We start from the raw sequence: 57,671 nt of genomic DNA on the forward strand, positions 1-57,671 counted from the left end.
CGGAGGGCCCGGGCGTGGTCCTGGTCTGCACCGACGGGCTGTGGAACTACGCGGAATCGGCCGCCGAGTTGGCCGAGGCGACCCCCGCCGACGCCCGCACCCGGCCGCTGCACACCGCCCGCACCCTGCTGGGAGTGGCCCTGGACGGCGGCGGGCACGACAACGTAACGGTCGCGGTGCTGCCGTTCCCGGCGGCCGTGTCACGGGCAGGATTCCCCCCGGCCTGACTTCCTGAAAAGCTGGGCGGGGCTGAGAACGGGTCTTAAGGAGCGCTGGAAGCGATGGCCAACCTTTCCAAGTCGAACGTGCCGCAGTTCTCGGTGGACGTGTACCAGAACGAGTACCTGCCCGAGGGCGGCCGTGAGGTCAACGCCATCGTGACGGTCACGTCGACCGGCGGCGGCACGTCGGGCGGCCGGCCGCTGCCCGGCCGCTCCTACGCCGACGCCGAGGGCGGCGGCCCCAGCGCCGGAGTGGTCGTCATGGTCGACTGCTCGGGCTCGATGGAGTACCCGCCGACCAAGATGCGCAACGCGCGGGACGCCACGGCGGTCGCCATCGACGCGATCAGGGACGGCGTGTCCTTCGCGGTGGTCAGCGGCACCCACCAGGCCCGTGAGGTGTTCCCCGGCGGCGGCGGGCTCGCGGTGGCCGACCCCGACACCAGGGCGCAGGCCAAGCAGGCGCTGCGCAAGCTCACCGCGGGCGGCGGCACCGCGATCGGCACCTGGCTGCGGCTGGCCGACCGGCTGCTGTCGTCGGCGGACGTGTCCATACGGCACGGCATCCTGCTCACCGACGGCCGCAACGAGCACGAGAAGCCCGAGGACCTCCAGGCCACCCTGGACGCGGTCGCCGGCCGGTTCACCTGCGACGCGCGCGGGGTCGGCACCGACTGGGAGGTCAAGGAGCTGACCGGGATCGCCTCGGCGATGCTCGGCTCGGTGGACATCGTCGCCGATCCGGCCGGCCTGGCCGCGGACTTCCAGGCGATGATGGAGAAGGCGATGGGCAAGGAGGTCGCCGACGTCAGCTTGCGGGTGTGGACCCCGCAGGGCGCCGAGATCGCCTTCGTCAAGCAGGTCGCGCCCACCGTGGAGGACCTGACGGCGCGGCGCACCGAGGCGGGGCCGCGGGCCGGCGAGTACCCGACCGGTTCGTGGGGCGACGAGTCCCGGGACTACCACGTGTGCGTGAGGGTGCCGAACGCGACGGTCGGCCAGGAGATGCTGGCGGCCCGGATCGTACTGGTGCTGCCGCAGCCCGACGGCAGCTCGCAGCCGATGGCGCAGGGCCTGGTGCGGGCGGTGTGGACCGACGACATGGCCGCCTCCACCCGGCTCAACCCGCAGGTCGCGCACTACACCGGGCAGGCCGAGCTGGCGCAGGTCATCCAGCAGGGCCTGGAGGCCCGCAAGTCCGGTGACATGGACGGCGCGACGGCCAAGCTGGGCCGCGCGGTGCAGCTGGCCAGCGCGTCGGGGAACGCGGACACCGCGAAGCTGCTGTCCAAGGTGGTGGACGTGGTCGACGCCGCGAGCGGTACTGTGCGGCTGAAGGCCAGGGTCGCCGACGCCGACGAGATGACCCTGGAGACGCGTTCGACGAAGACGGTGCGCGTGAAGAAATAACGCCGGCAGCAGCGGAGATACGGAAGCAGGGGCGCCACGGACCGGGCGCCCGTGAACAGCTCGCGCACGACCTGTGGATCCGCCCCGGCGGGCGGAGGGGGAGCCAGCACCATGCCGACTTGTCCGAACGGCCATCAGTCCGGGACCGACGACTGGTGCGAGGTGTGCGGGATGCGGATGGCCGCGCCACCGTCGTCCTCGTACGGGTCGCGGCCGCCGTCGTCGTCGGCCGCGTCCTCCGCCTCGTCGTCGTCCTCGACCCCGCCGTCGTCGATGTCCGCCTACCAGGGCGGCGAACCGGCCGCGGGCCCGCAGGCGTGCCCGCAGTGCGGGACGGCACGGGAGGGGGCCGCGCAGTTCTGCGAGGAGTGCGCGTTCAACTTCCAGACCAACACCGCCACGACGTTCGCGGCGCCGGCGGTGGCGCCCGGGTATCCGCCCTACCAGCGGTACGAGTCGCAGCTCTCGCGGCCCTCGCAGGTCAACCGGCCGGCGGAGCCGCTGCCTTCCGAGTCGGTGACGGTCACGTCGGGCTCAGGCGACTTCCTGCTCGACCCGCCGAGCTCGCGGGTGCCGCCGACGGAACTGCCGCCGGAGCCGCTCGCCGAGCCCGCGCCGGAGCCGGCGAACTCCGGGCCGGACTCCGGGGCGGGCGCGCAGCGCACGCCGACCGCGCCGGCGGCCGGCACCGCTTGGATGGCGGTGATCGCCGCGGACCGGGAGTACTTCACCACGACGATGGCCCGCAGCGGCCCGGACGCGGAGGGCCTGTACTTCCCGGCCTTCTCCCCCGAGGTGCAGCTGCCGCTGACCGGCAACCAGATCACCATCGGCCGCCGCCGCCACAGCACGGGCGAGGCCCCCGACATCGACCTGTCCCGCTCCCCCGAGGACCCCGGCGTGTCCCACAAGCACGCGGTGCTCGTGCAGCAGCCCGACGGCACGTGGTCGGTGGTGGACCAGGACTCCACGAACGGCACGACGGTGAACCTGGCCGAGGACCCGATCCGCCCGTACACCCCCATCCCCCTGACCGAGGGCGACCGCGTCCACGTCGGAGCATGGACGACGATCACCCTGCACCGCGTGTAGCTGCCCCTCCCGGAGCGGTTACCCGTGGCCGGGGACGGGCCATCTGGCCGGGCCTTCCGGGGTGTCGAGCCAGGTCCACTGGTGGGGGCCCGTCACCGAGAGGCCGAAGCGGGGGCGGGGCGGGTGGTGGTGGGTGCGGAAGAGGGTGTGGGCGGTTTCCGCCGGCGCCCACAGGTCGCGCGGGCCCGACAGCCGCACCGTGTGGTCCGGCCGCGCCACCGCCCCGCTGCCGTCGGCGGCCCGCAGCCTCGCCTCCCCGGTGACCGGGGACCAGTCGACCTCCAGCGGGCCCGCCACCAGCGTCAGCAGGAAGCGGAACAGGTCGTTGGCCACCACCCGCGGCGGCGCGTCCGTGGCCCGCTCCCGCTCCGCGCCGTCACCCCGCCCGGCGGGCCGGGGCCGCTCGGCCCTCGGCCCGCGCATCGGCACGAAGAACGCCGGCGTGTGCAGGAACCGCCCCTCCGCGCTGTCCGGCCCGTGCACGGTGAGCGCGACGAGCCCCGTCGCGAACGGCATCAGCACCCGCGCCCCCGGCGCGCACTGGGCGAGCCAGGCCGGCGGCACCGCCGCCAGCTCGCAGGTCGCGATCACCCGGTCGTAGGGCGCCCCCGGCGGATACCCGAGCGCGCCGTCGCCGGTCACCACCGTGACGCCCCGGGCGGCGGCCGTGCCGTACGCCGCCAGGTGCGCCCGCGCGCCCGCGGTGATCTCCTCGTCCAGGTCCACCGTGGTGACCGCGCCGGGACCCAGCCGGTGGGCGAAGAGCGCCGCGTTGTACCCCGTACCCGCCCCGATCTCCAGCACCCGCTGCCCGTCCCGCACGTCGAGCGCCTCACACATCAGCGCCATCAGCGACGGCTGGCTGCTCGACGAGACCAGCTCACCGTCGAGCACCCGCGTCCCGATCGGCCGGTCCGAGTACGCCGCCGCGAGCCCGCGCAGCGCCCCGCCGGGCCCCAGGTCCTCGCCGGGGACGAAGACATGCCGCGGCACCTCCTCGAAGGCGGCCCGCCAGGCCGGGTCGGTGAGCCCGCCGCCGGCCGCGATCCGGCGGACCATCCGCCGCCGCAGCACCGCGGCCGCCGCCCGGAACCGTTCCTCGCGCGCTGAGTCGGCCATGCTCCCATCGTGCGCCCGGCCACCGGGTCCTACGACCCGGGTACTCGGCCGGGCCGTCTGCGACCATGGTGGGGTGACAGAGATCCGGCGCGGCACGTTGCAGCAGCAGACGTTCTACGAGCAGGTCGGCGGCGAGCCGACCTTCCGCCGTCTGGTGCACCGCTTCTACCAGGGAGTGGCGGACGACCCCGAACTGCGGGCGATGTACCCGGAGGAGGACCTCGGCCCCGCCGAGGAGCGGCTGACGCTCTTCCTCATGCAGTACTGGGGCGGCCCGCGGACGTACAGCGACGAGCGCGGCCACCCGCGGCTGCGGATGCGGCACGTCCCGTTCACGGTCAACAAAGCCGCACATGACGCCTGGCTGCGCCACATGCGCGTGGCGGTCGAGGAGTTGGAGCTCGCGCCCGACCACGAGCAGCAACTGTGGGACTACCTGGTGTACGCCGCCGCGTCGATGGTGAACACCCCGGGCTGAGCCCTCCCGCCGCGGCCGGACGGGTATCCGGCATGCGGACGGTCACGATCGTATTCCGACATAGTTCCCCACGTTCTGCGATGCCCGTTCGATTGAGAGCATCCGGGAAAGCAACTGAACGGGGAGCGTGCCGGTGACGGGGTTCGTACTGCTGCGCGTCCGCGCGCACCGGCTGCTGCTGACGGCCGCCCTGCTCACCGTCCTGCTGACGACCTGCGTACTGGCCACGTTCACCGCCTACACCGGCGCGATCGGTGACGCGGCACTGCGCCGTACGCTCCAGCACCAGTCGGCGGACCGGGCCACGTACCAGGTGAGCGCCTCGCTCGGCCAGCAGGGCAGGACCTCGCTGGACTCCGCGGTGCGGCACGTGCTGCGCGGCGCCTTCGGCAGCCGGCCCGCCACGGTGGACTCCAGCACCCGGTCGGGCCCGTACGGCCTGCCGTTCGCGCTGCGCCCGTCCTACGCGGCCAAGAGCACCGACCCCGACCTGACGCTGATGGCGACCTTCGACCGTTCCCGGGTGGATCTGACCGCGGGGCACTGGCCGGCGGCGGCCAGCGGCGGGACGGGAGCCGGGGGTACGGGAGCCGGGGGTAAAGGGGCCGGCGGCGATCCGGTGCAGGTCGCGGTGCCCGCAAGCGCCGCGCAGGCGCTGAAGGTCGCGCCCGGCCGGCAGATCACCCTCGCCAACCGGCTGGGCGGCCCGCCGCTGAAGGTCCTGGTCACCGGCGTCTACCGGCCGCGCGACCGCACCGCGCCGTACTGGCAGCTCGACTCGCTCGGCGGGCGCGGCGTGCACACCCTGGCGTTCACCACCTACGGGCCGATGCTCGTGGACGACGGCACCTTCGCCTCCGGCCGGATCGCCCCCTACGAGGAGTCCTGGCTGGCCACCGGCGACTTCGGGAAGGCCACCACCGGCGGCATCGGCGCCCTCCAGGACAGCCTGGCGCGCACCACGGCCACCCTGAAGTCGACCGCCGCGACGTCCGCCGCCCAGCCCTCGACCCAGCTGCCGCAACTGCTCGACGGGCTCAAGCGCAGCCTGCTCGTGGCCCGTTCGACGCTGCTGATCGGCGCGCTGCAACTGATCATCCTGGCCGGCTTCTCGCTGCTGCTGATCACCCAGCTGCTGGCCGAGGAGCGGTCCGGCGAGACCGCGCTGCTGCGCGCCCGCGGCAGCTCCCGGGCCCGGGTGGCCCGGCTGGCGGCCGGTGAGGCGCTGCTGCTCGCGCTGCCCGCCGTGCTGGTCGCGCCGCTGCTGTCGGGGCCGGTGACCCGGCTGCTGGCCGGCACCGGCGCGATGGCCCGCACCGGGGTCTCGCTGGGCGGCGGGGACCTCGCCGCGGCCTGGCTGGTCGCCGGTGCCACCGCGCTGGCCTGCGCCTTCGCGGTGATCGTGCCCGCGCTGCGGAGCAGCACCGGCTACACCGCGCTGCGCAGCCGCCCGCTGCCCGGCGCGCTCCAGGCGGGCGCCGACGTCGGGCTGCTGGTGATCGCCGGGGTCGCGTACTGGCAGCTGGAGCGGCGTTCGCAGGGCAGCGGCGCGCTGAGCGCGGGCAAGAGCGGCGGCCTCGGCGTCGACCCGATCCTGGTGGCGGCCCCCGCGCTGTGCCTGCTGGCCGGCACGGTGCTGGTGCTGCGGCTGCTGCCGCTGGTGGCCAGGCTCGGCGAGCGGCGGGCGGCGCGCGGCCGGGGCCTGGCGCTCGCGCTGGCGGGCTGGCAGCTGTCCCGGCGGCCCCGGCGCGGGGCGAGCGCGGTGCTGCTGCTGGTGCTCGCGGTGGCGATGGGCATGTTCGCGATCGGCCAGGGCGCCAGCTGGGACCGTTCGCAGCGCGACCAGGCGGATTTCGCGGTCGGCGCGGACATCAGGGTGACCGGGATGACCACCCCGCCGTTCGGCCAGGCCGGCATCTTCACCGGCATACCCGGCCTCGCGGCGGCGGCCCCCGCCGCCCGCGAGGACCTGCCGCTGACCGGGCAGCAGCACGCGACGCTGCTGGCCATCGACACCGCGCGGGCCGCCGACACCATGCACTTCAGGTCCGACCTGCGCTCGGACCGCCCGGTGGACAGCCTGCTCAAGCCGCTGCGGGCGGGCGCGCCGGCCGGCCCGCCGCCGGGCATCACCATGCCGGGCGACACCCGGCAGGTCGCGTTCACGGCGACGCTGACGGCGAGGCCGGACAAGGCCGGTGACGGCGCGAGCCCGCCGGACCCCGACACGGCCGACCATCTCGCGGCGACCGTGACGGACGCCAACGGCGTGGTCTACGACTTCGCGCTCGGCGACCTGCCGCCGGACGGCGCCCCGCACACCCTCGTCCTGGACCTGGCCTCGTCGCTCGGCCCCTCCGGCGGATCCGCCGCGGGACCGCTGCGGCTGATCCGGCTGGACTCCACGTACACCCTTCCGACCCGCCAGGAGGTCAGGCAGCTGACGCTGGCCTCCGCGCGGGTCACCAGCGGCAGCGGCGCCGTCGCCCCGCTGGGCGCGCCGGCGGCGACGGCGGGCTGGCAGGCCACCGCGAGCTACGACGACTCCGACCTGAGCGCGCTGCCGGGCGCGGTGGGGCCGACCACGTCCGCCCCGCGGGCCGGCGGGTCCGCGCTGCTGGCCGCCACGTACAAGACCGGCTCGACCCCCGACACGGGCTTCAACGTCCAGCGGCCGACGGCGACCTTCCAGATGCAGGTCGACACCCCGAAGCCGCCGGTGCTCAGCGCGGTGGCCACCCACTCGTATCTGCACGCGACCGGCGCGAAGGTCGGCGCCACCGTACGGGTGCAGGTCGGCGGCATCGAGGTGCCGGTGCGGATCACCGCGGCGGTCAGCGCGATCCCCGGCACCGGCGAGGCGGCCGACGTCGCGGGCGGCGGCCCGCCGCCCGCGGCCGGCGACATCGACGCCGGGGCGCTGCTGCTCGACCTGCCCGCGGTCAACCGGATGCTGGACTACGAGCAGGGGCAGCCCATGCAGCCCGGCGAGTGGTGGCTCGCGGCCAAGCCCGGCGCCTCCGCGCGGGTGGCGGCGGCGCTGCGGGACCGTACCGACGTCGAGACGATGGCCGTACGGGACGAGGACGCGGCCGAACTGCGCGGCGACCCGGTGGGCGCGGGGCCGCAGTCGGCGCTGCCGGCCGCGGTGATCGCGGCGGCGGTGCTGGCCGCGGTGGGCTTCGCGGTCAGCTCGGTGGGCGCGATCCGGGAGCGGGCGGTGGAGCTCGCGGTGCTGCGGGCGCTGGGCGCGCCGCGCCGCAAGATCGCCCGGATGATCGCGGCGGAGCAGGTGCTGCTCGTCGTGGTCTCGCTCGCGGTCGGGGTGGTGCTGGGCGCGCTGCTGACCCGGCTGGTGACCCCGCTGATCGTGCTCACCGCCCGGGCGGCCCGGCCGGTGCCGTCGCTCACCGTCCAACTGCCCGCGGGGCGGCTGGCCGAGCTGGTGGCCATGATCCTCGCGGCGCCGCTGCTGGTGGTGGCCGCGACCGCACTGCGCCGCGGCGATCCGGCGTCGGCGCTGCGGCGCCAGGGGGAGGACTGAGATGGCGGCTTCGGTGGAGGGTGGCGCGGGGAGCTTTGCCGCGGGTGCCGGGGGTGCCGCGGGTGCCGGGGGTGCCGGGGGTAGCGGTGTGCCCGGGGACGGCGCTCAGGGGTCCGGCGGCGGTCCGGGTCAGGGTGGCCCGGGGCGGGGTGGCCGGGGGCGGGGTGGCCCGGGGCAGGGTGGCCCGGGGCGGGGTGGCCGGGAGCAGGGCTCCGGCGGCGGTCCGGCTCAGGGCTCCGGCGCGCCCCGTGGTGACGTGTCGTGGGTCCGGGTTCGGCTGCGGGCCGCTCCCGGCGGGGCGCTCGCGCTGGCCGCGCTCGTCCTGCTGACCTCGTTCCTCGCGGTGGCGCTGCCGCTGGCCGTGGACCGCTACCAGAACAACGCGCTGCGGCACGCCGTGAACCACGCCTCCGTGCACGACAACAGCGTCACGCTCAGCTCCGCGTACACCCCGCTCGGCTCGCTCGACGACGACGGCAGCGGCCTGTCGCCGTCCACCCTGGACGACGTGGAGACCTCGTTCCAGCAGATGACCCACCCGCCGATGCGGCTCACGAAGGGCCAGTCGGTCTACGGGGTGCGGACGGCCTCGGAGGCCGTCGCGGCCGACGCGCAGCTGCCCCGGCTGTCCCCGCACCCGCCGGGCGCCGACCTGGTCGCGCAGGCCGGCCTGGCCTCCCACGTACGGGTGCTGTCCGGCCGGCTGCCCAGCCCCGAGACGGGCAACGGCGGCACCGACGGCTCGCGTTACACCATGGACGCCGTCGTCACCCGGCAGACCGCCGCCACCATGCACCTGAAGGTCGGCCAGACCGTCCACCTGTCGCTGCTCAGCCCGACCCCGCTGCGGATCAGGATCACCGGCATCGTCGCGGCCCGCGACGCGGGCGAGGTCTACTGGCGGGAGAACACCGACCTGCTCAAGCCGGAGGTCCGGGTACCGCCGCCGCCACCGGGCTCCGACCCCAAGCCGTACTGGCACTTCGCGCTGCTGGTCGACCGGCAGGCCGCCGCGGCGATGCCGCTGCTCGGCGCGGGCGCGTCGCTGTACTGGTACCACCCGCTGGACGCGAGTTCGCTGACCGCGCACGACGTCGACGCGCTGCGCGCCGAGCTGGCGTCCTTCGCCTCCGGCCCCGCCGCGACCTCGCTGGCCGACGCCACCGGCGTGCAGGGCATCGAGGTCAACGACGGCATCAGCACGATCCTCGACCAGTTCACCAGCGACCGCGACGCCACCCAGCCGCTGGTGCTGATCGCCTCCGTCGGCGTGGGCACGACCGCGCTCGCGGTGCTGCTGATGGCCGGCGGCCTGGCGGCGGAACGGCGCCGGGGCGAGGTCGGGCTGCTCCGCTCCCGGGGCGGTTCGCTGCGCGGCATCTTCGGCCGGCTGGCCGGGGAGACGGCCGCCTGCGCGGTGCCCGCCGGGGCGCTCGGCACGCTGCTCGCGCTCCTCACGGTGCCCGTCGGCGGAACGGGCGGCGCGCGGATCGGACTGCCGCTGCTGCTCGGCGCGCTGGTCACCGCCGTCGGGGTGCTCGCGCTGCCGCTGCGCTCGGTGGTGGCGGTCCGCAAGCCGCGGCCGCCGGTGCGGGAGGATCTGGCCTCGGCACGTCCGTCCCGCCGCCGGCTGGTCGCCGAACTGACCGTCACCGTGCTGGTGGTGGGCGCGGTCGCGGCGCTGCGGCGGCGCGGCACGGGGGACGGCGCGGATCCGTTCCTGGCCGCCGCCCCGGTGCTGGTGGCGGTGGCCGCCGCGCTGGTGCTGCTGCGGGTGTACCCGCTGCCGCTGCGCTGGCTGGCCCGGCCGGCCTCCCGGCTGACCGGCGCCGTCACCCACATCGGGCTGGCCCGCGCGGGCCGTGCCCCGTCCACCAACCAGCTCCCGCTGCTCGCCGTGCTGGTGGCACTGACCATCACGTCCTTCGGCGGCTCGGTGCTGGCCGGCATCGACCACAGCAGGGACCGCGCCGCCACCGAGGGGGTCGGCGCCGACGCCAGGATCGACGCGCGCGCCTCGTTCGGCGCGGACCTGGCGGGCAAGGTCGCCAAGCTGCCCGGCGCCGGGCAGGTCACCACCGCCCGGGTGGACGCGGCCGGCCCCAACCCGGCCTTCGGCAAGCCCTACTCGCTGGTGACCGTGGACCCGGCGGCGTACGCGGCGCTGACCAGGGCGATCGGGCTGCCCGCCTTCCCGGCGTCGGTCTTCGACGGGGACAAGGGCAGCGGCGTACTGCCCGCCGTGGTCTCGGCCGGGCTCGCCGACCAGATGGGGACGGCGCCGAACCAGATCCAGACGGCCGTCGGCATCGTCTCGGTGCGGGCGGCGGCCACGCTGCCGCGCACCCCGGCCGCGCCCGGCGACGAGTTCATCATCGTCTCGGCGCGGCAACTGGCGCAGCGGCACCCGGACGTGTCCAGGTTCCGGCAGTACAGCGGTCCCACGGTGCTGCTGGCGATGAACGCGCCCGGCAGGCAGATCGACGCGCGGGGGCTGCGCGCCCTGGTGGCGCACGGCAGCGGCGAGGATCCGTATGTGACCGTGCAGGTGCGCAGCGAGCAGCGGGCCGCGCTCACCGACAGCCCGTTGCAGCACAGCGCGCGCCGCGTCTACCTGGCGGCGATCGCGGTGGGCGCGGGCTACAGCGCGCTGGCGCTGCTGCTCTCGCTGCTCCAGGCGGCGCCGGGGCGGTCCACGATGCTGGCCCGGCTGCGCACGATGGGCATGACGCGGCGGCAGTCGCGGCGGCTGGTGCTGCTCGAGACGCTGCCGCAGGCGCTGTTGGCCGCGGTCGGCGGGGTGCTGGTCGGCATCGCGGTGATCCCGCTGCTGCGGCCCGGGGTCGATCTGCACGCCCTCACCTTCGGCAACGCGCCGCAGTCGCTGCCGCCGGTGGACGTGCCGACGGCGCTGCGGGCCGACCCCTGGTCGCTGGTGCTGCCGTCGGCCGGGCTGCTGATACTTGCCTGTGCGGTGCTGCTCGCGCAGGTGTGGGTGAGTTCGCGTCGCCGGGAGAGTACGGAACTGAGAGCGGGGGAACGGGCATGAGCACGACGAGTGGGGCGGGGTCGGAGCCGGGGGCGGAGGCGGCGGCTTCGGGGGCCGGGGCTTCTGCTGGGGCCGGGGCTTCGGGGGCCGGGGGCGCCTCTGAGGCCGGGGCTGCCGGGACCGGGACCGGGGCCGGGGCTGCCGGGGCGCGGGCCGCGCGGGGCGGTCCGGTCAGCAGCCTCGCCGAGCTGGAACGCCAGGTCGCGCACCAGCGGGAACAGCCCGCCTACGGCACGGACGCGCTGATCAGCTGCGACCGAGTGGTGCGGATCTTCACCACCGACGGCGTCGAGGTACAAGCCCTGCAAGGGCTCGACCTGCTGGTCGACAAGGGCGAGCTGATGGCCGTCGTCGGCGCGTCGGGCAGCGGCAAGTCCACCCTGCTCAACATCCTGGCCGGCCTCGACGTGCCCACGGCCGGCGCGGCGGCGGTCGGCGGGTACGACCTGCTCACGATGGACGCGAAATCCCGGCTGCGCTACCGGCGCGAGGTCGTCGGCTTCGTCTGGCAGCAGACGGCCCGCAACCTGCTGTCCTACCTGACCGCGGCGCAGAACGTGGCCCTGCCCATGCAGCTCTCCGGCGGCATCCGGGCCAAGCGCCAGCGCACGGCGCGGGCCGACGAACTCCTCGGCATGCTCGGCGTCGGCTACTGCCGGGACCGCCGCCCGGGCCAGATGTCGGGCGGCGAGCAGCAGCGCGCCGCCATCGCGGTGGCCCTGGCCAACAACCCGGACGTCATCCTCGCCGACGAACCCACCGGCGAACTCGACTCCGCCACCGCCGAGCAGGTCTTCGCCTCCTTCCGCACGGCCAACGAGCAGTTGGGCACCACCGTTGTGGTCGTCACCCACGACCACGCCGTCGCCGACGCCGTCCACCGCACCGTCGCCATCCGCGACGGCCGCACCGCCTCCGAGGTGGTCCGCCGCACCGAGATCGACGAGTTCGGCCAGGAGTCCGTGGTCGCCCGCGAATACGCCACGGTCGACCGCGCCGGCCGCCTCCAACTCCCCCGCGACTACAAAAAAGCCCTCAACATCCGCGAACGCGTCCTCCTCGAACTGGAACCCGACCACATAGGCGTCTGGCCCGACACCCCCCAACCCCACCGCGACGACGCCCCGGAGAAGCCGTAGCCCGTGGGCCGGGTACGAACGGGGCCCGGGGCTGGGGCCGGGTGAGGGCCCAGACGCAGGCCGGGGCGCCTCCGGGCCATCGGATGCCACGAGCCGGGCCACCGTCGAGTGCCGGACCGGCGGCAGCCACGCCGTGAACGTTCAGACGGGCGAGACCGTCAGCCCCGATGCGCCCGATGCCTGTGTGCGGGCGGCCACCGAGCCGAACTCCGTTCGGAGCCGCACCCACGGGCCTGCCGCGAGCACGGACACCACCGCTCCGGGGGCCGCCTCGCGGAGAAAACCCAGCCCGTGCGCCGCGTGCACGACCCGCAGGGTCAGGCCGCCCGGCCCGGCCTCCCTGACCCACAACTCCTCGGCGAGAGCGTCAAGCCCGGCCCTGGTGCGGCCAGCCTCGCCCAGCGCCTCGGTCCGCGACCGGAACTCCGCGACGGCCCCGGCCGCGACCCCCCGCACCTCCGCCGCGTCAAGATCGGCTATCCGCCGCCAGCCGCCGCGCGGCGGCAGCAGCCCGGCCCAGGCGGGCCCGGTGACGGACCCGGGAAGCGCGAACTCCCCGTCCCCGTCCTCCGCGGCAGCGGCCACCGCTTCGAGCAGCTGGCCCGCCGACACCGTCGCGTCCACCACCGCCACGTCACCGCCGCCCGCGCGCAGCGGCAGGCTCTTGACGGCCAGCACTCCCCCGAACGGCGGGTGCCCGAACACCCCGAGCGCCGCCTCACCCTCAGCGGAGCGCAACCGCACCACGGCCGCCTTGTCCCAGCGGACCAGCCGCCCGAGGAAGGCGGCCAGGTCCGCCGCCTCCTGCGCCCCGGCCCGCTGCCGCCCGACCGCACCCACCGGCGCGTCCCCGCCGAAGGCGAGCCTCATACCGCTACGGCCCCGTCCTCGCGGTACTGCTCCAGGAACTTCCGTTCCTCCTCGGTGATCCGCCGCGGCCTGGACTCGGCGAGGTTGTACGGGACCACGACGGTGGACGCCCGCGCGTACACCGTCTCCTCGTCCTTGACCTCGTACCGCACGGTCATCGACGCCGCCTGGATCCGGGTCACCCACGTCTCGATGGTGACCGGCTCGTGCCGGTGCGTCAGCGGCCGCAGGTAGTCGATCTCGTGCCGGGACACCACCGACCCGCCAGTGAACGACGCGCTTCCCTCGCCCGGCGCCAGGCGGAACATGAAGTCGATCCGCGCCTCCTCCAAATACCGCAGGAAGACGACGTTGTTGATGTGCCCGAAGGCGTCCATGTCCGCCCAGCGCAGCGGGCAGCGGAAGATGTGCCGAGCCATCAGCCGCGGGTCAGCTTCTTGTAGGTGGCCCGGTGCGGCCGGGCCGCGTCCGCCCCGAGCCGCTCGACCTTGTTCTTCTCGTAGGACTCGAAGTTGCCCTCGAACCAGTACCAGCGGCTCTCGCCCTCGTACGCCAGGATGTGCGTCGCCACCCGGTCCAGGAACCAGCGGTCGTGGGAGATGACCACGGCCGCGCCGGGGAACTCCAGCAGCGCGTTCTCCAGCGAGGACAGCGTCTCGACGTCGAGGTCGTTGGTCGGCTCGTCGAGCAGCAGCAGGTTGCCGCCCTCCTTGAGGGTGAGCGCCAGGTTCAGCCGGTTGCGCTCGCCGCCGGACAGCACCCCGGCCGGCTTCTGCTGGTCCGGGCCCTTGAAGCCGAAGGCGCTGACGTAGGCGCGGGACGGCATCTCCACCTGGCCCACGTTGATGTAGTCAAGCTCGTCGGAGACCACGGCCCACAGCGTCTTCTTGGGGTCGATGTTGGCCCGGCTCTGGTCCACGTAGCTGATCTTGACGGTCTCGCCGACCTTGATGGAGCCGCTGTCCGGCGTCTCCAGGCCCTGGATCATCTTGAACAGCGTCGTCTTTCCAGCGCCGTTGGGGCCGATGACGCCGACGATGCCGTTGCGCGGCAGCGTGAACGACAGGTCGTCGATCAGTACCTTGTCACCGAACGCCTTGGAGAGCTTGCTGACCTCGACCACGATGGAGCCCAGCCGCGGGCCCGGCGGGATCTGGATCTCCTCGAAGTCCAGCTTCCTGACCTTGTCGGCCTCGGCTGCCATCTCCTCGTAGCGGGCCAGCCGCGCCTTGGACTTGACCTGCCGGCCCTTGGCGTTGGAGCGCACCCACTCCAGCTCCTCCTTGAGCCGCTTGGCGCGCTTGGCGTCCTTCTGCCCCTCGACCTTCAGCCGGGAGGCCTTCTTCTCCAGGTACGTCGAGTAGTTGCCCTCGTACGGGTGCGCCCGGCCGCGGTCCAGTTCGAGGATCCACTCGGCGACGTTGTCCAGGAAGTACCTGTCGTGGGTGACGGCGACGACGGTGCCGGCGTACTTGGCCAGGTGCTGCTCCAGCCAGTTCACCGACTCGGCGTCCAGGTGGTTGGTGGGCTCGTCGAGCAGCAGCAGGTCGGGCGCTTCGAGCAGCAGCTTGCACAGCGCGACCCGGCGCTTCTCACCACCGGACAGCGTGGTGACCGGCCAGTCGCCGGGCGGGCAGCCCAGCGCGTCCATCGCCTGCTCCAACTGGGCGTCCAGATCCCAGCCGTTGGCGTGGTCGAGCTGCTCCTGGAGCTTGCCCATCTCGTCGAGCAGCGCGTCGGAGTAGTCGGTGGCCATCAGCTCGGCGATCTCGTTGAACCGCTTGAGCTTGCCCATGGTGTCCGCGGCGCCGTCCTGGACGTTCTCCAGCACGGTCTTGGACTCGTCGAGCTGCGGCTCCTGGAGCAGCATCCCCACCGAGTAACCCGGCGACAGGAACGCGTCCCCGTTCGACGGCTGCTCAAGGCCGGCCATGATCTTCAGGACGGTCGACTTACCGGCGCCGTTCGGCCCGACGACACCGATCTTCGCCCCGGGCAGGAAGCTCAGCGTGACATCGTCGAGGATCACCTTGTCGCCGTGGGCCTTGCGGGCCTTGCGCATGGTGTAAATGAACTCAGCCAAGAGAAACCGTCCGGCAGATCGAGAAGGGCCAATGTGCGGCACCGCCGCGTGAGGGCAGATACACCCCATCTTGCCAGCCGTCCACCCTCCCGGGCGAACGGGTACGTCTGGGGTCCCTCACCCGCCGCCGACCTGCGCCGTGCCGTGCGACCTACCGTGACCGCCTGTCGTCGTTGGGCAACCTCGGCCACCGTCGCACGGCCCACAGAGGGCCCAGAAACAGCGTGGCCAGTGCCCTCCGTGCCCGCCTAATCTGCCCACCGACGAGGTCGCCCGCACGGTAAAGGTCGGGATCCGGGGCACGCAAAGGGCCGTCTGCCCCGTCACCTCACCGCGAGGTTGCCCAGGCCGCTGCGCGCTATCCCACGGCTTGCCTAGTTCATGAATTAGGACAAAAGTAGTATTTAGCACAAAGGTAACGGGCGCCGATGTCCGCCGAGCAACACGGTTGCCATCTGAGCCCGTTGTAGCTGGTAGGAGGCGATAGCCATGCACGCGCCAGCTGACGACCTTCAGAGCGAGCGCGTCATCGTCCAAGCTCCACTGTCCCTGACTGGTTCGACGAAGCGAATCCTGCGTCTAACCGAGCCCGATCACTCTTTCGCCTTGCGGACCGTAAGTGGCCCGTGGTGGAGGGGCATTCTTCTCGCGCTCCTCGATGGTCTCATCGTCCTGACCGTGGGTATTTTCATGATGGCGGCGTGGGGCTTTGACCTGATCTGGTACCTGCTGTTCGGCATACTTCTGGTCCCGTATCGTCTCATCAGGCGCAGTGATCGAAACCGGAAACGCGATGCTCTCCAGCACCGAGAGATGCTGGATGCGGCTGTGGCTGCTCAGGCCGACGCCAATCGGCGGTCGAATGATCACGAACGGTAGAAACGTGTCGCTCGGGTTTGATGCGTCTGGTGGTGGCTGTACCTGAACGACTCTGCCAGCAGGAACCCACGACGGTCACCACTTCCGTGCCGTCTGCCGTCGGCCCGCACTTCCATGGAGCGGGCGTGGTTCAGGGCGTCAGGGTGGAGCGCGCCACTGTACGAACGACCCTGACGCCCTGGGCCGCGATTGCGCGGCTTGCCCAGGTCGATGGCAGGTGGGATGGGAACCCCTGCGCTCACCACGATGAACGCGCGGTCGCCAGCGAGTTGGGGCCATCTCGGAGCCTGGCCGCCCTGCGGATCCGTGGTCGGCGGAGCAGGTGTTCGCGTCTCCGAAGCGCGGGAAGATCCGCGACGTTCCCCTCGACGCTGAGGTGTCCGCCGCGCTCACCGAGCACATGAAGCGCTTTCCGCCCACTGACGTAACCCTGCCGTGGATGACGCCGACCGGCCCGAAGGTCACGCACCGTCTGATCTTCGCGAGTGGCGCCGGCACCGCCCTGTGGAGCAACGACTTCAACGATCGCCTCTGGAAACCCGCTCTCGCCTCAGCGGACATCATCCCGGCCCCGGAGAAGGGCAAGCGATATGCGGCCGTACGAGAACTCGGCATGCACGCCTTGCGGCATTTCTACGCCTCGGTCCTCCTGGACGCCGACCAGAACGTCAAGGCGCTGAGTCTCTGCCTCGGGCACAGCGACCGCGGGTTCACGCTTCGGTTGTACACGCACCTGATGCCGAGCAGCGAGACGCGTACCCGGCAGGCAGTGAGCAACATGTACCAGTCCGCGGGCCAAGCGCGCGGCCTGAAGTCAGCTTGAGCGGCGCGAAGCCATCCGACGAACTCACTGTGGGTACGGCGCTGACAGAGCACCATGGGTTTCAGCCGATCACGAAGGCTCGAAGGGGGCGAAATGGGAAGTTCATCGCTAACGCTCAGCGTGGCGTTGGTGGGTGTCCTAGGCACATTGTTTGCACCGGTGCTATCGCAACGTCTGCTGGCTCGCGCGCAGGAAGATCTGTTCGAGCGGGAGCAGCAGGCATCAAGGGGCCGTTGGCTCCAAGAACAGGCCGAGGGACGGCTGACCCAACGGCGCGAGTCCTATGTGGCGGTCAACGCGGCGCTTCGTCGCTATCGAGTTGAGTTGATGAACTACTTGTGGGACGTAAGCCGGGGCCTGGTGCCGGCGGAGGCGGTCGAGAGGTTGGAATCTGCCCGGCACACGCACCACGCTGCCTACGCCGAAGCACAAATGATCGCTTCGACAGAGGTCTTAGAGGAGTTGGAAGCTGTCGTAGACGGCCTGTCTCAGGGGTACCGGCAGACGAAGAACCTCGAAGAAGGCAACCCTGACACAGACGGATCCTTCGACGAGATTCGTGACCACTTGAGTCGGCTCTGGGATCGACTGGCACAGATGCGTGGCGTGATGCGCGCCGACCTTGGCGTTGAGGACAGCTAGGGCCTGGAGTCCTTAGGCGCAGCCCAGAGACGGCCCACGCAGCGTGAGACGGCCCCTCATCGACGGGAAACCGCTGGTGGGGAGCCGCTTCGCGCCCTGCGCGGATGAGAAACACCCCAACTTGCCAGCCGTCCACCCTCCCGGGCGAACGGGTACCGGTGGCCCCGGCGGGTGCGCCGGGGTCTGCGGCCGAGTGGGACGAGGCAGGACGGGTGCGGCGCAGCTCAAGGCGCCGCCGCCGTGACCGCGGGCGCGGGCGCCGGGGCGTGGGGCGGTCGGTCGGCGGGCTCCCGGGGCAGCGGCGCGGTCTGTGCCTGGGCGGGCTGGGCCGGGGTCTCAGCAGCTGGGACCGGGGCAGGTGGGGGTGGGGTGCCGGTGGGCGGTGGGGAGGTCGGGCGGGTGAATCGGGTCGTGCCGCGGGACAGGTCGTGGCCGACCGCCGACGCCTCGATCTCCGCGACCGCGTGCCTGCGGCCGTCGCGTTCCTCCTCGCGGATCCGCAGCCGCCCGTGCACCACCATCGGTTCGCCGAGCCCGACGGACTCCTTGACGTTGCCGGCCATCGCGCGCCACGTGCGGACGGTGTAGAAGCTGGTCATCCCGTCCGTCCAGCCGCCGCGTTCCGCGTCCCAGCGGCGTGCGGACGTGGCCAGCCGGAACCGGGTGAAGGGCACGCCCTTCGCCGTCATCTGCGATTCCGGTTCCGTAGCGACGTTTCCCACCACGGTGATCTCGGTGTCCTTCATGGCCCGGTCCTCCCTGTTCTTCGCGATCCGCCCCTCGCGGACCGCTGTGAGAACATCGTGCGGGAATTTCGGGCCCCGGAACGAGACCGGCTGAAATCTGTGGATAACCGGGCGGTTGTGGATAACTCCGTCACTCGGCCGAGTGGAAATCCTCCGCGCGGGAACCTTCCGAGCCCGACGGGCCCGAGGACCCCGACACCCGGCCGGCCGTCACCAGCCCGGCGGCCGACCTCGGCGACGACCCGGCCACCACCGCGTACTGCTCCCGCACCTCCCGATACCGCATCAACTCGGCGGCCACCGGCTCCAGCACCCGGGCCCGGCCGCAGTCCGCCGCCGCGTCCCGCAGCCGCCGCTCCGCCGCCTGCCCGTACCGGCGGGCGGGCCCCCGCGCGGCCAGCCCGCAGCCCCACGAGACCAGCGGGCCGCCCAGGCCGCCGACCGCGGCCATCAGTACAGGAAGCCACCACGTCAGATCGAGCGAGCCCACCGCGACCGTGATCAGGCACACCGCGCCGGCCAGCGACAGCGCCATCATCAGCCACTGGACCACTCCCGCCGCCGACCACCAGCTCGGCCGCTCGGGGGCCCGCGGCCGGGCCCGGCCGGCCGCCGCGTCCAGCGCGTCCGGAAGCCCCTCGCCGCCGCGCCGCGCCGCGTCCCGTACCGCCTGGGCCCAGGGCGCCGGCAGCCCCCGGGCCGCGTCGGCGGCCAGGCCGCGTACGGCCTCCTCGACCACCGGCCGCGAGGCGGCGAGGCCGTCGGAGCCCGCGCTCGTCGCTCGTACGGGTGAAGCCGGTGAATCCTGCCCGGCACGGGAACCGGCGCCGGGCACGGTCCGTTCTCCCATCAGCCGGCCCCAAGGTGTTCCACAAGCCTCGCGGGCGGCAGCGGCCCAGTCCCGTTCTGCCGACTGGCCGGCCCCGCTCGCACCCACCGCGTCCGCGAGCCGGTAGACGAACTCCTCGCGCGCAGGGTCGGTGAGCCCGACACCGCCCTCGCCGACGTAGAGCGGCTGGAGCCTGCTCGCCATGCGGTCCATGTCCGCCGCCAACCGCCGCCCGGCCGCGGCGCGTTCGGAGACGATCTGAGCCAGCACGGTACGCAGGTCCGGCAGTCCCTGCCCGGTGAGCGCGGAGGTGGCGAGCACCACGGCCCCGGCGTCGCCGTGTTCGCCCACCGCGAGTCCGTCCTCGTCGAGCAGCCGCCGGAGATCGTCCAGCACCAGGTCGACCGCATCGCCGGGCAGCCGGTCGATCTGGTTGAGCACCAGCACCGTCACATCGGCATGCCCGGAAAGGGGGCGCAGATACCGTTCATGCAGCGCCGCATCGGCGTATTTCTCGGGGTCGAGCACCCAGACCACGACATCCACCAGCCGCAGCAGCCGGTCCACCTGCTCGCGGTGGCCGGACGCGGCCGAGTCGTGGTCTGGCAGGTCGATCAGGACGAGCCCGTTCAGGTCGTCCCGCCGCATCCCTCCGGCGCCCTCGGCGTCCTCGGTGCCCGCCGCGCCGTGGCCGCCGCGGTCCCCGCCGCAGTCCTGCCGTGGCATTTCGTCAAGCGACGAATCGGCCGGATCCGCAGTGCCGTACGGCGTCTCCCGCGTCGCAGCGGCACCGTCCGCACCACCTGTTCCGGTCCCGGTCCCGCCGCCGGAGACACCGGGGAGGCCGGGTGCGCCGACGAGGACCGACCGGTCCGGTGCGCCGCGTCTGGCGTAGCGGTCCTGCGGTGCGATGCCCAGCCGGTCCAGCAGTCCGGCGGCCCGGTCCGGCTGCCAGGCGCAGGCCAGCGGGCGGGAGGTGGTCGGCCGCCGGACCCCGGTCTCGGACAGGTCGAGCCCGGCGAGCGCGTTGAAGAGGGTGGACTTGCCGCTGCCGGTGGCCCCGGCAAGCGCCACCACGGTGTGCTCGAGGGACAGCCGGCGGCGCTCGCCGACCCGTTCCAGCAGCTCACCGGTCTCGGCGAGGGCGTCGGGGCTGACCCGGGTGCGGGACAGGCCGAGGAGTTCGCCGAGCGCGTCCACCCGTACGGTCAGCGGGTCGGCCATCCCGTCCCGGGCGGCCGCCGCGGCGGACCGGAAGCCCGGTGCGGAGGCGTGCTCCGACGTGCCGTAGCCCGCCGCCGGCTGGTGGGTTCCGGTCGCGGGGCCCGCGCCCGAGCCGGGAGCCGGTGCGGGCACCTGCCCGGTCCTGGACGCGTAGCCGGTCGTGCTGACCACCGCGATCACCTCTCCTTCTGCAGTAGGGAAAGCACCGCGATCAGCGAGGACTGCTGGGCGGAGGTGACGTCGTAACCGTCGACGGGCGCCAGCCGCCGTTCCCGCTCACCGCGCAGCAGCCCGGCGATGGCGTCCTCGAGCTGGTCGCGGGCGGCGTCGCGGATCCGCAGTGCGGCCTGCGCGCCGATCGTCTCGGCGAGCCGTTCGCCGGCGGCCCGCCCGCGGCGGGCGCCGAGCAGCGCGGTGGCGACCAGCGCGGCCACGTCCTCGGGGTCGGCCGGCGGCCGGTCGGTGTCGCGGACCGCGCGGGTCTGGGCGTAGGCGAGGCCGGTCAGGCCGCGCCGCCAGCGCCGTACGCCCTTGTCGATCCTGGCCGCCACCGCGGTCCGGTCCCGGTCGGGGCGGGCGGAGGGCTCTTCCAGCAGTGCGGCGCCGGCCCGGTCGCGCTGCCAGCCGTCGGCCACCCGCTCGTCGGCGGCGTCGGTCTCGGTGCGCAGGAGTGCCGCGAGTTCCTCGGCGAGCGCGTGCTGGAGGGCGTTGGGACCGCAGGCCGGGTAGCCGTGCCAGTGCGCCAGCGCCTCGCCGGCCAGCGGCACGCCCGCCGCGATGGCGGCGGCGATCCGCTCGGCCGCCTGCTCATAGGCGTCCTCGGTGGCCCGGGTCAGCCGGACCACGGCGGCGTGCTGGGCGGCGGAGGCCGCGGCGAGCGCGGGCAGCCGGCCGCGCAGCGAGTCCAGCGCGCCGACCGCCGTGCGGCGGGCGGCCTGCTGCCGGGCCACCGGGTCCTGCGCGCAATGCGCCAGCCACTCGCGCAGCGCCGCCACCGCGGTCTGCGGCAACAGCCCGCCGCCGCCCGCGGATTCCGGCAGCTCCGGCACCGTGAATCGGGGCACGTCGCCCAGGCCCGCCCTGGTCAGCAGGGCCGCGTAGTGCCGGCCGACCTCGTCGGCGATCTGGTGCGGCACCCGGTCAAGGACGGTGGCCAGCGTGACGTCGTACTCCTTGGCGGTGCGCAGCAGGTGCCAGGGCAGCGCGTCGGCGTAGCGGGAGGCGGTGGTGACCAGGATCCAGATGTCGGCGGCGCAGATCAGCTCGGCGGCGAGTTCCCGGTTGCGGGTGACGAGGGAGTCGATGTCAGGGGCGTCGAGCAGGGCAAGGCCGCGGGGCAGCGAGTCGTCGGTCTCCAGGCGCAGTTCGGCGCGCCGGGGCTCGCCGCGGTCGGGCCCGTCGTCGTCACCGCGGGCCCGCTGCCGTACCGCCCAGGCGCGGTGCAGACCGGGCAGCACCCGCGGATCGGCGAACCACGCGCGGTCCTCCGGGTTGCAGACCAGCACCGGCGTACGGGTGGTGGGCCGGAGCACTCCGGACTCGCTGACACGTCGGCCGATAAGGGAGTTGACAAGTGTGGACTTCCCGGCTCCTGTTGACCCGCCGACCACCGCGAGCAGCGGCGCCTCGGGCGACTTGAGCCGGGGCACCAGGTAGTTGTCCAGTTGGGTGAGGAGTTCCTGCCGGGTGCGGATGGCCCGGCCGGAACCAGGCAGTGGAAAAGGGAAACGTGCGGCGTCCACGCGGTCGCGCAGCGCGGACAGCGCGTCGAGCAGCTCGGGCCGTACGTCCAAGATCGCCACAATGGCAGAATGCCCCATTTAGAAGCATTTCTGAAGCGCATTTCGGGTAGTTAGTCCATTTCAGTCCATATGGACCCGACCGAGGGAGAGCATGTGAAGATCACCGGCGCCGACCGAGGACCGGGCCGGTCAGCGACCAGATCGAGCCACCGGCATAACGAGTGCACAACAGCAGTGTTGCGACCCGTCAAAAGCGATGCACCTTCTGCACATGCCTGCGATTATCGGACCGCTTCACCGAACCTCCACAACGTGTCACGCGGGTGAAGCAACCGGCAGTAGGCATACGGCGCCCTATCCTTGACCTCGGTACAGGTCACGGAACCACCCAGGGGCGGAGACAGCCGCGGCCACTGTCCAGCCCCCGTAGCTCAGTGGATAGAGCAGGCGCCTTCTAAGCGCTTGGCCGCAGGTTCGAGTCCTGCCGGGGGCACCGTCGTTCGTTCGGTGCCGGCCTCCCCTTCGAGAGGCCGTTCACGCTGGTCAGACGATGCTAGCGAACGCGACGTGATGGTGGGGTAAGCCCTGCGGAACCCTGTCGCTGAGCCATGTAGTCACGCATGTGTGGCGTAGGTCATAGACACGCTTCCCGGTCGGCGAGGGGAACTCGTGATCCGGCCCGCCCTTCCGCGGGCAGGGTGGCCGCATCGACACGCAGAGCCATTGCCTCCTCCGGCCGCAGCACCATGCCGCCCGTCAGCGCGAGCATCGGCATCCAGGCCGGCAGGTCCAGGGCGATCTGGAGGATCTCCAGCCAGATCTGATTCTGCTTCGGCGGCACAGGCGCCGTCGCGGGTCTCGACGTCCGGTTCGGCGGCCGCCGTCCAGGCCGAGGCGGGGACGGTGAGATCGGCCTGGTGGATGGGGTCGGGGATGGTCATGCGGACCGAGTTGGACAGCCGCCGGCCGCGCTGGGCCAGCGCGAGTTGGGCCGTGGTGATGTGCTCGGCGGCGGTGTTGCTGCCCGCGTTGCCGGGCCGCAGCAGGTCCGCGACCGGCTCGCCGCTGCCGCCTCGGCCGTGGTCGACGAAGCCCGTCAGCGGACGGTGCCCGGCGGTCTTCTTCCAGGTCGCGGCGGCATCCTGCTTCTCGGAGTGCGCCGGCACAAGCACTCCGCCCAGGTCCACTGTCGTCTGCCCGTCGGCATCCGGCACCGAGGAACCGGCCAACGTCCACACGTAGCCACGCACTTGGGCGCCCGGCCCGGATCGCCTCAGGGCTCCGGCTCCCGCCGGGGACAGGCTCGCTGGCGAACGCGCGAAACCGGGGCCTTAGGAAACACCCTTCCGCAGCGACGTGATGAGGAGGTCGAGGTCCCCGCGTGCCGTGTACCTACGGATCGGGTCGATGTAGTCGCGTGACTCGATGATCTGACCGTCCCGGACACGCATGACGAAGACACAGGGCACCTTGGCCATGGAGTCGTCCGGCAAGGTGAACTCATAGGCGAACTCGGCGACGATCACTTCAGGATCGGCGGTCTCGTGAACCACGACATCGACGACCCGTCGCTTCGGCAAGGACTCGCGAGCCTCCGGCGGCACGGTGAAGTGCTCCTGGAGCGCACGCCGACTCGTCAACGGCTCGGACTCCGGCGTCGCCATCGGATGCCGGACATCGGTGACCTCGCCATACAGGTCAGGCAACTCCTCGACGTTCCCGCCGGCGACCCCGTGAACAAGCCGGAGAAACACCTCGCGCGGACTCTGACTCAAAGGCCCTCCCCACGTAATACGCACAAGCGGCTAGTGATCATTATTGCCCGATCCGGACCGGTCTTGCGGACCGTTCCGACCGGCAGCACCCCACCCGCCTGACTGACGGCCCCACGGCCACGGCCGTGGACACGGACATACGGACTCTGCTGCAGGCGGTGCCGCCTCGCCAGCGCCCATGATCGCCCGGAGCACGCCCGGACCCACCTCGGCCCAACCGACCAACAGCAGCGGGCCCACCGCGTCAAACGCCGCCCGCCCCCACATCTGCCCGATCAACGGTTCCGCCACGTTCAACGCCAGCGTCATCACGCGCGAATGCGGCGGTGCCCCCGGCCGCGGAGGCGTCAGGCGGACGTGTCGTAGGCTCCGCGGGCCGTGTGGACCTCGTCCATGTGGGCCTCGGCCCATGTTTTGATCGCGCGCATGACCGGTAGGAGCGAGTGGCCCAGGGGGGTCAACTCGTATTCGACGTGGACCGGGACGGCGGGGCGCACCGTGCGGGAGACCAGGCCGTCGCGTTCCAGGCGGCGCAGTGTCTGGGTGAGCATCTTCTGGCTCACGCTCGCCAGCCGGCGTTGCAGCTGGGTGTAGCGCTGCGGGCCGTCGGCGAGGGCGTTGACGGCGAGGCTCACCCACTTGTCGGCGATGCGGTCAAGCAGCTGACGGGTGGGGCATTCGGCGAGGTAGGCGTCGTAGGCGCTGCCGGCCTCGGCTCGGCGCTGGGCGGCATCACGCGTGGGCATGGCTCTCCTCCGGGTGCCGTAGGCACCTTGAAGTGCCTACTTCCCACTGGAGAGTAGCGGTTCCTACGGTGTGCCACATGGTTACCGAAGAGAAGATGCGCGCGGTGGTCGCCCGCGGTTACGGCGGACCGGAAGTGCTCGACGTGGTGACGGTTCCGCTGCCGGAACCCGGTCCCGGCCAGGTGCGGATCCGGGTCGAGGCCGCGGCCGTCAACCCCGTGGACCTGGCCACCCGTTCCGGCGCGCTCGCCGAAGCCGGGCTGATGACCGCCCGCGAGCACACGGGCATCGGCTGGGACGTCGCCGGCACCGTCGACAAGCTCGGGGCAGGCGTGACGGCGCTCGCGCCGGCGCAGCGGGTGATCGGGCTGCGCGACCTGCTCGACGTGTCGCTGGGCGGCTACGCCGAACACCTGGTCCTGGACGCCGCCGCGGTGGCGCCCGCCCCGCCCGGCGTCCCCGCCACCGCCGCGGCGACGCTGCCGTTGAACGCCCTCACCGCCCTCCAGTCCCTGGACGCGCTCGGCCTCACCGCGGGCGACACCCTGCTGGTGACCGGGGCCGCCGGAGCGGTCGGCGGCTTCGCCGTCGAACTCGCCGCCCGTCGCGGCCTGCGCGTCATCGCCCAGACCGGCCCCGCCGACGAGGACTTCGTGCGCGCCGCCGGTGCCGAATGGACCGTCGGCCGCGACACGTCCGACCTCGCGGCCGACGTCCGCCGCCATGCGCCGGCCGGCGCCGACGGCGCGCTCGACGCGGCCGGCCTGGGGATCCGCGCCCTGGCCGCCGTCCGCACCAGAGGCGCCTACACGACGGTGGCCGGCGGCACGGCGCCTCCCCCGCTGCGCGGCATCCGGCTGCACCACCAGTGGATCAGCGCGGACGGTGCCAAGCTCGCCGAGCTGGCGGCGATGGGTCTGACGCTACGGGTGGCCGACGTCCTGCCCCTGGAGCGCGCCGCCGAGGCCCACCGCCGGCTCGCGGCAGGCGGGATACGCGGCCGGCTGGTCCTGGTCCCCTCCGCCAACGGCTGACCGCCGGCGCTGCTCCGCCCTCACCCGGTGAGCCGGACGAAGGGGATCTGCCGGCCGGCCGCGCGGTATGACTCCGGTGTGCCGTCGGACGGAAGTCCGAGGTAGCGGCACAGGGCGCGGGCCGCCCTGGGGTGGCGCGGGGCGTACTCGGCCATCACGTCGGCTCCTTCCTCGGCGTCGAGGAAGGTTGCCGACACCTCGTGGCGGTGCCTTCCCACCTGCACCGTGGCGCGGGGCGTGTGGCGGAGGTTGCGGTACCACTGCGACTGCGGGCCGTACCCGGAGGCGACGGTCCAGGCGCGCCGCACGGCGTCGTGGGCGACGACCTCGATGACGACCTGCCGGGGACGTCCGGAGACCCGGCCGGTGTGGGTGAGCAGCAGCATCCGGCCGCCGAAGACCGGGCCGAGGCCGAGCCGGTAGAGGTGCACCGGCAGCCGGGCGACGGATCTGCGCCAACCGGCCGGCGGCCTCGTGCGGTTCGGCGTTCGGGGTGGGTTGGACATGCTGACCTCCGAGTCCGTGCAGGCCGCGTTGGCCGGCCCGCGGGCGGGCCGCGAGCCGGCCGCGGGCGGACCGATCACCTTTTTTGCACAGAGCCATCATTGCACAGAGCAAGGTTTTGTGTTGCATAATGCAAACATGTCGAACCCCCTCGTCCCCTCCCCCGCCGGCCCGCCCGAACCCGCCACCGCGCCGCGGGTGCGGCGCGGGCTGCCCGCCGTCGGCACCCTGCTGCGTGAGGCCAAGAGCGGGCTGCTCGCGCTGGCGCTGGTCGTCGGATGCGGGGCGGGAGTGGGGGCGATCGCGTTCCGGTGGCTGATCAGGACCGCCACCGGAGTGCTGTCAGGGCATCCGGACTACGCCGCGGCCGGGCACGCGGGAAACCCGCACGTGCCCTGGCTCGGGCACTGGTTCGTGCTGCTCGCGCCGGTCGCCGCCGGGCTCGTCTACGGCCCGCTGGTGCAGCGCTTCGCCAAGGAGGCACGCGGCCACGGCGTGCCCGAGGTGATGTACGCCGTCGCACGCCGGGGCGGCCGGATCGCGCCGCAGGTCGCGGTGGTCAAGTCGCTGGCGTCCGCGCTGTGCATCGGCGGCGGCGGCTCGGTCGGCCGGGAGGGGCCGATCGTGCAGATCGGCTCCGCGCTCGGCTCGGCGCTCGGCGGCCTGATGAAGGTCGCCGAGGACCGGATGCGGGTGCTGGTGGCGTGCGGCGCGGCCGGCGGCATCGCGGCGACCTTCAACGCGCCGCTGGCCGGGGTGTTCTTCGCGATGGAGCTGGTCCTGCGGGACTTCACCGCCGAGTCGTTCGGGATGGTCGTCCTCGCCTCGGTCACCGCGAGCGTCATCGGGCGGGCCTCGTTCGGCGACAGCCCGTTCCTGCACCTGCCGCCGTTCACCGTCCCCCATCTGTCGGACTATCTGCTCTTCGCGCTGCTCGGCGTGCTCGCGGGCGCGGCCGGGGTCGTCTTCACCCGGGTGCTGTACCGCGTCGAGGACGCCTGCGACTGGGCCTGGCGCGGCCCGGAGTGGGCCCGCCCCGCGGCCGGCGGCCTGCTGCTCGGCGTCCTGCTCCTGCTGCTGCCGGAGATGTACGGGGTCGGCTACCCGGTACTGGAGAAGGCCGTCGGCGGCCGGTACGCGATCGGGTTCCTGCTGGTCCTGCTGCTCGGCAAGATGCTCGCCACCAGCCTGACCATCGGGATCGGCGGCAGCGGCGGGGTCTTCGCGCCCTCCCTTTTCATGGGCGCCACCCTGGGCGCCGCGTACGGGGCCGCCGCGCACCACCTCCTGCCCGGCACCGCGGGACCGGTCGGCACCTACGGCCTGATCGGCATGGGCGCGGTCTTCGCCGGCGCGGCCCGAGCGCCCATCACAGCGGTGATCATCATGTTCGAACTCACCGGCGAGTACACGGTCATCCTGCCGCTGATGACCGCGATCGTGCTGGCCACCCTCGTCAGCCGGGCCCTGTCGCACGACACGGTCTACACCCTCAAACTGCGCCGCCGCGGCATCGACCTCGACCACGCGCCCGGCGGGGCCCTGCTAGCCGGTGTGACGTTGGGCAGCGTCATGGAACCGGTGCCCCGGCCGCTGGACGGCGGCACCCCGCTGGCCGACGCGGCCGAGGCGCTGGCCCGCTCACCGCACGGCGTCCTGCCCGTCACCGCGGCCGACGGCACCTACCTCGGCACCGCCACCGCCCGTACCGTCGCCGAGACCCTCGCCGACGGCGCGCACGCGGACACGGCCGTCGGAACCGTCACGCACCTTCCCGCGCCCGTCACGGCCGACACCGACCTGTCCGACGCGCTGGACGCCCTCGTCTCCGCCGAAGGGGCCGGCCTGCCCGTCCTCGACGGCACCCGCGACCACCTCGCCGGCTGGATCACCCACCAGTCGATCCTGCACGCGGTGCGGACGGCCACGGCCGCGCCCGCTCCTGCCGCGGCCCGGTCCGCCGCGCGGTCCGCCACGAGCTGAGGCCGGCCGCACGGCCCGCCGACGAGGGCCCGGCCGGCGGGCGGCAACGTGCCGGACGCGCAGCCGGACGCGGCGCCAAGCCTGTAGAAAGGGGCTATGGCCGTTTCCCCCTCCGAGTCGGAGAACGACGCCGAGGCAATGGTCAGTGCGCTGCTGACCGCTTCCCGCCTGCTGGTCGCCGTCTCCGCGCGCTCGCTCGCCTCGGTCGAAGAGGCACTGACCCTGCCGCAGTTCCGCATGCTGGTGGCCCTGCACACCCGGGGCCCGCTGAGCCTGTCGATGCTGGCCGCGGAGCTCGACGTGCAGCCGTCGACGGCGATGCGGATGATCGACCGCCTCGTCGCCGTCGGCATGGTGCTGCGGGGCACGGTGCCGTCCGACCGTCGTACGACGCTGATCTCGCTCACCGACACCGGCCGCCGCACTGTGGTGGAGGCGACCGAGCGCCGCCGCAAGGAGATCGCACGGATCGTCGACGCCATGCCGACGGCGCGGCGCCGCGAACTGCTCAAGGCGCTGCACGCGTTCGCGGAGGCGGGCGCCGAGCCGAGCGCGGCGCCCACGGCTCTGCCCGCCTGGTGACGCGGGGGGACCTGACGGCGTATCACGTCGTCCGCCAATTCGCCCCCGGGACAGCCGAGTTGGCCCTGACATCGGGCCGGCGACGGCCGCGGCCGGCGGGCACCGAGTCGGGGTGTCCGCCGGCCGCGGTGCGGGGCGATGGGGCTCCGTGGTTGATCAGACGCGGGCCCACTTCTGGTTGGTGCCGCCGTTGCAGGTCCAGATCTCCAGCAGGGTGCCGTTGGCGGTGCCGTGTCCGGTGGCGTCAAGGCACTTGCCGGAGCCGGTGTTGACGGCGGTGCCGTCGGAACGCAGGCTCCACTGCTGGGCGCCGGTGCTGTTGCAGTCGTAGATCTGGACCGGGGTGCCGTCGGCGGTGCCCGCCGAGCGGACGTCCAGGCACTTGCTGCCGTAGACCGTCAACCGGCCGGAGGAGTCGGCCGTCCAGGACTGGTTGCCGCCGCCGTTGCAGTCCCACAGCGCCACCTGCGTGCCGTTGTTCTGGGTCGCGGCCGGCACGTCCACGCACCGCGAGGACTCCTGCCCGCGCAGCACGCCGGTGGAACCTGGCGTGGTGGTGAGGCCGAGGGCGGCGACCAGGACCTCGGCCGCGGCCGTCTGGGTACTGGGGGTCCACAGCGCGAACGGCCCCACGAAGGAGTTGCCCTGCTGGCCCGAGCTGTTGGTGTCGTTGGCGAGGATCGAGTTGGCCGTGGCGGCCAGGAACGTGTCGTACTGGGTACTCCCCGTCGCGGTTGCCAGCGCCCGCAGATAGCGGGCGAAGATGCCCTTGAACGCCGAGCCGTCGCCGGTGCAGTTGGGCTCGCAGCCGTCGTAGAGCACGCCGTTGTGGTTGAAGCGGGCGACCGCGGCGGTGGCGATGGTGTTCGCCGTGCTCAGCAGGGAGGTGTCGCCGGTGGCGCGGGACTGCTCGATGAGCCCCTGGAGGATCACGCCCTGGTTGTAGGAGTAATTGGCCGTGCTGAACGTGCAGTTGGGGACGTTGAGCCCGTCCTGCACGAGATTGCCCTTGATGAGGCCGGAGTTCTTGAACCAGTTCCACTCGCTGGTCGCCCAGCCGCCGTAAGTGGTGTCGCCCGGGATGCGGTTGTGCAGTCCGGCCGTGGCGGCCAGGAAGAGTTCGTTGGCGATCGACGCCTTGTACTGCTTGGCGGTGCTCCAGTAGACGCCGCCGCCGCACTGGGAGTCCCAGTAGTTGTGCATGTAGTTGGTGGTCGTCCTGGCCATGTTCAGGTAGTTGGTGTTGCCGGTGATGTCGTACGCCTGCAACCAGACCAGGGCCCACCAGCCAGTGTCGTCGATGTAGTCGTTGGTGAAGTTGCTGTTCTTGGCGAAGGCGCCGGAGATGGCGTAGTCGTACTGCGAGTCGCCGGTGGCCTGGTGGTACGTCATCACCGTGCTCAGCGACACCGCGGCGGTCCACCAGCCGTTGCCGTCGATCCGGCCGTTGTCCGCGTCGTACGACTTCATCAGGACCGCGATGCTGCCGGCCGCGGGGGTCGGCGCGGCCTGTGCGCCGACCGTGCCGGGGATCAGCAGCAGCAGGCCGAGCAGGGCGACCACCGCCCGTGCGGCCCATTTTCTGAGCGCGTGCGTGTTCATCATTCGACTCCTGGTGGGGGGTTGCAGGTGTGGCCCCGGCAGGACGTTCGGGGTGCCGGGGCCGTGCGGCGGCCTGATGTCAGGACAGGCCGCCGCACAGTCGGGAGGGCGCACGCAGCGGTCAGGAAGGAAGGTTCCAGCGCTGCGCGCCGGTGCCGTTGCAGTCGAAGATCTGCAGCTGGGTGCCGTCGGTGGTGCTGGACTCGGGGATGTCGAGGCAGCGGCCGGACTGGGGGTTGACCAGGGCCTTGGTGGTGGAGTTGTAGGTCCACTTCTGGCTGCCGGTGCCGTCGCATCCCCACAGCTGCACCAGGGTGTTGTTGCCGGTGCCGCCGAAGGCGACGTCCACGCATCTGCCCAGGATCTGCAGGGTGCCGTCGCCGGGTACGGTGACCTGCTGGGCGGCGGAGTTGTTGCAGGTCCAGGACTGGATGTGGGTGCCGTCGGCGGTCGAGGCGGCGTTGTCGTCGAGGCACTTGCCCGCGATGCCCGAGGTGACCGGCCCGCTCGGCACCGCCGGCGGACCCGGCGGCTTGGCGCCGCCGTTGCCGTTGTACGACGGCGGCGCGGAGGAGGCGGCGGTCGCCCAGTTGGTGTTGGCCGACGTGCCGAGGGTGAGGTTGAGGGTGCCGCCGCCGGTGGCGAAGTTCGCCGGCAGGTAGGCGTTGTTCCAGTTGGCGCCGTTGAGGGTGGCGCTCTGCACGTAGGGGGCGTTGTCGGCGGCGGCCGGGGCGTTGACCACCAGGTGGCCCCCGCTGCCCAGGGTCACATCGACGCTGGTGAACAGCGGGCTGCCCAGGGCGAGGTCGGAGGTGCCCGGGGTCTCGGGGTAGAAGCCCATCGCGGAGAAGACGTACCAGGCGCTCATCGTGCCCAGGTCGTCGTTGCCGACGCCCCAGTTCGCCGGGCTGTCCGGCCACAGCTGGTCCTGGACCTGGCGGACGGCCTTCTGGGTCTTCCACGGCTGGCCGACGTAGTCGTACTCCCAGGGCAGTTCGATGGAGGGCTCGTTGCCGAGGTCGGCGTGCGAGCCGCCGGAGCCGTGGAAGTCGGAGAGCACGCTGTCGAGGTAGGCGGCGTACTTGGTGTTGCCGCCCATGGCGTCGGCCAGGCCGCGGATGTTGTGCGGGACGGCGCCGGTGTACTGCCAGGACGTGCCCTCGACGAACTGGTCGCTGCTGGTCGGGTCGAAGCCGGACCGCCACGCGCCGCTGGCCAGCTTCGGCTGCATGAAGCCACTGCCGGTGTTGAACACGTTGCGCCAGTCCTGGGCCCGGTTGGCGAACTGCGAGGCGGTGGTGGTGTCGCCGAGCGCGCCGGCGAACGCGGAGGTGGCGAAGTCCTGCGCGCTGTATTCGAGCAGGGTGGCCACCGAGCCGTAGAAGTCCTTCGGGTAGGACCCGTCCGAGGGCAGGTAGCCGTACTTGGTCTGCAGGTCCAGGCCCATCCTGATGGGGTTGGACGTGGTCCCTTCCTTGACCATGTCGGCCTTGGCCGCCGCGGTGTCGAAGTTCCGCGCGCCGAAGGCGTAGTAGTCCGCGACGATCGCCGGGCCCGGGTCGCCGTTCATCACCTGCGTCTCGGCGGAGTTCAGCGACCACTTGGGGAAGAAGCCGGCCTGCGCGTAGTCGTTGACCAGCGATTGGGCGCTGTCGGACGCCTGCTGGGGTGCGACCAGCGCCTCCAGTTGGGCCTGGGTGCGGTAGATGTCCCAGCCGGAGTAGGTGCCGTACTGGGCCTTCTGGCCGCCCGAGACCGTATGCACCTGGTGGTCGAAGCCGACGTACCTGCCGTCGGAGTCGCTGAGCAGGTTCGGGTGCAGCAGCGAGTGGTAGAGCGAGGTGTAGAACACCTGTCGCTGGTCGGACGTGCCGCCGCTGACCGCGACCTTGCCGAGCACGTTGTTCCACGCGTTGTGGGCGGCGGTCCGGGTGCCGTTGAAGTCCCAACCGCCGTTCTCCGCGGCGCGGTTGGCGGTGGCGCCGGCGATCGAGACGTAGGACAGGCCGACCTTGGCCTGCACCGTACGGTTGCTGGTGGTGTTGAAGGTGACCGAGTCACCGCCGTTGAAGCTGCCGCTGCCGGTCATCGGCTGGTCGAAGACCATGTCGAAGTACGCGGTGTAGGACGGCGCCGACGCGCAGAACAGCCCGGCGTCCACCGATCCGCTGACCTCGGTGCTGGACACCTTGGTGAAGTGCAGATCGGTGGCCTTGTCGGCGTTCAGCTTGAACAGCAGGTTCGCCTGGGTGGTCGCGGGGAACGTGAAGCGCGCCATGCCCGAGCGCGCGGTGGCGGTCAGTTCGGTGTTGACCCCGTTGCTGAGGTTCACGCTGTACGCGCCCGCGCTCGCCGACTCGTTGCTGTGGCTGAAACCGACGGTGGCGTTGCCGTCGACTCCGCCGGTGGTCGGCAGGACGGGGATGTCGCCCATCGCGCCGCAGCCCGGTCCCGAGATGTGGTTGAGGCTGAAGCCGGTGACAACGTTGTCGGAGTAGGCGTAGTCACCGCCGGGCGGCCTGGAGGGCGTGTCGGGGCTCCAGGACACCATGCCGAACGGGGTGTCGGCGCCGGGGAAGGTGTTGCCGCCGTTCGACGTCCCCAGCAGCGGGTTGACCAGGGAGGCGGGGTCGGCCACCGCGGCCGGCGCGGCGGCATGCGACGCGGTGGCGGGCACGGCGACGCCGAGCAGGAGGAGGCAGGTCGTGAGGGGAATGCGCCATCGCTTCATTGTGCGGCTCCATGTGCGCAAGGCACGGCTGTTGCTGAACCGGTGGGGGGTGAGACCCGCACAGCAAAGGGCAGTTCTTCAACACCTGTCAACGCAATCGACCGAAATAGCGAACATGAACCAACGGACATCGGAGGAAAGGCAGTTGGCCGGGGGATCGCGCCTTGGCGGGAGCACCACCGGCCTTCCAGGCGCGGCGCGGGGAGTCCACGGGCGCCTCCGCCGCACCAAGCGCGCAGGCCAGGGGGCCCTGGTCCGGCCTTCGACGGCGGGGTGCGGCCGAGCGGAAGGTCCCGTTGTGTCCTGCCGTTCGACGGCCGTCGGAGGGCGGCCGCGACCGGCCCGGGGCCGGCCCGCCGCGTGCGAACGGTCCGACCATACGTCCAGGGCATTGACGTGGACGCGGCCGGTGGTTAGCTTTCGGAGAGCGCTCTCCCCTTGCGGTCAGTGCGTCCTGCCGCATCGGGTCAGGTAGCGGGGGAATCGTCCAGGAGCCGTGGCGGCAGGCGAACTGCCGTCCTCCACGGGCGAGTCCAGCGCTGGCTGTTTGCTTTTGTCGTCTCGCCCGGAAGCTTCGACCGGCAAACACACACGACAGCACACCGTGCGCCCGCCCCGGGCATGAGCGGCGCGGGCGGAAATCCAGGTGCGTAAGGGCCGGTTCGCCTTCCTATACTCGTGCGAGCTCATGGAGGGGGAGGTGGGGACGATGAAGCTTGCCGAGGCACTGGCCGAACGCGCCGAGGCGGCGCGCCGCGTCGAGCAGTTGCGAGCGCGTGTCGTCAGCAGTGCGCGGTACCAGGAAGGGGAGACGCCCGCCGAGGACGCGGCCCAACTGCTGGCCGAGACCGGCGAGGTGCTGGACGGTTTGGAAGCGCTGATCAGGCGGATCAACCGGACCAATGCCACCGTGGAGATGGGCCAGGACGGCACGCTCACCGATGCCCTCGCCCGCCGCGATGTCCTGCGGCTGCGTCACTCCGTGGTCACCTCGGCGGCGGACGCGGCAGCGGGGAAGGGCGAGCGGGGGTACGGGCGGCAGCTTCGGTCCGAACTGCTGATGCTGTCCGCGCTTCCGGTCGCGGAACTCCGGGGTCAGGCGGACGCGCTCGCGCGGGAGATCCGGGAGGTCGACGTGCGGATCCAGCGTACGAACTGGGAGGCCGACCTGCTGGACTGAACCAGGCTGAGCCGGGCCGCACTTGATGAGGCAGCCCAGCAGGTCAGGACGATGTGGAGCAGGTAGCTGCTTCGGAGGCGTGCACACACCGAGGGCCGGCGGGTTTCCGGCCCACTCCTGGTGCGTGAAGGGCAACGCGGGGGTTCGACTCCCCATACGACAGCGCAGCTCAGCACGGCGCACAGGTAACGGTGCACCTCGCACAGCACATCACCACGTGCAGATCCGAAGGGGTGAGGGCGGGTTCGGGGCTCTCCACATCACGGCACTCCGGCGTCAGGTCCCGACGAGGTCGGCGGAGTCGGTCGCCGGGGCCTGCTGCGGGGCGGGGGTGCGGCGGCGGGCGAGGGCTCCGGAGGCCCAGTAGCCGAGGAGCATCAGGGCGATGACGAGAAGGGTCTCGCTCGTGCCCCATATCCAGGTGGACGCGCTGACGTCCTTGGTGGGGAGCTTGGGCAGGTCGTCCAGCGAGGCCCCGGTGTGCCTGGCGGCGTCGGCCTGGAACGCCTGGTTGCGGGCCGAGCCGTGCAGGAAGGGCGCGACGAAGACCACCGTCATGCCGAGCAGCGTCTCGATGGCGACCATGACCGGGAACTCGCGGACGAGGATCGTCCGCAGCGGGCGCTCGTCGCCCTCCGCGCGCAGCGCCTCGATCCGCGGGTGCAGCCAGAACTGGTTGAACGCGCCGAGCAGCAGCAGCGTCCCGAAGATCAGGATCTTCACGCCGAGCACGCGGCCGTACATCGTGCTGACCAGTTGCGACAGGCCGTCGACGTGCTCCCAGTACAGGAAGAGCCCCGACAGGGTGATGGCGGCGACGCAGCTCATGGCGGCCGCGGAGAAGCGGCGGATCACCGGGGACCAGAAGGCGCCGCGCTCGGCGTCCGCCGTCCCGCCGGGCAGCGCGAGCACCGCGAGGCCGGCGACTCCGCCGAGCCAGACGGCCCCGCCGAGCAGGTGCAGCATCCACATCACCGTCTCGAACGAGGTGCGGGCCCAGTCGTCGGGCACCGCGTCCGGGAACTTGGTGGTGCCCAACGCGACGGCGCCCGCGGCCAGTCCGGCGGCCGACAGCCATGTACGGGCCGGTCCGGCGGCGACCTTGCGCAGCGCGAGCGGAGCCGTCAGCGCGGCGCCGACCAGGACGAGGGTCACTTCGAGGCCGGACAGCCGGCCGCCGTTGCTGCCGTCGTAGAGCGCGCTCCACGCGGCCCCGTAGTCGTACCCGCCGTTCGCTGAGGCGGAGTGGGCGAGGTCGGTGAGCACGGCGGGCACGGCCAGCACGCCGAGGACGGTCGCCACGCGGGCGAGTCTCGCGGTGGTGGCGGCGAGCATGCCGGGGCCGATGCGGCGGGCGACCGGGCCGACGGCGACCACCGCGAGGGCGGTGATGCCGACGAAGCCCATCAGGGTGACCCACGTCGTCCACGCCACGGCGCTGTCCTCGAAAGGACCGAGCGGGGTGGAGGGCGCGGGCGCGGAAAGCAGCAGGTCATGGGGGAGCTGGGTGGGCAGGGGCATGACGGGTCCGTCCTCGCACGAGAACCTCGAAACAGGGGGCGAGTTAGGTTAGGCATGCCTAATTACTCACGTCAATGTGACGAAGTCCTCGGGCGGAAGGCGGCGTTCCGTTGAACGCGGCGGCCGATCCGTACGTACGGCCGCCGGTGCTGCCGACGCCGACGCCGATGCCGATGGCGCCGCCGATGCCGATGCCGGCGCCCGGCCTTGCGGCTGGGCCCCCGGGCCGGTCGCGGGTGGACCGGCCCGGGGGATGACTCACTGGGTGTACGTGTAGTGCGGGCTGTCGTACTGCGGGCCGCTCTTCTCGTAGGTGAACCAGTACGTGAGGGTGGAGCCGGCGGCGAGTGTGACGTTCTGCGTCCAGGTGCCGCCGCTGTTGGTCATCCGGACGTTCTGCTGGCCGGACCCGTTGACGAGGTAGTGCACGTCGACGTAAGCCGCCGGGGTCGTCGGACGGAACGTGATCTGCGCCTGGTTGGCGCTCACGCGGGTCACGCCCGCGGTGTAGTCCGGCGTCGTCGTACTCCCGCCGGTGGACCCACCGGTCGTCGTTCCGCCCGTGGTCGTACCGCCGGTCGTGGTGCCGCCGGTCGTCGTACCGCCCGTCGTACTGCCACCGGTGGTGCCGCCGACTGTGCCGTTGCTGCTGCCACTTGTCTGGTAGACGGCGAACCAGTCGACGCTCATGGCCGCGCCCGAGGTGATGTTGCCGGCCTGCGCGGACGAGGTGCAGCCGCAGACCTTGTCGGGATAGGAGCCCGCGATGGCGAGGTCGAAGATGGCCATGAAGCCGTGGTCGACGGCCGCCTGCCAGGTGCCGACGGAGACCTGGTTCTCATTGACGGTGAAGGTCACGTTGCCGTCGAGGTAGAAGCGGATCTGCTCCGCCGAGGTGTTGGTGCGGTCGATGATCGCCGAGTACGTGTGGTAGTCGGTCTGGCAGCCCGCACACGGCTGGAGGTTGCTGGTGATGCCGTCAGGGTCGTGGCACTCCCCCGCCCACACACCGCAGTGGAACGTCGTGGAGTGCTGGCTGAGGGCGTTCACGTCCTCCATGACGTCGAACTCGCCAATGCCCGGCCAGTTCGTCGCGCCCACCGGCCGGGCGGCGCCGCCCATCGCCCAGAACGCGGGCCAATAGCCGAGGCCGCTCTGCGGGTTGGGCTGCAGGATCGACGCGCTCACCTCGAGCTGCCCGCCGGCGGGGGCGGCGAAGTCGGTGCGCTGCGTCTCGATGCGCCCCGACGTCCAGTGGCCGGAGCCGTCCCGGACCGCCCGGATGACCAGGTGCCCCTGCCCGTCCTGGTAGACGTTGCTGGTCGAGTCGGTGGCGGTCTCGACCTCGCCTGTGCCCCAATTGCCCGCGGCGCCCGGGTAGTTGTAGCCGGTGCCGAGGTCGTACAGCCAGTTGGCACGGTTGAGGCCGGTGCCGGAGCCGCCGTTGAAGTCGTCCGAGAAGACGGTGGTCCAGCCGGCCGGCGGGCCGGGCACGGCCGCCGAGGCGCTGCCGCCGGTTCCGACCAGGCCCAGGAGCGTGCCGAGGAGCATGACCAGGGTGCCGCCGATGGCGACCGGAACTGTTCTCCGCCTGCCGGCCGGGATGGTGGTGCGCGGCCAAATGGCTCTCATCGCGGTTCTCCCTTTCAAGGTGGGGGGGTGGGGAGTCGGGTGAAATGGAGTGGGTGACGCGGAGCGGCTGACGTGAAGTGGGCGAGGTGAGGTGCGGTCCGGTGGGGACTGGGACCACAGCGGGCGGCTTCGATGATTGAGAGCGCTCTCAGAGACGTCACGACTGCTTCGACGAGGAGTCTCCGACTCGCTCTCCCTTGCGTCAATGACTTCAACACGATCGGCCAAAAGAATGGGCTTTCACCGCCGCCATGTGTAACCCTGGTCTGGACTTGACCCGCCACACAGGGGAGTTGACGCCGTACCGGCCGGACGCCCCGAGCCGGCCTCGGACCGTTCCGCCGCAGCTCAATCTCGGTCAGCTCCATGATCCGACCGCCACGCCGCCTCGGTCAGCCCCGGGGGCCTGTCCCCGTTGCCTACAGGAAGGCTTCAGAAGTCGAACGCTGCGGCGGCCGGAGGGCTTTGGCTGTCGCCTTCGAGGCAGGGACACGCTGGGCATTTGTTGTCGTAAACGTTTCCGTTATCCGGCGCTGGTGCAGGGTGGTTCCGTGAAGTCTTCGCGGGATGACGTTCTCGATCTGTTCGACCATGTCTGGCAGCGTTTTCGGAGCCGGATGGAAGGGCTCGGCGACGAGGAATGGCGATGGCAGCCGACGTCCGATGAACGGCTCACGCTGCGGTGGCGGTTGCGGCACATCACGGGGTTTCTGCGCGAGGAGCGGAACGGGCCGTGGCTCGGGATCGGGGCCGAGGCCAGGCTCACGGATGGGCCGGACGGGCAGCGGGGGGCGGCTGTTGACGCCGGAACCGCGCTCTCGGGCGTCGACGAGGCGTTCGCGCTGTGGCGCGGCCAGCTGGCCGCGCTCACCGAGGAGGCACTCGGCGAGCCCGTCGGTCCGCCCGCCGGCCGCTACGGTGACGCGAGCCGGCGCTCGTTCGCGCTGCACATCGCTGACGAGTTGATCCATCACGCGGCGGAGGCGGCGCTCCTCCGCGATCTCTACGCGGCGCGCGGCTGAGGGCGTTCGCTCAGGTTCAGCCCTGCCCGCGGGCAGCGAAGGAACCGCGGTGGACGGACAGGGTGCCTTCCGCGAGGGCGATCGCGAAGTTCAGCATCCGGGTCGGGCCGTCCGACAGCAGTGCGGGGAGGGCGGCTTGGGCGTTCCCGGCCATGATCTCGGCTCCGACGGCCTCGAACCACTGGTTGATCCAGGCGGACTCGTCGGTCCATTCGAGGAGTTCGAAACCGCTTGAGCAGATGGTGGCGCGCAGGTCGTCGGGGGTGAGGAGGAAGCTGTCGGTGCCGTCGAGGGACCAGGGTAGCGGGAGGGGCAGTTGGTGCTGGGGCGCGCTCACTCCGGAGTTGAGGCAGACCTCGAAGGTCGCGAACCGGGCGCCCGGGCGCAGGCGTTGGGCGATCTCGGCGAAGAAGGCCCTCTTGTCGTCGACGTTCATCTGGACGTGCATGGTGTAGGCCGCGTCGAACTCGGCACCGTCGAACGTGCCGACGTCCGTACAGAAGAACCTGGCGCGTTCGGCGAGCCCGGCGGCGTACGTCAACTCCTGGGCGGCCTCGACATATGCGGGCGTGAGGTCCACGCCGATCACGGTGCAGCCGGTGCCGCGGGCGATCTGCCGGGCCGGCCCGCCGAGGCCGGAGCCGACGTCCAGCACCGTCATCCCGGGCGCGAGACGCAGCCCGGGCAGCAGCCGTTCGACGGCTTCTGATCCGCCGGCGTGGTACTGGTCGAGCCGGTCCCACTCCTGCTGGGTCAGTGCGGCCAGGTCGCGGCCGGCGAGGCGGCGGATGGACGCGGCGAGGTCCGTCTCGGAGTAAGTCGTGGTGGCGTGCGCGGTGTTCGTGGCGTGCGCGGTGTTCGTGGCGTGCGCGGCGTGCGTGGCGTGCGCGGCGTGCGTGGCGTGCGCGGCGTGCGTCATGGCGTGGCTCCTGGTCGCGGGGAGGGCTGCGGGGCGGAGTGCATGAGGTCGGTGAGGACGGACGGTGCGCCGTCGATCCGCAGGCCGAGGTCGGCGGCCTCGTCCGTGGTCAGGTAGCCGGACAGGACCGCGCCGACGAGGGTCGCGTCGCCGGTCAGCGTGACGTCGGCGTCGGGAGCCGGTCCGCGGCGGATCTCGAACGTGCCGTGCCGCAGGATCGCGTGCACCGTCTCGTCCCCGGTGTGGAGGCTCAGCACGAACTCCGTCTCCGGGCCGAGGCGGGGGGACAGTTCGAGCGCGGCGAACAGCGCGGACCACTGCGGCTGCGCCGCGTCCGCGCCGGCGCCGCCGTACATGCGGCCGAGGCCCCAGCGGGCCAACGCGTGCACGACGTCCCGCAGTTCCAGGCCGCGGTCGGTGAGCCGGTACAGGGTCGTGCCGATCGGGGGCGGCGCGTCGTACCGCTCGACCAGGCCCTCGGCCTCCATCGTCTTCAGCCGCTCGGAGAGCAGGTTGCTGGCGATGCCGGGCAGGCCCCGCTTCAGGTCGCTGTAACGGCTGGGGCCGAGCGCCAGCAGCTCGCGGACGATGAGCAGCACCCACCGGTCGCCGACCGCGTCCAGGGCGCGGGCGACCGAGCAGAACTGGCCGTAGCTCTTCATACCGGCACTCTAACCGGCCTGGTTTATTTTCTCAACCTCTCACTTTCGTTTAACTACCAAGAGGTGGCACCTACCGCGCTGGCATAATCCACGCGTGAACGTACGTACGAAGGCAGACGAGACATCCGCAGGTCAGACGGCACCCGGCGGGCTCCGGAGCCCGCGCCTGGAGTGGAGCCTGCGCGGCGCCGAACTCGCGGACGTCGAGACGATCGTCGAGCTGCGCGCCGTGGTGATGCGGCCGGATCTGGAGCGGTTGGGCCGTTTCGACGAGCACCGGGTCAGGCAGCGGCTGCGGGACGGCTTCTCCCCCGAACACACCTCGGTCATCCTGGCCGACGGCGCTTTCGCGGGTTGCGTGACCCTGCGGCCGGCGGCGGACGGCCGGTGGCTCGAGCACTTCTATCTCGACCCCGGGGTGCAGGGGCGCGGGCTCGGTTCCGCAGTGCTGCGGGAGTTGCTGGCGCGGACCGATGGGGAGGGGGTGGCTGTGCGGTTGAACGTTTTGCAGGGGAGCGGGGCGAGGCGGCTTTACGAGAGGCACGGGTTTGTTGTGGAGGGGGAGGATGCGGTTGACGTCTCCATGGTCCGGTTGCCCGTGGGGCGCGCGGTCTGATCACCCGGCTGCGCCGTCGCTCCCGGGTTTCCGCTTTTCCGGCCCGGTGGGCGGGGTCCGTTCGTTTCCGGGTGCGCCCGGTTGCCTGCCGTTTTTTCCCACCCGCCCGCCCGTGCAGGTGCGTCCTTGGGTGCGGGTCTTCTGGTGGGTGGGGTCGGGGCCGGTCCGGGGCACCTCCTCGGGCTGCTCACGCGCCCGGGAGCGTTTCGTTCACCCCATGTCGTTCACAGCCCTGCGGGGGCACCCCGGACCGTCCCCTCCCAGGCCGGACGGCGGCTTGAGGCCGCTGGGGGTGATCGGTGGGGGTGGGCGTTGGTTGTCGGGTGCCGGTCGCTGGGTGTTTCGGCTGGGCCACTGAATCGGTGGCGGTGCTGGGGTAGTTGGAGACGGTGGCGGGCGGGCTGACGTGCCAGGGAGGGCCGGTGACGTGCAGGTAAATGGGTGCTGTACGGTCTGGTGCGGCTGCGCGCTGGGGTGCGGCGCGCATGATCCGGGGGGGTGGGCATGCCGTCATGGTGGCGTGGGCAGCGCGTCGGGATCGCGGTGGCTGGTGTGCTGGTGTGCGTGGCCGCCGGAGCGGTCTTCGGCCTGAAGGACGGCGGTGGAGGGAAGGCCGCAGCGCCCCCCGCGCCGACCACCGGCACGCCGACCGCTACCCCCGCGGCGCTGTCCGTACCGGATGCCACACCCCTGGCGCCGGCCGCGGCACGACAGAAGGCCGCCGCGATCTGCCGCTCGGCCAACACCTACTACCAGACCGAGTTCAACGACGGCGTCACCCTGATCCTCAACCGGCCCGCTACCGGCAGCGACCCGGCGTTCTCCGCCTGGTACAAAAAGGCGGAGAACGGCGACCAGCAGCGGTGGAAGACCGCGTCCGCCGAGGTGTACGGGCATTTCACTGCCGCCGACGAGCCGTCCTCGGTCAGGGACTGGTACGACGACAACGGCCTGCTCTCCGCTGATCTGTCCATTCTGGCCCATGACGGGCAGGAAGCGGGCGGCCCCCCTGACGCCGCCGCACGGCAGGCGGTCAAGGAGGTCGTGGCCCACTTCCGCGGGGACTTCGCGGACGCCCAGAAGAACGCTGACCGCATCGCGGCCGGCAAGTAGTTCGGACACGTCCCCCTCCTGGCCGACCTCGCCCGCCAGCCGGTTGGGTGCGATCGGGCCGGTCGGGTGCGGGATCTACTCGAGGATGCGGGTGAGCAGCGCGGTGAGCGTGTCGCGCTCGGTGGCCGACAAGGCGGCCAGGACGTCGCGTTGAACCCTGGTGAGGGTCGTGTCCAGTTCTTCGAGCCTGCGTCGCCCGGCGGCGGTCAGGCTGATCTGGTTGCGGCGCCGGTCGCCGGGGTCCGGGGTGCGCGCGACGTGGCCTTTCTCCGTCAGCTCATTGATCATTTTGTGCATGTCGCTCTGGTCGATCCCGCACCGTTGGCCGATCCGCACCTGACTGTCCGGGCCGAACTCGTCCAGCGCGGCGAGGACCGCGAAGTGATAGGCGTGCCCGTCGGCGGCAGCCATCGTTTCTCCGATGAGCCGATGCGACCGCGCGGACACCTTGCCGATCAGCCAGCTCGGCTTGGTGCGCAGACGGGCCGGTGCTTCGTCCATCTCCATGCGAGAAGTCTAGCCAATCCCTTGGTCCATCCCATGAACCGTGTACTCTTGGTCCGGCCAAGATTGGTAGAACCAAGGGATTGAGGGGTGGAAAGAATGTCACTCACTTTGGACGAAGCCCGGGCCGTCAGCACCCGGGTGCGCGAGCACGCCGCCGAGATCGGCGCGGCTGTCACCATCGCCATCGTCGACGGCGGCGGGCACCTGCAGGTTCTGGACCGCATGGACGGTGCCTCTCCGATGTCGGCTCGGGTCGCCCCGGCGAAGGCGTCCGGCGTCGCGCTGTTCCATCAGGACAGCAAAGACCTGGTACGCCTGCAGCAGGCGTACCCCGCGGTGGTCGCGCAGATCATCGAGGTAGCCGGAGCGCCCATCGTGGTCGGCCTGGCCGCCAGGCTGATCCGGCGCGGCGGTGCCGTCGTCGGCGCGATCGCCATCGCCGGAGGAACCCTCGCCCAGGACGACGAGTGCGCCGACCTCGGACTCGCCTCCGCGACTGCCTCCGCGTAAGCCGCGCCGCCACCAAGGCAACTCCCAAGGCCGGCCCATACCCGCCCTGCCCGGGAAGCACCAGCGGCACCCCGCGATGACCTCCCTCAGTAACCAGCCACCCGACAACGAACGCGCACCCCCACCGATCACCCCCCGCGGCCTCAAGCCGCCGACGGACCCGGGAGGGGACGGACCGGGGTGCCCCCGCAGGATTTCCGACAGACCGGCCCGCACCCGAAAAACAAACCCGCACGGAGGAAATCCGAGGAGGTGCCACGGGCCGGCACCGACCCCACCCACCAGAAGACCCGCACCTTAAGGACGCTCCTGCACGGGTGGGCGGGGTGGGAAACACCGGAAGGCCACGGCGCCTAGCCGGAAACGCAACCCATCGCCGCGGGAGCGGTCGCGCACGTGCGGCGGGGGCACGTGGAGCAGGTTTCGTCAGGGCGCACCGTGTAGTGGAGGCAGCAACCGATGCGCGTCCGGGTCAGGCTCGGCTCGCCGGGGAGAGCGTCGGGGGCGGGGCGGAAGTGGGCGCCGCCGGGGAAGGGCGGGAAGGGGACCGGGAGGAGACGGGTGGCCAGGTCGGCGCCGTGCTGCTCCTCGCCGAGGGCGCGGCCGAGGTGCCAGAGGCCGGAGACGAGGTCGTCGCCCGCCATGCCCCACAGGGCGCGGGTGCCGCGCCGGAGGCGGGGCCGCAGAGTGGCGAGCAGCGGGCGTACGTGGTCGGCGACCACCCGGCGCAGCTCGGCGTGCATGTCCTCGTCGGAGTCCAGCACGGTCGCCCGCGGGTCGGCTGCCGCCGGGTCGTCGGGCAGGCAGGCGAACGCGCCGGGCGTCACCCGAAAGGAGCCTCCGGGGCCGACCCGGATGTCCTCCGGACGGAGTAGCGGTACCCGCCGATCGAGGTACCACGGCCCGCTCATCAGCAGCCCGGCCGACCAGAGGTACGAGTGCAGGGCCCGGGTGGCGACCACGTCCTCGCGCGCCTCGACGCCGTGGGCGAGGCGGATGCGGGTGGCCTCGGCCGCCAGGAACGAGTCCAGGGCCGCCGGGTCGTGGGCGAGTGCGGCCGCGTCGCTCCAGCCGGGCCCGTCACCAGCGCCGTCACCGAAGTCCGCGGGCGTGACGGTGAGCCGGAGCACGGGGCACAGCACGGCGAGCCGCCGGTAGGCCCAGACCAGACTCATCCATCCTCCGCACCGCCGGGTAAGTAGGTAAGGTTCACCTAATCACGATCTTCACCCCCCGACCAATTCGACGCACCCGGGAGTGAATTGACAAACTTAGGTCTGCCTAACTTACGCTGGCCGCGCTGTTTCCCCGCCCGCTGATTTCGAGCGGTCGGCCGATCTCCTCCGCTCGGAAGCTGACTCGCCTGTGCAGATGTACCTGCTGGCCCTGAACCCGACGGACTCGGTCACCGAGGGGTTCATCCCCGCCGCCCTGCGGCTCGGCCTGACCGTCACCGTCCTCACCGACCAGCCCGCGGCGCACCGCGCGGCGAACAAGGCGGCCGGCCACGACGGGGCGGTGGAGGTGCTGGAATGCCCGGTACGGGATTTCCGCGAGGTGGTGGCCCGGATCTCGGCGCATCGCCGTCCCGGCATGGTGTTCAGCAACAGCGACCATCTCCAGGTGCAGACGGCGCTGGCCGCCGGGTATTTCGGCCTGCCGGCCAAGGACTGGCGGGCGGCGCTGCGCACGAAGGACAAGGCGGAGATGCGGCGGGCGCTGGCGGCGGCGCCCGAGCTGCCGGACGGGACGGCGGTGCGTGCCGCGGAGGTGCCCGCGGGGCAGGACCCGGCCGACGCGCTGCGCGGGCGCGACCTCCCCTATCCGTGTGTGGTCAAACCACGGGAGGGCGTGGCCAGCGAGGACGTCGTCCTGGCGGCGGACGAGGCCGAACTCCTCGCGCGCTGCGGGGAGATCCGGGGCCGGCGGCCCGAAGCCGCCCTGGTCGTCGAGGAGTTCCTGCCGGGCCGGCTGTGCACGCTGGAGACGCTCGGTGACGGACGGACCCGGCGGGTGCTCGGCGGTTTCCACACCCGGCTCTCGCCGCCCCCGTACTTCATCGAGGAACGGCTGACCTGGGAGCCGGACCGGCCGGCCGCCGTGGTGGACCAGGTGCTGGCCCAACTCGACGTCCTCGGCGTCGGATTTGGGGCGTGCCACACCGAATTCGTCGTGGACGGGGGGCGGGCCAGGATCGTCGAGGTCAACTACCGGGCGATCGGCGACCAGTGCGATCTGCTGCTCGCGGAGTTGCTCGGGGTGCGGCTGTTCGAGTACATCCTCCGCGTCCACGGTGGCGAGCCCGTCCCGCCCGACCCGTGGCCGGAACCCGGCCGGGCCGCGTGCCTGGCCTACCCGTACGCCCGCACGGCGGGAACGCTCACCGCCGCGCCGGGACCCGAGGACCTGGAACGTGACCAGGTCCGGCTGGCCTACCGCCCGCTGCGGGCCGTCGGAACGCGGCAGCCGCTGCATCACACCAACCGCGACCTGCTGGGCGTCGCCCGGGCCATCGGCCCCGACCAGCAGACCCTGGACCGGATCGTCGACGCCTTCGTGGCCGCGCGGCACTGGGAGATCACCCCATGACGCCGACCGGCCGGACGACCCGCGCAGCCGTCCCGCCCGGTGCCGTTGACGCGGTTGACGCGGTTGAGCGCGGCTTGTTGCTACGAGTGCTGAGCACGTTCCTGCGCGAGGACGTCTGCGGGCTCCGCACCCGCACCCGGGTCGAGGACCGGCCCGACGGCCGCTGGTTGCGCCTGAGCGGCGGGCAGGGGAAAGGGAACGGGCAGGGGCGGGACGACCTCCTGCTGCCGGTCGAGAGCGACGGCTTCCAGTGCGAATACGCTGCGCGGCTGCCGGTGATCCGCGTCGAACCACCCCGCGAGGTAGGGGAGTTCGACGGGATGGCCGAGCCACCGGCTACGGACGCGTCCCGGCTCCCGACTCCCGCCGAACGGGACTCCACGGCCCCGGGGTTGACGGCTCCGCCCTCCGCCCGCGGAGAGACCACCGGACGCGAGCCGGCCGGCCCGAAACCCGCCGGAGGAGAACCCGCCCGCTGCGGCGCAGAGCCCACCGGCCCGGGTCCCGCCGGCCCGAAACCCGGCCGCCCGGGCCCCGCCGAGCCGCAGCCGCAGCCGCAGCCGCAGCCGAACGGAACCGGACCCGGCAACCTGGATCTCACTGAGCCGCAGCCAGGCGGACCGGAACCCATCGCCCCGGATCGAGCCCGCCCGGGCTCCCGGGGCCGGGAGGTGGGTCAGGGGGAGGAGATTCTGCGCCTCATCGGTGAGTTCGGGGCCGCTGAGGACGCTGCCGGGTTCGACGCGTTCGTCGGGGAGTATCGGGACGCGCTTGCTGCGCTGCGGCTTCAGGGCGATACGCGTGACGAGACGATGGCGCGGCTGCGCGGGCGCTTCGGGGGCGATCCGGCCGACTGGCGGGGGGCGGAAGCGAGCCTCGCGTTTGACACCCTTGCCGCTCGCCTCGGGCATCCGCTCTATCCGACCTCCGCCGCCCGGCCAGGGGTGAGCTCCGGGCAACTGCTGCGCTACGCGCCCGAGTTCGCGCCCACGTTCGCCTTACGGTGGCTCGCCGTGCCCCGTGACGCGCTCACGGTCAGCGGCACCGGGCCGGGCGAACCGCTCGCCGGCTTCTGGCCGACGCCCGGCGAACTCGGGCTGGGCGGCCTCGACCGTACGCATGTCGCCCTGCCCGTGCACCCGTTGACGGTCGGCGAGCCGCTGCGTGAGGCGTTGCGTGCTGCCGGGCTGGCGGAGCGGGCGGTTCTCGCGGACCGGGCCTTTCTGGAGGGGGTGCCCACGCTGTCCACCAGGACCGTTGCGCTGCGCGAACACCCCAGCGTGCACCTCAAGTTGCCGCTCGCCACCGCTACGCTCGGCCGGCTCAACCGGCGCACCATCAAGCCCGGCACCCTCGTGGACGGGGCCGCGGCCCAGCGGCTGCTGGAGGCCGTGACGGCGCGCGAGCCGCGGTTCCAGGGGCTCGTACTGCACTGCGACGAGACCCGCTGGGCGCACGCCGGGCATGAACTGCTCGCCGTCCTGGTGCGCCGGCAGCCCACGCTGCCGGCCGACTGCACCGTACTGCCGCTTGCCGCGCTGCCCGCCGCCGCGCCCGACGGCCGGCTGGTCGTCGACCACCTCGCCGACCGCCACGCCGGAGGGGACCCCGTCGCGCTGCTCGACGCCGTCCTGACTCCGCTGCTCAACTGGCAGGCCACGCTGTTCGGTTACGGCATCGCGCTGGAGTCCCACCAGCAGAACATCTCGCTGCTGCTCGACCAGGACGACACCGGCGCCACCCGCGTCAGACTGCTGTTCAAGGACGACGACGGGCTGCGGGTCAACCGGCACCGGCTCGCCGCCGCGCAGGCCCCCGCGCCCGCGGACTTCGACGATCCGCGGATCACCGTTGACGACGACGGGCCGCTGCTGGCGATGTTCACCACCATCACCGTCCATCTGTGCGCGGGCGCGCTGGCCTTCGCCCTATCGGGTCCCGGCCGCGCCCCGCTTCCGCGGCTGCTCGGGCTGATACGTGACCGCCTCGACCAGGCGGCCGCACAGCTCGACGGCCTGCCCGGCGACCGCGGGCGGATCCTGCGTGCCGCGGTACTGGAGTCCGACCGTCTGCCGGTCAAGGCGATGCTGACCGCGGGCACGCTGCTCACGAAGCAGCGCTCGGGCGCCGCCGACATCAACAAGCACTACACGACCGGCCCCAACTACCTTCTGCGCGAGCCTCGATGACTTCGTCTTACGTTCCGTCCACCGTTCCGTCCGCCTCCTCCGCCGGCGCCGATCAATCCGGTCCGTCCGACCCGTCCGACCCGTCCGACCCGTCCAACCCGCCCGGTCCATCCGGTCCGCCCGACCCGTCCGACCAGACCGGCACCGCCCGAGCCGAGCTGCCCTCTGCCGACGACGCGGTCGCCCACACCCTCCTCAACTGCCTGCTGCGCGAGATCACCGGCCCGAGGGCGACGGCGGCCACGGCCGTCGCGGACCGCGGCACGCTCGCGGTGCGGCTCCCGCACACCGGCGTACGGCTCCAGGTCGCGCTGCGGCGCACCTCGCTCCTCGGGGCGCACCGCTTCACCGGACCCGTCCGGCAGCACGCGGCAGGAGAGTGGTCGCCGATCGGCTGGCGGCAGCTCGCCGAGCACATCCACGCCGAACTGGCCGCGCACACCGGGCTGGCCAACGACGAGTTCGTCGCCCAGGTCGCCGCCAGCCACCAGGGCGTCACGGCCGCGCTCGGACTGCCCAGGCCGCGGCCCGGCGACGACCCGCACGGCCGCTATCTGGCCTCCGAGCAGTCACTGGTCTTCGGCCACCGCTTCCACCCGGCCCCGAAGGCCCGGGACGCCGAGCCCGGCCACTGGCGGAGGTACGCGCCCGAGGCCGCCGCCGTCTTCCCGGTACGACTGCTGGCGGTACGGGACGAGTTGGTGGTCGAGGAGTGCGCGGGGCCGGGCGCGGCAGGCCCGTTGGACGGTCTCGGGCCCGCACCCGCCGGGTACAAGGTACTGCCGGTGCACCCCTGGCAGTACGAACTGCTGCGCGAGCGACCGGCGTTGGTCGCGGCCATGCGCCGCGGCGAAGTGCGGGACCTCGGCAGCAGCGGCACCCGGTTCGCGGCCACCGCCTCGGTGCGCACGCTGTACGACGGCGACGCCTTCCTCAAGTTCAGCCTGAACGTGCGGATCACCAACTGCCTGCGGAAGAACGCCCGTTACGAACTCTCCGGCGCGGTGGCGCTGACCCGGCTGCTCGGGCCGGTCACCGCCGACCTGGCCGAACGGTTCCCCGGCAGTACGCTCCTGCGCGAGCCGGCCTTCCGCAGCCTGACGCTCCCCGGAGGAGACGGCGCGGAGGATCTGGAGCTGCTCGAGGGCTTCGGGGTGATCGTCAGGGAGGGGCTGGCCGGGGTGCTGCGGCCGGGGGCGACCGCGCTGCTGGCCGCCGCCGTCGCCGACGAGTACCCGACCGGGCCCGCACACATCAGCCGGCTGCTGCCGCCCGGCGCCGGGCCGGCGGCGGTGCTGCGCTGGTGGGATGCCTACCTCGGGCTGCTGGTGCCGCCGGTGCTCGCCGCGTACAGCGACCACGGGGTGGTGCTCGAACCGCACTTGCAGAACGTGCTGGTCTGCGTCGGCGACAACGGGCTGCCGGTGCAGATGCTCTTCCGCGACCTGGAGGGCACCAAGCTGGTCGCCGAGCAGCACGCGGCGACCGTGGCCGCGCTGCCCGAGCACATCGCGGGGCCGCTCACCTACGACGGCGACCAGGGCTGGAACCGGCTCGTCTACTGCCTGCTCGTCAACAACATCGGCGACATGCTGGCCGCGCTCGCCGACCTCTCCCCCGGCACCGAGCCCGCGCTCTGGCTCGCCGTGCGCCGCGTCCTCACCGACCACGCCGCCCGGCACGGCCGCCACCCCCGGCTGGACGCCCTGCTCGCGGGCGAACCGCTGCCCGCCAAGGCCAACCTCCTCACCCGCTGGGGCCGCACGGCCGACCGCGAGGCGTCCTACGTACGCCTGCCGTCCCCGCTCATCCCCCGGCAGCCGGCCGGGCCCACGACGACGCCGCGCAACGAAGCGCCACCCGAGCCGCTGCCGTCGACCATCCGCCCAGGCGGCCAGTACAGGACGGGCGGTGCCACCCGATGACCACCCAGGAACCGTCCGAACAGACCGGTCGCCCGCCCGACCCAGACGCGGCCGCACTACAACGCCTCCCGGCCGACGCGAACCCGCCCGGACAGGCCGGTCGCCTCCACGGCCCGAACGGGCTCGGACCGGACCCCGTTCCGGCCGCCCGGGACGCGGTCAACCCCGTACCGGATCCCGTCCCGGCCGGCCAGGACCCGGCCGAGCAGAACCGTCCCCCGGCCGACGCGAACAAGCACGAACCGCACCCTGACCCGGCCCAGTTGAACCGCCTCCCGGCCGACGCGGACGAGCAGGGGCGGGACCATCTCCCGTCCGCACCGGAAAAGTCCGCACGAGACCGTGCACCGTCCGGGCCGAGCGCGCCCGGAGCGAGCCCGCCCCCGGCCTATCCGAACCCGGCCGTCCGGGATCTCGTCCTGGACCTGGCGGACGGCGAACTGCCCGCCTACGTCTATGACTTGGCCGCGCTCGACGCGCACGCCGGCGCCGTCCGGGCCGCGCTGCCGCCGCAGGTGGAGCTGTACTACGCCGCCAAGGCCAACCCGGAGTCGCGCATCCTTGCCGCGCTCGCGCCGCACGTCGACGGCTTCGAGGTCTCCTCGGGCGGCGAACTCGCCCATGTGGCCGAGGCGGTGCCCACGTCAGCGATGGCGTTCGGCGGGCCGGGCAAGACCCCCGCCGAGATCGCGAGCGCCCTCGCCCTCGGAGTGCACCGCTTCCACGTCGAGAGCCTGCACGAGCTGCGCACCCTCGGCCACCTCGCGGCCGGCAACGCGGGCACCCCTGTCGGAGTCCTGCTGCGCTTCAACCTCGCGGTGCCCGCCCGGCTGCTGGCGGCCGGAGCGCTGGCCATGGGCGGCCGGCCGTCGCCCTTCGGGCTCGACCCGGGCGAGGCCGATGCCGCCGTGCGGATGCTCACCGACGGCTCGTACCCGGAGTTGGAGCTCGTCGGCGTGCACGCCCATCTCGCCAGCGGGCTGGACGCTGCCGAACTCGCCGCCGTCGCCGAGGCGGTGGCCGACTGGGCGACCGCTCTCGCGCGGCGGCACGGCGTCGCCTTGGGCGAACTCAACGTCGGCGGCGGCATGGCGGTCGACTACGCCGACCCCGGCGCCCACTTCGACTGGGCCGGATACGGGGCCGCCCTCGGCCGCATCGCGCGCGACCGTCCGAGGTTGCGGCTGCGGATCGAACCGGGACGGGCGCTGACCGCCTACTGCGGCTGGTACGCCACCGAGGTGCTGGACGTGAAGCGCAGCCACGGTGAGGAGTTCGCCGTCGTCCGCGGCGGCACCCACCATCTGCGGACGCCCGCGGCCAAGGGCCACGATCAGCCCTGCGCCGTACTCCCGGTGGCCGACTGGCCGCACCCCTGGCCGCGCCCGGCGGGCGGCCCCGGGCCGGTGACCCTGACCGGGCAGCTCTGCACGCCCAAGGACGTGCTCGCCCGCGCGGTGCCGGCCGCCGGGCTGCGGGCCGGCGACCGGGTCGTCTTCGCTATGGCCGGCGCCTACGCGTGGAACATCTCCCACCACGATTTCCTGATGCACCCGCACCCCACCGTGCACTTCGTGGGCGGCACGGGGGCCCGCTGACCGACTCCCGCCCGCCCCAAGGCTGACCGCTCCCGCCCGACCGACCCGGCCAAGGCAGGCTCCCGGCCGCCCACCGCCGACCGCCGCAAACCTGGCCGCCCACCGGCCCCCGCCACCACGCCCGACCGACACCGGCCTGACCCCCCGAACCGCCCACCCCCACTGGGAATCGATTCCAGATCAGCCAAGCCCCAACCAAGCCAACCCCCAAGCCCCCGGCCAACCACCCCCGCGGCCCAAACCGCGCAAACCATAACCAACTTGGCGATCCATCCAGACCCCGCCAACGGGTTGACCCTGCTCGCACCCCCATGCCACGCTGGCATCGATTCCAGCAAAAAGAACCCGCCACGCGCAGATTACAGCGACCTATTGAATCGTTCCAGACCCCCCACCACCCCCTCACCCCCGGGAGCCGCACATGCCGAACACCCCCACCGGAGAAGGACCCCGCACCCCCGGCGCCCCGCGCCGCAGCATCCTCAAAGCCGGGGCCGGGGCCGCCGCCCTCACCGCCACCGGGCTCACCCTCGGCACCGCCCAGCCGGCGTCGGCAGCGCCCACGCCGAGCCGCTCCCCCGGCCCCCAAACCCCCGCCCCCGCCCCCGTCGGTACGGCCGATCCCCCCTACATCCCGTCCTATCTCGACGGCCGGCCGATCGCGACGCAGCGGCTCGACGCCCGCGACACCGGGCCCGTGCTGCTGCACGGCGACGGCCCGGACCGCTGCGACTTCTACGGCGCCCGGGACATCTGGGCGTACCGGCACGGCGGGATGTTCTACATGAACTACGACGGCGCCGGCGACGACGGCTGGCTGGCCTGCCTCGCGACGAGCACCGACGGCGCGCGCTGGACGAAGCACGGCCCCGTGCTCCAGCTCGGCGCGCCCGGCGCCGGGGACTCCGGCTCGGCGAGCTACGGCGTCACCTACGAGGCAGCGCCCGGCGACTGGCACATGTTCTACCTGGGCACGCCGAACACCACTCCCCCGCCCGACCGGATCCCGGCCTTCCCGTACCTCACCCTCAAGGCGCACGGCAACGGGCCGGCCGGGCCGTGGACCAAGCAGCCGGACGTCGTGCCGTTCAGCCCGCAGCCCGGCACGTACTACTCCACGACGGCGAGCCCGGGCCAAGTGGTGCGGCACGGGGGCGAGTTCCTGCAGTTCTTCAGCGCCTCGACGCAGGACGACGAGCACGGGACGCGGCGCACGATCGGCATCGCCCGCACCCGCGACCTGAACGGGCCCTGGCAGATCGACCCGGAGCCGATCGTGCCGCTCGACGAGCAGATCGAGAACACCTCGCTCTACTACGAGCCGCACAACGACACCTGGTTCCTGTTCACCGACCACATCGCGCTCGACTCCTTCGGCGAGTACACCGACGCGGTCTGGGTCTACTGGACCCGCGACCTCGACCGCTGGGACGCGCAGGACAAGGCCGTCGTGCTCGACCGCTCCAACTGCGCCTGGTCGCCCTATGTGATGGGGCTGCCGTCGGTCGTCCCGGTCGGCGACCGGCTCGCGGTGTACTACGACGGGCGGGCCGCCGCCGACGTCTCGCACATGGGCCGTGACGTCGGGCTCGCCTGGCTCGACCTGCCGCTGTGCCCGCCGCAGGGGCCCGTCGGCCGGAACGCCGCCAGGTCCGCCCGGGTGACGGCCTCCTCGACCTACCCCGGCTACGCGCCGGAGCGGGCCGCCGACGGACGCCGATCGACGGAGCTGGGCGGGGACTTCGGCTGGAGCAACGACACGGCCGGGGCACTGCCGCAGTGGCTGGAACTGGATCTGCGGGCACCCCGGTTGGTCGGCCGGATCGATCTCTACACCACCAGCGGCTACGAGTTGGGCGACTACCGGATCCAGCGCTGGGACGGTGACGGCGGCTGGTCCGACCTCGCCGCCGTCACCGGCAACACCGCCGCCTACCGCGTCCACACCGTCGAGCCGGTCCGCTGCGAGCGGCTGCGGGTGCTGTGCGAGCGCGGTCCTAACCGGCAGCCGGGGTTCGCCCGGGTCAACGAGATCGAGGTCTACCCGCCGCAGCCCCGACGGCCCGGCCGGCCCGCAGAGGACGAGCCCACGGACGACCGGGCCCACGGCGGCAGCGGGCTCAACCAGGCATGAGGTAGCAGGACTTCACCACGTTCTGGGCGGGATCGCCGAACACCGCGTTGGTGCAGGCGGTCCCGCCGGTGAGGGACTTGGTGGTGAACGAGGAGCCGGCGCCGTACGCGACCGTGCGGATGCCGCTGAACGCGCACAGGCCGTTCTCCGGGCCGCAGTAGGCCGATCCGGCCGGTCCCGTGCCGACCGGGCCGGTGAAGCAGGACTTGACGAAGCCGTAGTCGGGGTCGCCGAGCGTGGCGTCGTCGCAGGCGGTGCCGCCGGTCACCGTGCGGTAGGTGTAGATGCCGTCGGCGCCGTACGCCACCGACCGGGTTCCGGTGAAGGCGCAGTCGGCGTTCTGCTGGGCGCAGGAGGTGTAGCCGGCCGGCGCGGTGCCGCCCGGGTTCGCGGCGACGGTGAAGGTGCCGGGCTGGACCCCGGTGAGGTAGACGTAACCGGCGTCCTGGTGGGCGCCGCCGATGCCGGCGGTCGCGGTGAACGTGCCGTTGTTCCAGACCACTTGGCCGTTGACGGCGACCACCGGGTGCGCGGCGCCGTAGGTGGGCACCGCGATCGTGCCGCTGGTGCCGCCGGGCGCGGTCACCTGCATCGAGAGCTGGCCCGCGCCGCCCTCGCTCGCCCACTTCACCTGCACCGGGCCGTGCGGAGTCGGCGCCTGCCCCTCGGCCCAGGCCAGATCGCCGGGGTGCGGCTGCACCGACCAGGTCGCGTAGCCGGGGGAGGCCGGCCGGATGCCCAGCACGTAGCCGGACAGCGTGCCGGTGGGGGCGGTGGACCAGCCGTGCGCCAGGCTGGTGCCGGTACCGAGGCCGGGGCTGCCGTCGGCGGCGGAGACGTTCTCCCACATGGTGCCGGTGGCGTAGCCGGGGGCGCTCAGTATGTGGCCCCAGACGGTGTTCAGCAGTTGCTCGGCGTTCGCGGTGTCGTCGTTGGCGAGCCGGGCCTCCAGCTCGTAGCCGCTGATGAACGGGCTGATGACCGCCCTGTTGCCGGTGTCGGCGGTGAACGGCACGGGGCCGTAAGGGCTGGTCCACAGCTTGGACTTCAGCGCCGCCAGGATCGAGGCGTTCCTGCCCGCGGGCGCCACCCCGTAGAGCACGGCGAGCGCGTTGGCGTCCTGGGCGACGCCGGTGGTCTGGGTGTTGCTGGTGTGGTACAGCCCGGTCGCGTTGTCGAAGAGGTGCGCGTTGATCGCCGACTTCAGCGCGGCGGCCTGCTGGGTGTACGCGGCGGCCTGCGCGCTCTGCCCCGCGGCGGCGGCGATCTGCGCGCCGTCCAGCAGCCCCTGGTAGTACAGGACGTTGTACTCGGTGACCTCGCCGGTCTTGTCGGCATCGTAGAAGTCCCAGTCGGCGCCGTCGCCGCTGGTCACCGCGAGCAGTCCGTTGCCGTCCAACTGGGTGGCGTTCCAGGCGAGTTCGGCCTTCACGATCGGCCACTCCTGCTGCATGAACGCGGTGTCGCCGGTGTAGAGGTAGTACGAGGCCAGGCCCAGCAGCCAGTAGATCGAGTACGAGGCGGAGTAGCTGCCGGTCGTGCCGGGGATCGGCGGGCCGGTGTGCAGCGGGACCTGCGGCGGCTCGTCACCGGCCACGAACCCGCTGGAGAGCTGGTAGCTGCCCAGGATCTGCAGTGCGCCCTTGAGGTAGGCCGAGTCGCCGGTGGAGTAGTAGGTGGTGGGGCCCTCGATGTTCATGTCCCCGCTCCAGATGGCCCGGTCGCGGGTGGCGCCGTCGAGGATGGACGGCAGCGCGTTGGTGCCGGGGACGGTGAAGTCCGCGAGCGCCGAGGTGCTGCTGAGCGGGTTGCTGTAGAGGGTGCCGCCGGAGGACGCCACCACGCTCAGGTTGCGGAAGTCGGCCTCCTCGCCGTTGAACTCGCGCAGGCCCACCGTGCCGGTCGGGTAGGCCGTGGAGCTGACGGTGGCGACCGCCTGGTGGTCGACGGCGACCGTCATCGTGTTCCCGGCCGCCGTCGTGGTGACGGTGTGCCAGCTGCCGGGCTTCAGGTCGAAGGGCAGCGCCACCGTGCCGACCGGGGTGTAGGTCCCGTTCTGCTCGACGAGTTCCTGGAGCGAGTTCGGCGTGCCCGCCGTGTCGTTGTCGGCGTCGAGGATGAACACGTAGCCGTTGTCGGCGTTCTGGCCGCGGACCATCCAGCCGGCCTGGTTCGTCACGATCCTGGTGTCGAACGTGGTGGAGTAGTCGCCCCAGGACGCGCCCTGTCTGAGCAGCCCGGCGTTGCCGCCGAAGTCGTTGAGCACGCCGCCGCTGATCCGCCAGGAGCCGGGCAGCGAGCCGGTCGGGGCGGAGTCGAGCTGCCCGGTGTAGGCGCCGCCGTACCAGATCTTGTTCAACTGGTCGGAGCTGGAGACGAAGTAGCCCTGGTAGCCGTCGGCGCCGGTGCGGTCGGCGATGTAGTGCAGGCCGACGGCGCCGAGGGTGACGGTGCCGGGCGAGGTGAGGGTGATCTCCTCGTAGCGCTCGCCGCCCTGCACGTAGCGGTTGGTGAGGGTGCCGGGCGCGGTGACGGTGTACGAGTCGTGCCGGGCCGGGTCGCCCTCGGCCCAGGGGACGGCGCCGTCGCCGTTGGCGGTCAGGTACTTCTGGGCCTCGCTGTAGCCGGCCTGGAGGGTGGGCGAGCCGGACGCGGCCTGGACGTCGAAGTACGGCACGCCGCCGGTGTTCCTGCCGTAGTCGAGGACGACGGTCGGGGTGGCGCCGCCCGCGGCGAGCGTCAGCGTGGCGCCGCCCGCTCCCCCGCAGACCAGGTTCTGCGCCCCGGTGACGCTGCCCGAGGTGCTCGCCACCGCGGTCGGGCAGACGGTGCTGCCCGCCGGCGTCTGGACGTAGCCGGACCAGTCGGGGTCGGCGGGCCACGGCGTGCTGGAAGCGGCCGCGGCTTTCGCCTCGGAGTGGCCGGACTCCGGTGCCGCGGCGGCCAGTTGGGCGGGCGCCCAGAGCAGGAGGGCGAACACGCAGCTCAGGGCCGCGACGGCGCGGCGACGGCCGCCGACCCGTGGTTCAGTGATCATGGCTGACTCCGTGGGGGGAGAGCGATCCCGGCTGTGGTGGCGGCTGTGCGAGCATTGCTTGAATCGTTTCAAGCAACAGTACCGTCGCAGAGACTATTGACCGCCGTGCCGCCGGTCAATGCCTTGCGCGGAGTCCGCCGGCGCGAGCGGGAGGCTCAGTCGCCGTGCCAGGAGCGCCACAGGGACGCGTATGTGCCGTCCGCCGCCACCAGCTCGTCGTGCGTGCCGAGCTCGGTGACCAGGCCGTCCGCCATCACGGCGACCCGGTCGGCGTCATGGGCCGTCTGGAGGCGGTGCGCGATGGCGATCACCGTACGGCCCTTGAGCACGGCCGCCAGCGCGCGTTCGGTGCTGCGGGCGGTCGCCGGGTCGAGCAGGGCGGTCGCCTCGTCGAGGATCAGGGTGTGCGGGTCGGCGAGCACCACCCGGGCCAGCGCCACCTGTTGGGCCTGCGCGCCGTCCAACCGGTGCCCGTCGTCGCCCAGTTCGGTGTCGAGGCCGGCCGGCAGATCCGCGGCCCAGTCGGCGTGCACGGCGGCCAGGGCGGCCGTCAGCTCCGCGTCGGCGGCGTCGGGGCGGGCGATCAGCAGGTTGTCCCGCAGCGTGTCGCGGAAGACGTGCTGCTCCTGGACGACCAGCATCACCTGCCGGCGCAGCCGGTCCTGCGGCAGGTCCGCGACCGGCACCCCGCCGACCGTGACCGCGCCGCCGCTCGGCCGGTCCAGGCCGGCCAGCAGCCTGCCCAGGGTGGACTTGCCCGCGCCGGACCGCCCGACGATCGCCAGCCGCTCGCCCGGCCGCACGTCCAGGTCCACGCCGTGCAGCACCTCGCGGCCCGGGCCCTGCCCGTCGCCGTACGCGTACCGGGCCGCGGCCACCTCGATCCGGTCGCCGGCCGGCTCCGCGTCGGTCGGCGCCGCCGCCTTCGGGGTGACGGCCAGGCCCTCCACCCGGGCGTAGGAGGCGCCGCTGCTCTGCAACTGCTCGACCCACATCAGGACGACGTCCAGCGGGCCGTTCAACTGCCGCAGGTACAGCGCGCAGGCGACCACCGCGCCGAGCGAGACGACTCCGTGGTCGTAGAGCGCGCCGCCCACCAGCAGCACGCCGACCAGCGGCAGTTCGTAGGACACTCCCACCGTCGGGAAGAGCACCGTACGCAGCGCCAGGGTCCGCAGCCGGGTCGCGCGGGCCTGGCCGATCGCGGCCTCCGCCACGTCGATCCTGCGCTGCCGCAGCCCCAGCGCCTCCACCGTCCGCGCGCCGCTCGCCGTCGCGGTGAGCACGTCGGTCAGGACGGAGTTCGCGGCGCCCTCGGCCAGATAGGCGGTACGGGCCCGGCGCAGGTACCAGCGCACCACGACCGTGACGGCGGCCAGCGAGGCGAGGCTGAACAGGCCGAGCAGCGGATCGATCAGCAGCACCGCGCCGATGATGAACAGCGACTGCACGAGGGCGATGAACACCTCGGGGACGATGTTGCGCAGCGTCACGGCGACGTTGTTGACGTCCGTGGTGCCGCGGGCGACCAGGTCGCCGGTGGGCACCCGTTCCGCCACCGCGGCGGGCATCGCCAGCGTGCGGTCCATGAAGCGCTCGCGCACCCGGGCGGCGGTGCGCTCGCCGAAGCGGTAGCCGGCGTAGAGCGCGTAGCGGGCCAGCACGAACTG

At 72.6% G+C, this 57,671-nt stretch carries 43 protein-coding genes, 1 tRNA gene and 1 pseudogene (2 of these 45 cut by a window edge); 23 read left to right on the top strand and 22 right to left on the bottom strand.

From position 1 onward, the window contains the following. The 3 genes from ACQPW6_RS11020 to ACQPW6_RS11030 all read left to right on the top strand — a co-directional run. Positions 1–227: the end of a PP2C family serine/threonine-protein phosphatase gene (locus ACQPW6_RS11020; RefSeq protein ID WP_433889393.1), read on the top strand. Its footprint begins 1,111 nt before the window's first position; only the last 227 of its 1,338 coding nucleotides appear in the window; the start codon falls outside the window, past its left edge; the stop codon is at positions 225–227. Positions 228–281: 54 nt separating this feature from the next. Further along, a complete protein-coding gene (locus ACQPW6_RS11025) occupies positions 282–1,631 on the top strand; it encodes a vWA domain-containing protein (protein WP_433889394.1) in 1,350 nt (449 codons plus the stop codon). A gap of 111 nt (positions 1,632–1,742) precedes the next feature. Then, the gene (locus ACQPW6_RS11030; protein WP_433889395.1) at positions 1,743–2,723 is read left to right on the top strand and encodes an FHA domain-containing protein; all 981 of its coding nucleotides are present in this window, start codon (positions 1,743–1,745) and stop codon (positions 2,721–2,723) included. Positions 2,724–2,741: 18 nt separating this feature from the next. Here ACQPW6_RS11030 and ACQPW6_RS11035 read toward each other — a convergent pair whose 3' ends face one another. Next, positions 2,742–3,842, bottom strand: coding sequence for a methyltransferase domain-containing protein (locus ACQPW6_RS11035; RefSeq protein ID WP_433889396.1), 1,101 nt, complete (start codon positions 3,840–3,842; stop codon positions 2,742–2,744). A 73-nt stretch (positions 3,843–3,915) separates the two neighbouring features. Here ACQPW6_RS11035 and ACQPW6_RS11040 point away from each other — a divergent pair, with 73 nt between their 5' ends. The 4 genes from ACQPW6_RS11040 (at position 3,916) to ACQPW6_RS11055 (ending at position 12,052) form a co-directional block, all read left to right on the top strand. Continuing rightward, entirely contained in the window at positions 3,916–4,320 is a 405-nt protein-coding gene (locus ACQPW6_RS11040; protein WP_433889397.1) for a globin, read from the top strand. A gap of 133 nt (positions 4,321–4,453) precedes the next feature. Then, the gene (locus ACQPW6_RS11045; protein ID WP_433889398.1) at positions 4,454–7,864 is read left to right on the top strand and encodes an FtsX-like permease family protein; all 3,411 of its coding nucleotides are present in this window, start codon (positions 4,454–4,456) and stop codon (positions 7,862–7,864) included. Between the two features lie 256 nt (positions 7,865–8,120). After that, the gene (locus ACQPW6_RS11050; protein ID WP_433889399.1) at positions 8,121–10,913 is read left to right on the top strand and encodes an FtsX-like permease family protein; all 2,793 of its coding nucleotides are present in this window, start codon (positions 8,121–8,123) and stop codon (positions 10,911–10,913) included. Beyond that, positions 10,910–12,052 carry an ABC transporter ATP-binding protein gene (locus tag ACQPW6_RS11055; RefSeq protein ID WP_433889400.1) on the top strand — a complete coding sequence of 381 codons (1,143 nt, stop codon included), beginning with the start codon at positions 10,910–10,912 and terminating at the stop codon, positions 12,050–12,052. Before ACQPW6_RS11050 ends, ACQPW6_RS11055 begins: the two co-directional genes overlap by 4 nt. 141 nt (positions 12,053–12,193) lie before the next feature. Here ACQPW6_RS11055 and ACQPW6_RS11060 read toward each other — a convergent pair whose 3' ends face one another. From ACQPW6_RS11060 to ACQPW6_RS11075, 4 genes are all read right to left on the bottom strand, one after another. Continuing rightward, complete coding sequence (locus ACQPW6_RS11060) at positions 12,194–12,922, bottom strand: hypothetical protein (protein WP_433889401.1); 729 nt, start codon at positions 12,920–12,922, stop codon at positions 12,194–12,196. Then, entirely contained in the window at positions 12,919–13,341 is a 423-nt protein-coding gene (locus tag ACQPW6_RS11065) for an acyl-CoA thioesterase (protein WP_433889402.1), read from the bottom strand. The genes ACQPW6_RS11060 and ACQPW6_RS11065 overlap by 4 nt, the downstream gene beginning before the upstream one ends. Beyond that, the gene (gene ettA / locus ACQPW6_RS11070; protein ID WP_433889403.1) at positions 13,341–15,005 is read right to left on the bottom strand and encodes an energy-dependent translational throttle protein EttA; all 1,665 of its coding nucleotides are present in this window, start codon (positions 15,003–15,005) and stop codon (positions 13,341–13,343) included. The genes ACQPW6_RS11065 and ettA overlap by 1 nt, the downstream gene beginning before the upstream one ends. Positions 15,006–15,584: 579 nt before the next feature. Beyond that, positions 15,585–15,875: a hypothetical protein gene (locus ACQPW6_RS11075; RefSeq protein WP_433889404.1), complete on the bottom strand. Its 291-nt coding sequence runs from the start codon at positions 15,873–15,875 to the stop codon at positions 15,585–15,587. A 331-nt stretch (positions 15,876–16,206) separates the two neighbouring features. On the opposite strand from ACQPW6_RS11075, the gene ACQPW6_RS11080 reads away from it, so the two are divergent. Next, positions 16,207–16,707, top strand: coding sequence for a tyrosine-type recombinase/integrase (locus ACQPW6_RS11080; RefSeq protein WP_433889405.1), 501 nt, complete (start codon positions 16,207–16,209; stop codon positions 16,705–16,707). 93 nt (positions 16,708–16,800) lie between these two features. After that, positions 16,801–17,349, top strand: a complete 549-nt coding sequence (locus tag ACQPW6_RS11085) for a hypothetical protein (protein ID WP_433889406.1) — start codon at positions 16,801–16,803, stop codon at positions 17,347–17,349. A 224-nt stretch (positions 17,350–17,573) separates the two neighbouring features. On the opposite strand, the gene ACQPW6_RS11090 is transcribed toward ACQPW6_RS11085, so the two are convergent. The 3 genes from ACQPW6_RS11090 to ACQPW6_RS11100 form a co-directional block, all read right to left on the bottom strand. After that, complete coding sequence (locus tag ACQPW6_RS11090; RefSeq protein WP_433889407.1) at positions 17,574–18,095, bottom strand: single-stranded DNA-binding protein; 522 nt, start codon at positions 18,093–18,095, stop codon at positions 17,574–17,576. 130 nt (positions 18,096–18,225) lie between these two features. Continuing rightward, positions 18,226–20,319, bottom strand: coding sequence for a GTPase (locus ACQPW6_RS11095; RefSeq protein ID WP_433889408.1), 2,094 nt, complete (start codon positions 20,317–20,319; stop codon positions 18,226–18,228). A gap of 5 nt (positions 20,320–20,324) precedes the next feature. Further along, positions 20,325–21,941, bottom strand: coding sequence for a dynamin family protein (locus ACQPW6_RS11100; protein ID WP_433894498.1), 1,617 nt, complete (start codon positions 21,939–21,941; stop codon positions 20,325–20,327). Positions 21,942–22,310: 369 nt separating this feature from the next. Between ACQPW6_RS11100 and ACQPW6_RS11105 the strand changes: the two genes are divergently transcribed. Further along, positions 22,311–22,383: transfer RNA gene (locus ACQPW6_RS11105), tRNA-Arg, on the top strand. 259 nt (positions 22,384–22,642) lie between these two features. Here ACQPW6_RS11105 and ACQPW6_RS11110 read toward each other — a convergent pair. From ACQPW6_RS11110 to ACQPW6_RS11120, 3 genes and pseudogenes are all read right to left on the bottom strand, one after another. Continuing rightward, a pseudogene (locus ACQPW6_RS11110) lies at positions 22,643–23,218 on the bottom strand (IS1380 family transposase); the annotation flags it as partial. A 3-nt stretch (positions 23,219–23,221) separates the two neighbouring features. Next, a complete protein-coding gene (locus ACQPW6_RS11115) occupies positions 23,222–23,665 on the bottom strand; it encodes a nuclear transport factor 2 family protein (RefSeq protein WP_433889409.1) in 444 nt (147 codons plus the stop codon). 347 nt (positions 23,666–24,012) lie between these two features. Further along, the gene (locus tag ACQPW6_RS11120) at positions 24,013–24,411 is read right to left on the bottom strand and encodes a winged helix-turn-helix transcriptional regulator (protein ID WP_433889410.1); all 399 of its coding nucleotides are present in this window, start codon (positions 24,409–24,411) and stop codon (positions 24,013–24,015) included. 77 nt (positions 24,412–24,488) lie between these two features. Between ACQPW6_RS11120 and ACQPW6_RS11125 the strand changes: the two genes are divergently transcribed. Then, the gene (locus ACQPW6_RS11125; RefSeq protein WP_433889411.1) at positions 24,489–25,445 is read left to right on the top strand and encodes an NADP-dependent oxidoreductase; all 957 of its coding nucleotides are present in this window, start codon (positions 24,489–24,491) and stop codon (positions 25,443–25,445) included. 20 nt (positions 25,446–25,465) lie between these two features. Here ACQPW6_RS11125 and ACQPW6_RS11130 read toward each other — a convergent pair whose 3' ends face one another. After that, a complete protein-coding gene (locus ACQPW6_RS11130; RefSeq protein ID WP_433889412.1) occupies positions 25,466–25,951 on the bottom strand; it encodes a nitroreductase family deazaflavin-dependent oxidoreductase in 486 nt (161 codons plus the stop codon). A 136-nt stretch (positions 25,952–26,087) separates the two neighbouring features. Here ACQPW6_RS11130 and ACQPW6_RS11135 point away from each other — a divergent pair, with 136 nt between their 5' ends. Continuing rightward, a complete protein-coding gene (locus tag ACQPW6_RS11135; protein ID WP_433889413.1) occupies positions 26,088–27,932 on the top strand; it encodes a chloride channel protein in 1,845 nt (614 codons plus the stop codon). A gap of 96 nt (positions 27,933–28,028) precedes the next feature. Further along, complete coding sequence (locus ACQPW6_RS11140; protein ID WP_433889414.1) at positions 28,029–28,514, top strand: MarR family winged helix-turn-helix transcriptional regulator; 486 nt, start codon at positions 28,029–28,031, stop codon at positions 28,512–28,514. Positions 28,515–28,670: 156 nt separating this feature from the next. Here the strand turns inward: ACQPW6_RS11140 and ACQPW6_RS11145 are convergent, their stop codons facing one another. Further along, positions 28,671–30,116, bottom strand: coding sequence for a glycoside hydrolase family 76 protein (locus tag ACQPW6_RS11145; RefSeq protein WP_433889415.1), 1,446 nt, complete (start codon positions 30,114–30,116; stop codon positions 28,671–28,673). 121 nt (positions 30,117–30,237) lie between these two features. Continuing rightward, positions 30,238–32,847, bottom strand: a complete 2,610-nt coding sequence (locus ACQPW6_RS11150) for a lectin (protein WP_433889416.1) — start codon at positions 32,845–32,847, stop codon at positions 30,238–30,240. 709 nt (positions 32,848–33,556) lie between these two features. Between ACQPW6_RS11150 and ACQPW6_RS11155 the strand changes: the two genes are divergently transcribed. Next, complete coding sequence (locus ACQPW6_RS11155; RefSeq protein WP_433889417.1) at positions 33,557–34,027, top strand: DIP1984 family protein; 471 nt, start codon at positions 33,557–33,559, stop codon at positions 34,025–34,027. Positions 34,028–34,303: 276 nt separating this feature from the next. Here the strand turns inward: ACQPW6_RS11155 and ACQPW6_RS11160 are convergent, their stop codons facing one another. Both ACQPW6_RS11160 and ACQPW6_RS11165 read right to left on the bottom strand, forming a co-directional pair. After that, positions 34,304–35,548: a copper resistance D family protein gene (locus ACQPW6_RS11160; protein ID WP_433889418.1), complete on the bottom strand. Its 1,245-nt coding sequence runs from the start codon at positions 35,546–35,548 to the stop codon at positions 34,304–34,306. A gap of 258 nt (positions 35,549–35,806) precedes the next feature. Then, the gene (locus ACQPW6_RS11165; RefSeq protein WP_433889419.1) at positions 35,807–37,180 is read right to left on the bottom strand and encodes a glycoside hydrolase family 16 protein; all 1,374 of its coding nucleotides are present in this window, start codon (positions 37,178–37,180) and stop codon (positions 35,807–35,809) included. 551 nt (positions 37,181–37,731) lie between these two features. Between ACQPW6_RS11165 and ACQPW6_RS11170 the strand changes: the two genes are divergently transcribed. Continuing rightward, positions 37,732–38,202 carry a DinB family protein gene (locus ACQPW6_RS11170; RefSeq protein WP_433889420.1) on the top strand — a complete coding sequence of 157 codons (471 nt, stop codon included), beginning with the start codon at positions 37,732–37,734 and terminating at the stop codon, positions 38,200–38,202. A 16-nt stretch (positions 38,203–38,218) separates the two neighbouring features. Here the strand turns inward: ACQPW6_RS11170 and ACQPW6_RS11175 are convergent, their stop codons facing one another. Further along, complete coding sequence (locus ACQPW6_RS11175) at positions 38,219–39,121, bottom strand: SAM-dependent methyltransferase (protein ID WP_433889421.1); 903 nt, start codon at positions 39,119–39,121, stop codon at positions 38,219–38,221. Then, entirely contained in the window at positions 39,118–39,783 is a 666-nt protein-coding gene (locus tag ACQPW6_RS11180) for a winged helix-turn-helix transcriptional regulator (protein WP_433889422.1), read from the bottom strand. The genes ACQPW6_RS11175 and ACQPW6_RS11180 overlap by 4 nt, the downstream gene beginning before the upstream one ends. A gap of 166 nt (positions 39,784–39,949) precedes the next feature. Here ACQPW6_RS11180 and ACQPW6_RS11185 point away from each other — a divergent pair, with 166 nt between their 5' ends. Next, positions 39,950–40,399 carry an N-acetyltransferase family protein gene (locus tag ACQPW6_RS11185; RefSeq protein WP_433894499.1) on the top strand — a complete coding sequence of 150 codons (450 nt, stop codon included), beginning with the start codon at positions 39,950–39,952 and terminating at the stop codon, positions 40,397–40,399. A gap of 564 nt (positions 40,400–40,963) precedes the next feature. Next, complete coding sequence (locus ACQPW6_RS11190) at positions 40,964–41,512, top strand: hypothetical protein (RefSeq protein WP_433889423.1); 549 nt, start codon at positions 40,964–40,966, stop codon at positions 41,510–41,512. A 75-nt stretch (positions 41,513–41,587) separates the two neighbouring features. Here the strand turns inward: ACQPW6_RS11190 and ACQPW6_RS11195 are convergent, their stop codons facing one another. Then, the gene (locus tag ACQPW6_RS11195) at positions 41,588–42,019 is read right to left on the bottom strand and encodes a MarR family winged helix-turn-helix transcriptional regulator (RefSeq protein WP_433889424.1); all 432 of its coding nucleotides are present in this window, start codon (positions 42,017–42,019) and stop codon (positions 41,588–41,590) included. Positions 42,020–42,115: 96 nt separating this feature from the next. Between ACQPW6_RS11195 and ACQPW6_RS11200 the strand changes: the two genes are divergently transcribed. Then, positions 42,116–42,529, top strand: a complete 414-nt coding sequence (locus ACQPW6_RS11200; protein ID WP_433889425.1) for a GlcG/HbpS family heme-binding protein — start codon at positions 42,116–42,118, stop codon at positions 42,527–42,529. Positions 42,530–42,882: 353 nt separating this feature from the next. Here the strand turns inward: ACQPW6_RS11200 and ACQPW6_RS11205 are convergent, their stop codons facing one another. Beyond that, on the bottom strand, positions 42,883–43,704 hold the full coding sequence (locus ACQPW6_RS11205; RefSeq protein WP_433889426.1) for a (2Fe-2S)-binding protein: 822 nt from the start codon (positions 43,702–43,704) through the stop codon (positions 42,883–42,885). Positions 43,705–43,894: 190 nt separating this feature from the next. On the opposite strand from ACQPW6_RS11205, the gene ACQPW6_RS11210 reads away from it, so the two are divergent. From ACQPW6_RS11210 to ACQPW6_RS11230, 5 genes are all read left to right on the top strand, one after another. Continuing rightward, on the top strand, positions 43,895–45,118 hold the full coding sequence (locus ACQPW6_RS11210) for an ATP-grasp domain-containing protein (protein WP_433889427.1): 1,224 nt from the start codon (positions 43,895–43,897) through the stop codon (positions 45,116–45,118). A gap of 74 nt (positions 45,119–45,192) precedes the next feature. Further along, on the top strand, positions 45,193–47,307 hold the full coding sequence (locus ACQPW6_RS11215; protein ID WP_433894500.1) for an IucA/IucC family protein: 2,115 nt from the start codon (positions 45,193–45,195) through the stop codon (positions 47,305–47,307). Then, positions 47,304–49,232: an IucA/IucC family protein gene (locus ACQPW6_RS11220; protein WP_433889428.1), complete on the top strand. Its 1,929-nt coding sequence runs from the start codon at positions 47,304–47,306 to the stop codon at positions 49,230–49,232. Before ACQPW6_RS11215 ends, ACQPW6_RS11220 begins: the two co-directional genes overlap by 4 nt. A 419-nt stretch (positions 49,233–49,651) precedes the next feature. Further along, a complete protein-coding gene (locus ACQPW6_RS11225) occupies positions 49,652–50,830 on the top strand; it encodes a type III PLP-dependent enzyme (RefSeq protein ID WP_433894501.1) in 1,179 nt (392 codons plus the stop codon). 421 nt (positions 50,831–51,251) lie between these two features. Then, on the top strand, positions 51,252–52,964 hold the full coding sequence (locus ACQPW6_RS11230) for a discoidin domain-containing protein (protein ID WP_433889429.1): 1,713 nt from the start codon (positions 51,252–51,254) through the stop codon (positions 52,962–52,964). Here ACQPW6_RS11230 and ACQPW6_RS11235 read toward each other — a convergent pair. Continuing rightward, entirely contained in the window at positions 52,951–56,001 is a 3,051-nt protein-coding gene (locus tag ACQPW6_RS11235; protein WP_433889430.1) for an alpha-L-rhamnosidase C-terminal domain-containing protein, read from the bottom strand. The two genes, ACQPW6_RS11230 and ACQPW6_RS11235, sit on opposite strands and share 14 nt — an antisense overlap. 155 nt (positions 56,002–56,156) lie before the next feature. Beyond that, on the bottom strand, positions 56,157–57,671 hold the 3' portion of the coding sequence (locus tag ACQPW6_RS11240; RefSeq protein WP_433889431.1) for an ABC transporter ATP-binding protein. The gene runs 243 nt beyond the window's last position; 1,515 of the gene's 1,758 nt are visible here — the last part of the coding sequence; its start codon lies beyond the right edge, outside the window; it ends in the stop codon at positions 56,157–56,159.

This window comes from Streptomyces sp. CA-111067 (genome assembly GCF_050956065.1).
Lineage (GTDB): Bacteria > Actinomycetota > Actinomycetes > Streptomycetales > Streptomycetaceae > Actinacidiphila.

Coding starts and splice junctions, on each gene's coding strand:
- ACQPW6_RS11025 (WP_433889394.1), top strand. CDS start 282: ATGGCCAACCTTTCCAAGTCGAACGTGCCGCAGTTCTCGGTGGACGTG.
- ACQPW6_RS11030 (WP_433889395.1), top strand. CDS start 1,743: ATGCCGACTTGTCCGAACGGCCATCAGTCCGGGACCGACGACTGGTGC.
- ACQPW6_RS11035 (WP_433889396.1), bottom strand. CDS start 3,842: ATGGCCGACTCAGCGCGCGAGGAACGGTTCCGGGCGGCGGCCGCGGTG.
- ACQPW6_RS11055 (WP_433889400.1), top strand. CDS start 10,910: ATGAGCACGACGAGTGGGGCGGGGTCGGAGCCGGGGGCGGAGGCGGCG.
- ACQPW6_RS11060 (WP_433889401.1), bottom strand. CDS start 12,922: ATGAGGCTCGCCTTCGGCGGGGACGCGCCGGTGGGTGCGGTCGGGCGG.
- ACQPW6_RS11065 (WP_433889402.1), bottom strand. CDS start 13,341: ATGGCTCGGCACATCTTCCGCTGCCCGCTGCGCTGGGCGGACATGGAC.
- ACQPW6_RS11085 (WP_433889406.1), top strand. CDS start 16,801: ATGGGAAGTTCATCGCTAACGCTCAGCGTGGCGTTGGTGGGTGTCCTA.
- ACQPW6_RS11090 (WP_433889407.1), bottom strand. CDS start 18,095: ATGAAGGACACCGAGATCACCGTGGTGGGAAACGTCGCTACGGAACCG.
- ACQPW6_RS11120 (WP_433889410.1), bottom strand. CDS start 24,411: ATGCCCACGCGTGATGCCGCCCAGCGCCGAGCCGAGGCCGGCAGCGCC.
- ACQPW6_RS11125 (WP_433889411.1), top strand. CDS start 24,489: ATGGTTACCGAAGAGAAGATGCGCGCGGTGGTCGCCCGCGGTTACGGC.
- ACQPW6_RS11130 (WP_433889412.1), bottom strand. CDS start 25,951: ATGTCCAACCCACCCCGAACGCCGAACCGCACGAGGCCGCCGGCCGGT.
- ACQPW6_RS11135 (WP_433889413.1), top strand. CDS start 26,088: ATGTCGAACCCCCTCGTCCCCTCCCCCGCCGGCCCGCCCGAACCCGCC.
- ACQPW6_RS11140 (WP_433889414.1), top strand. CDS start 28,029: ATGGCCGTTTCCCCCTCCGAGTCGGAGAACGACGCCGAGGCAATGGTC.
- ACQPW6_RS11145 (WP_433889415.1), bottom strand. CDS start 30,116: ATGAACACGCACGCGCTCAGAAAATGGGCCGCACGGGCGGTGGTCGCC.
- ACQPW6_RS11150 (WP_433889416.1), bottom strand. CDS start 32,847: ATGAAGCGATGGCGCATTCCCCTCACGACCTGCCTCCTCCTGCTCGGC.
- ACQPW6_RS11155 (WP_433889417.1), top strand. CDS start 33,557: ATGAAGCTTGCCGAGGCACTGGCCGAACGCGCCGAGGCGGCGCGCCGC.
- ACQPW6_RS11160 (WP_433889418.1), bottom strand. CDS start 35,548: ATGCCCCTGCCCACCCAGCTCCCCCATGACCTGCTGCTTTCCGCGCCC.
- ACQPW6_RS11165 (WP_433889419.1), bottom strand. CDS start 37,180: ATGAGAGCCATTTGGCCGCGCACCACCATCCCGGCCGGCAGGCGGAGA.
- ACQPW6_RS11175 (WP_433889421.1), bottom strand. CDS start 39,121: ATGACGCACGCCGCGCACGCCACGCACGCCGCGCACGCCACGCACGCC.
- ACQPW6_RS11180 (WP_433889422.1), bottom strand. CDS start 39,783: ATGAAGAGCTACGGCCAGTTCTGCTCGGTCGCCCGCGCCCTGGACGCG.
- ACQPW6_RS11195 (WP_433889424.1), bottom strand. CDS start 42,019: ATGGAGATGGACGAAGCACCGGCCCGTCTGCGCACCAAGCCGAGCTGG.
- ACQPW6_RS11200 (WP_433889425.1), top strand. CDS start 42,116: ATGTCACTCACTTTGGACGAAGCCCGGGCCGTCAGCACCCGGGTGCGC.
- ACQPW6_RS11205 (WP_433889426.1), bottom strand. CDS start 43,704: ATGAGTCTGGTCTGGGCCTACCGGCGGCTCGCCGTGCTGTGCCCCGTG.
- ACQPW6_RS11220 (WP_433889428.1), top strand. CDS start 47,304: ATGACTTCGTCTTACGTTCCGTCCACCGTTCCGTCCGCCTCCTCCGCC.
- ACQPW6_RS11230 (WP_433889429.1), top strand. CDS start 51,252: ATGCCGAACACCCCCACCGGAGAAGGACCCCGCACCCCCGGCGCCCCG.
- ACQPW6_RS11235 (WP_433889430.1), bottom strand. CDS start 56,001: ATGATCACTGAACCACGGGTCGGCGGCCGTCGCCGCGCCGTCGCGGCC.